We start from the raw sequence: 57,671 nt of genomic DNA on the forward strand, positions 1-57,671 counted from the left end.
TAAAACAAATTAGTATAAATACCTATAATATATAATATATCATGAATATTTGTGAATCAGTCCCCAATTTTAGCACATCCGATGAGAATATAATTGAAATATTAAAAGGCATAATAACATCAGGCGGAGGTACTTTTCTGGACAGCACATCTGATAGGGACCATAACAGAAGTGTTATAACGTTGATAGCAGATAACGATAGGATTGTACAGATACTGTTTGACCTTGCAAAAAGTGCAAAGGAACTTATAGATATGGAAAAACACAGGGGATTGCATCCAAGAATAGGTGCGCTGGATGTGCTTCCTATAGTTCCAATGGGAAATTCCACCATGAATGAGGCCATAGAAATATCAAATAAACTTGGTTATAGAATAGGTAGCGAGCTTGGCATCCCTGTTTATATGTATGGTGAATCAGCGAAAATTCCGGAAAGGAGGGATATATCATACATAAGGAATATGCATTTTCAGTATGAGGAACTAAAACAGCATATTTTGGAGGAAAAATATAAACCTGATTACGGACCTGCTGTTTTGGGCAGTGCAGGTGCAATGATGGTTGGCGCAAGAAATTTCCTTATAGCCTATAATGTGAATATTAATACAGATGACGTTTCAAAGGTAAATATGATTGTGAAAAAAATAAGATCAGGAAAATATTTTAAGGGGGTAAAGGCACTTGCATTCCCAATTAAGTCAAAGGGTTACACGCAGTTATCCATGAATATATACTGTTATAAATGTTCACCAATTAATAACATATATAATTTTATAGATTCCGAGGCAAAAGGTATGGGATTTGACATAGAATCAAGTGAGATAATTGGTCTCCTGCCTGCTGACGCTGTTGCATTATCCCTTGGAAAATTCATAAAGGCGGATATATCTGGCAAAAATATTTTAGAATATAAAATATTAGGAAGCTATGGAAATAGATGAATATATAAATAATTTAAAAAGCGATTCTGCAGCACCCGGCGGTGGATCTGCATCAGCATTAACATCAATATTTTCAGCATCATTAAATTCAATGGCATCCCTGCTATCATTAAAAAAGGAAAAGCTCAGGGAAAATTACGGGAAATATAATAATATTGTTTTACAGAGCAATAAAATTATAGATGACTTAAAAAGTTTAATGAATGAGGATGAAAAAAATTTTATGGACATAATGGATGCCTTAAGAATTTCCCGTAATGATAAAAACAGGCCCAATAAAATAAATTATGCGGTAAAAAAAAGCATAATAACATCATGGAAAATAGCAATTAGATCATTGATAAACCTTGAAAATGCAGTTTATCTTCTTTATAATGGAAATAAAAATCTTGTTACAGATGATATAACCTCGGCATATATGGCATACTCCTCAATAAATGCATCTCTGGGAAACATCGCCATAAATTTAGGGATATATAAAGGCTCAGAATATATTTTTACAGAAAAATTGAAAATTAAACTGTTTTATGAGGAGAGCCTTAGGATATTTGGAATGGCAGAGTCCTATGAAAAAGATATATTTAAAGCTCTATAGATGAGAAATCAATATCCTTAATTGTATATGCAACAACCCGTGAATCGCTTCTTTCTATTTCGTCCATGCTGGTGAGCTTTTCCATTATACGCAAAAAATCCTGCCTGTTTCTGTTCACGGTCAGAATAACAAAATCAATATCACCCAGTATAAAAAATACTGCAACAACATTTGGAAGTGATTTTAGCTTGTCGCCAATTATCTGTGCATAATCCTTATGATATTTTGTTTTAACAAATATTATGGATATAAAATCAAAATTCAATTTCTCATAATCCAGGAGTGCAACCTGTTTTTTTATTATGCCATCCTCCTTTAGTTTATTTATCCTCTTGCTAATTGCGGAGGCTGAAAATAATCCAACCTTTTTGCCAATTTCCTTTAATGGCACATCACAATCATTTTTAAGAATGGTTAATATTCTTCTATCAAATTCATCCACCATAATGATTAAAAGTTTTATCACTATTTTATATTTTCTATCAATAAATATGTTTTTATGTCAAAAAATTTTGTTTTAATAATAAAAAAGGAAAAATTATTGCTATAAAATACTGTTTCACTTAATCATAAGAATCATTTTATATCATCTTAAGTTTATATTTGTATGGTTGATGAGATTAAGCATTCTTCTGGAACAAATAAATTAAAAAGCAATGCTGTTGGCAGCATTCAGGGAATTTTTCAGTCCTTATCATATGTCGGCCCGGCTGCAGATGTGGCAATTTTATTACTTGGCACCGTTGCATTTGCACTTGTTGCCACACCGCTGGCAATTATAGTGGCATGGCTTTCATACGGTTTATTCATGATAATGCCATATGAATTTTCAAAATACAAGGCAAATGCGGGAAGTTATTATGCATATGCTGCGGGTAGCACCAGGGGTGGCGGCTTCGGACCAATGGCGCTATTTACATGGATGGGTGAGAACTTTACAGGTCAGGCCTTCGGCATACTCGGTTTATCTGCGTTCATATTTGCGATCTCAACCTATATTAGCAATATACCATATTTATGGATCCTCTTTGCTGTAATAATAACACTCTACATGTTTATTCTTCCATATCTTGGAATAAAGGTGTCAACAAATTATATGGCAATTACCGGAATGCTTGAGGTTTTGCTACTTGTCATAGGCTCATTTATAATTATCGCAAGGCTTGGATCGGCAAATACATTAAAGCCATTTTACCTGCCAACAGGCAGTGCCATAGGTTCTTTTTTCTTTGGAGTTATATTTTCCATAGTGGATTTCACCGGACTTGGCACTGTTACAACAATATCCGAGGAGATGAAAAATTCAAAGAGAAACGTGAGAAAATCAATTTTAATTGCATGGCTTCTTGCAGGGCTTGCACTGATACCGGCCTCATATGCCCTTGTTGTTGGATGGGGCCTTCCATCAATATCAGCCTTTGCCAGCGCACCTGATCCGGGACTTATTGTATTCTATAGATATCTTGGACCTGTTGGGTTCATTTTATTAATAATATTCACTACAAATAGCTATTTTTCGTATGCAGTTTCAAAAACAAATGCAGTGAGCAGGATATGGTATTCCGCAGCCAGGGATAGGGTCATATTTCCGGAGTATATTGGTGAGGTGCATAAAAAATACAGAACACCAGGACATGCCATGCTTGTTTGGCTTGCCATTTCATTTGTGCTTGATATAATAACAGGCATATATTTTGGACCTGTGAACGCCGCATTAATTCTTTTAACAATGACGGGCGTATGCATAGTTACAGTACATATAATTGGAAATACATCTCTTACATTCTTTAGCCACACGGTGCTTAAGAAAACAGGGGAATCAAGCATACTGTACCATTATGTTATGCCGACCATTGCAAGTTTTGTTGGGCTTGTTATTATTTATTATACAGTGCTTACAAACATACAGACATATATATCTGATCCAAACACGCTTAATCTTGCGTATTTTATTATAGTTATACTCGCGGTTCTCTGGATAGTTGTTGGTGCGGTTGCGGTTACATTATATTATAAATTTAAAAAACCGGAAGTGCTGCAGAATGCAGGAAATTATGATGCTGAAATGGAAATAAGTGAAAACAGTTAAGGGTGATTAAAATGGAGGTATATAATTTAAGTTATGATGAGGCGCCTGTAATAAAAACAGAGCTGCCAGGTCCAAGGTCAAGGATTGCGTTAAATGAGCAGGACATGCTTGAAACACAGAGCAGAACCTATACAAGGGCATTTAAACTTGCCGTTGATAATGCCAGGGGATCAACAGTAATGGATCTTGACGGCAATATATTTATAGACTGGTTTGCAGGCATTAGTGTTTTAAATCTTGGGCATAACAACCCTATTGTCAGGCATGCAATAGAGGAGCAGCTTGAAAAAATAGTTCATATCAATGAGGTCCCCACGGAGGCAAGAATCAATTTTTTGAAAACTTTAAATTCAGTGCTACCAAAGGAACTTAAGGACCATGCAAGGACAATGTTTACTGTTACCGGTGCCGATGCATGCGAGGCTGCAATAAGCCTTGCCAGGCATGTATCAGGCAAAAAAACCATTGTTGCCTTTGGTGGGTCATATCATGGCGTTGCCGGGGACATTGTGGGTGCAACAGCAAATTATCATTACAGGGATTATGCCGGAATATCCCCAAGGGATATATACCACCTTCCATTTCCTTATCCATATAGATTTCCGGTAAATGTTCCTGAGGAGGATATAAGCAAGGTCGTCATAGAACAGCTTGAATATATAATAAGGGATCCGGCTGCAGGTCCCGGATCAATAGGGGGTGTCCTTGTTGAGCCTGTTCAGGGTGAGGGGGGATACATAGTCCCACCTGATGATTTTCTTCCGATGTTAAGGGAGGTTACTGAAAAATATTCAATACCTCTTATTTTTGACGAGGTTCAGAGTGGAATGGGAAGAACCGGGAAAATATGGGCATCCGAGCATTATAATGTTAGCCCGGATATTATGTGCATATCAAAGAGTGTTGGTGGTGGAATACCAGCATCAATGATTTCATACCGTGCTGATTATGACAGGGATCTGCCTGCAGGCTTTCACCTTGGCACATACCGGGCTAACCCACTGGCACTTGCCGCCGGAACTGCAATTTTAAACTATTTAAAAACAAGTGATATTCTGGACAGGGTGACAGGCAAGGGCAGATATATAAAGAAAAGGTTTGAGGAAATGGCCGGTAAGAATCCATTCATAGGTGATGTTCGCGGCCTTGGCTACATGATTGCTGCAGAGCTTGTAAGGGATAAAGGCACAAGGGAACCTGCCACTGAAATGGCAAATGCCATGAAGGAAACTCTTTTCAGGCATGGACTGCTTATGCTTACATGCGGGCATTATGGAAATGTAATGAGGTATATAGCCCCACTCACAATAGAGGATCATATAATAGAATCTGGACTTGATGTATTCTCTGAATCACTGGATGAGGTCACTAAAAAAATGAAATAGATGGTTACATGCAGCAGTTTAAATTTATGAAATTCTCTGCAAACATTGAGGCGGGGTTTGGATCATTAAAAAATATTGGCGGGCATCTAAAAAATATAGGGATAACCGGAACCGCTGCTGTTATATCGGGAGAAACAGCATTTAAAATAGCAGGTAAAATAGTGGTTGATTCTCTTGAATCCAGTGGATTTTATGTTAACACATTTATTTACGAAAAAATAGAGCCAACACTTAAAAATGCTGAGAATTTGACAGCTATAATTAAAAATTATTCATCAAAAAATGATGTTTTTATAATTGGCATTGGTGGCGGTTCCACACTTGATGTGTGCAAATATATATCTGCTAAACTTGAACTTAATTTTATTGCAGTTCCAACGCTTCTTTCAAGCGATGCAATAGCTACCGGATACTCTGTTTTATGGATTGATGATAAAAACGAGGCATTCCAGACGAAGGCACCCTCGCTTATTGTTGGTGATTATGAAATATTAAAAAACCAGCCAAAAAAATACATTTCTGCTGGGGTTGGTGATATGCTTTCAAAGATGTCTGCACTTTATGACTGGAGGCTTGCCTTCTGGCTTGCAGGTGAAACATATAATGATTTCGCCATGAATGTTGCAAAGGCCACAACCAATTTATTAAAGAAGAGGATTGCGGATGTTGCGGCAATGAATTATATCGGAATAGAAACATTGTTTTTGTCTGAGGTTACAGATGGTTATCTCATGCAGCTCTCTGGAACAACCCGGGTTGCGGCAGGAAGCGAACATTTATTTACCTTCGCACTTGAAAAAATACATGGAATGCCAAATCATGGTGAGTATTGCGGCCTTGGCACCATTATGATGGCATATATACAATCCAAAAAGGATGGCGAGGTTAGGGGCTATTTAAACGATGTTGGTGCGGCCACAACAGCTGCAGACCTGGATATAAAACCCCAAGAAATAATAAAGGCGCTTACAATTGCACATACAATGAGGCCATGGTATACAATACTTGGTATCAACGGCCTTTCAGAGGGTTCTGCCGAGAGGCTGGCAAGGTATACAATGGTTATTTAATTTATAATAATCAATAATAATTAATATAGGATTGCCATATAAACCATGATGGAATTTGTTGATATGCATGAGGATTTCGCGTTTTCTTCATTGCGCGGTGATATAATATCTGGTAACGGCCAGTCTGGAATAAATATGCTCAGGGAATTTGAAAAGGTAACAATATTTTCTGTTATTTTTCCACATATTCCAGCATACACTGATTTGTCAGATGAAATGACAAAGAATTATGGGTTCAAACAGGAAGGAACATATCCAGAGTACAGCATAATGATGGACCAGTTTAAATTTTACTATTATCTTGAGAGATCAGGTTATTTAAGATTGGTAAGAAGATACAGTGATATAAACAATGGAATTAATTTTTTGATTTCAATGGAGGGCACCGATGTTCTGAATCAGCCCGATGATTTATACATATTAAAAAACCTTGGGCTTGGTGCCATTGGATTAACATGGAATTATGATACAAAATTTGCAGCGTCGTGCATGTCCAGAAAGGATTATGGACTTACCGGCTTTGGTGAGGAATTGATTAACATAGCAAACAAGACTGGTATTATTATTGACCTTGCACATGCATCCAGAAAAACCGTTCTTGAAGCCTGTGCGTTAACAAAGGCACCGGTAATAGATTCACATACAAATTTAACAGCGTTAAAAAAACACACAAGGAACATAGATGACGAGGAAATAAAGGCAATTACAGAGACAGATGGTATTATCGGTATAACCGCAATTCCCGCCACACTCAATCATGCCAGTGTTGATGGAATTATAGAAAACATCAATTATATTGGAGACAACTATGGGTGGAGATATGTTGGCATTGGAACAGATTTTCTTGGCATAAACGATGTCCCTGCTGGCTTTGAAAATATAATTAAAATGGAGGAATTAAAATCAAAACTTGATCATTATCAGGATGTATTTTTTAAGAATCCCTACAGGATAATAGAGAAAATTTTGGGATGATTATAATAATTTATTTAAATACATATATATAATTTGGTGATTATTTAAAAAAATATTTAAAATAACATATATTCAACATTTATGGATAAATTCCCAACCTTCCACTGCCTAATAAATCAAAAGGATGAGGGGTATGACGCCGATATACAGCTGTTTTTTACCAGAGAGTATGAACTAGCCATGGAGGTTTCCAGGCTTATTGAGCTGGACAATGATAGCATTCAGTACTCCAGAATTCTGAAATTTATACAGTCTTTTGAGAATTTTTTAATAACCGGTGAAAAACCAGATGATTTTCAGTTCTTAAAGACCCTCCCCTCTGTTAAGGGATGGAAAGACGATTATAATATAATTCAAAGCAGGAACAGGGTTTCCAGGCTTCTCTTCAGGGCCGTATTAAAAACAGTTGAGGTTATGTATTACTATGAAAAAATGTCGAAAAAGGATGATTACAAACACAGATTTTTACCGGAATACTTCGAGGCCTTCTGGATCATGCGCGATGTATTTTATCAGAGGGCCCTTGATACATACAAAAAATAAAATAATTTTATCTAAAATTTTATTATTTTGGATTCCGGCCCAGCGTATTTACCGGGATCCTCCATAAACCTTTTATTTCTTCCGTCACGGTAGTCTTCAGTATTTATTACATCTTCAATATTTTTATATTTTTCTATTTTTGTCCTTACTCTAAATCCGTTTTTAAATCCGAACGGTACAGCCATTATTGATTCCCCCAGATATGGGTCTGAAATAGAATTGGCAGACATTACCGGCATTCTGTTTTCAAGAGATCTTATTTTTATGTACATATGCCATTCCACATTAAAATCATGGCCAATTAATGATGGGTTTAATACAATATCACATCCATTACCTGCAAGGATTTTCATATAGTAAGGAAAATCAATGTCATAGCATACTGCTATTCCGAATTTTAAATCATTATGTGAAAATATGGTGATAATATTTCCACTGTTATAATGAATTTTCTCGTTTCCATACAGCATTATTTTGTCCTGATATCCGGCAATTTTTCCATAATGTACAAAAAATGATCTGTTAAAAAGGCCAGCGTCTGTTTGTATTGAAAAAGACCCGGGAATGAAATATGGTATATTTTCTGTTCCTAGATCCTCTATTATGGATAAAGCCTCTTCCATTGTCAGTTTTTCTGTTATCCACTTTTCCGGGAAGAGTATAATCTCTGAATTTACATTTTTCAATGAGTTTACAGCATTGTCATGTGCCGAATTTTTATCAGTACGCTTTAACTGTATTATTGATGCACCTATCTCAGGCATTTTATACACCCCTGCCTTTTAATCCTGAGAGATAAATAAGCAGTTTTTTGGTCATTACTGGCTTGGGCATAACACCCATATCCTCTGATATATTATTACCGGCAAATATGTAATGATTTGTTATCCTCCCAAAAGGTTCCATTTTATAGGTGTTAACAACAACAAGGTCGGGTACATTTTTAAAATGCGCCATAACATCCTCATTGAAATCTGATGTTAATCTAAACGCAACAAGAAGCCCTGAGAAATTTTCTCTTATAATATTTAACAGTTTTTTAACAGGTTTGAGTTTTATTGTGATTTCCTTATTACTATCATATTTTTCCTCGTTTTTATTAATAACCTCGAAATCCGGCAGTGCAGCGGATACTATAACAATATCATAGTTGTTTTTTAATTCCTTTATAGTATTTGATTTAAACTCATCAAAGGTTTTTGCAGGTATGTAATTTACATAATCTGGCATTGATTCCTCAGAATTCCCTATGTATGTTATTTTATCAGCACCCAGCCTAAATGCATTTCTTGCAATCCAGTAACCGGTAAATCCTGTTCCGTCATTTGTCAGGGACCTTACAGGGTCTATTCTGGCCTCCCCCCTTCCAGAGATAATTAATATTCTCCTTCCTGAAAGTTCATTATGAACACACCTTGAAACATGGTCTATAATACAGTTATTATCGCCCAATTTTGCCTTATCCCCTGAATATACTGGATTTACAATGGAAATACCCATTGAAATCAGTTTATCTATATTTTTTTTATTTACAGGGTTTTCCATCATTGACCTGTGCATGGCAGGTGCTATTAATGTTTTAACATTACTGCCAAGTGCCTGTGAAAAAAATAATGATGGCACCGTGTCTGCTATGCCTGAGGATATTTTACCAATACAGTTATATGATGCAGGAGCTACCAAAAAAATTTTTTTATCGCCATTTTCAGAAAAAATATTGATATGCTCCAATTCTCCTGATATTCTGGTTATCACACTGTTTTCAGATGCCCATTTCATAACCTCGGGGCTTATGAACTGTGCTGCATTAAAGCTCATTCCAGTAATAACCTCTGCACCCTCCCTTCTTAAATTTCTTACCAGATCCGGTATTCTGTATATTGAAATGCTTCCACATAGGGCCAAAACCACAGTATAACCCTCAAGTGTCCTTGAAAAAAGATTTTTATCGTATTCCAGCATGTCCATTATATTATTTCATTTTATACATATTTTTATTTTGACCCAAAACATAATTAAAAATTATTTCTGAATTCTTGAAAGCCGGTAAATATTCACAAACTGAAGCACGAATATGACTATGAACGAAAATGCCATGAGAAATGAATATGTATTTGATTCATTAAAGAGGAATAAAAAGCCTGAAAGGCCTGCTATCAGGACAAAAATAAAGCTTATTGTGGATGATATAATCAGCACATTATCAGAGATTTTAAGCATTAAATAAAATATAATAAATGATGCAAATAAAATCAGAAAGCCAAAGACCATGTGAATCATAATTGGTATAAAGTTAGTCATGGGCATTCTCATGAATCCGTGGGATGTTATTGGCGGAAAATTAACATAAAGATTAATATATATTCCAAGAATAAACTGAATGAAAAGCAGTAAAACTAAACCGCCTGTGAAGTAATATGCGTATTTAAATTTCTCTTCCATATAAATTGCATGCAAGGATAATATATTATTATTTCCAATTTTTTTAATAAATGTTTTTGAATGCATAACATTAATGCCGATTGCATGGACTTCCACTTATTAAATAAACAATTTAATAATTTTGATATATTTTAAAACAATATTATTTAAAATATTATCTACAGTGCAATTTTATACAGATTTATATTTATATAATAACGCATTTAACTAGGTTATGATACCAAAAACAATGTCCACACAGCATCCAGATAATGCAAGGATGCCGGAATGGTCTCATGATAAAGCCATTATAAAAAATGAGGATGAGATCGAGGAAGCATACATAGCATATAAGAAGATGGGAATTCAGGAGGTTATGTGGGATGCTGAGGGAAAGGATGTTGACACACATGTTGTGAGAAAAATTATTTCCAAGGACAACAAATTTTTTAGTGAGAACATTCTTGGAAGGGATATATTTTTAACATACAGGGTTCCAAACCCAAGAATAGAGGGAATAGAAAGGAAAATATTAACTGAAACATTATCAAGCATACCGCTTAATTATGATGTTGGCAACAGGGTTTATATGAATAAGACACCACCAATTTTTGAGGTAATAATACCCTTTACAACCGATTATACCGATCTTTTGGGTGTTTTAAAGTACTATGAAAAGGCCATAGTTGGACAGCAGGATATTAAGCTTTATGACGATGTATATGCAAGGGATGTTACAGGTGAGGTTTACCCCAAAAAAATTAATGTAATTCCATTAATAGAGGATATGGACTCAATATTAAATATAGATTCCATAATTAATGGATATTATAGGGCTGCAGGTCCAGATCACATGAGGGTATTTATAGCAAGATCAGATCCGGCAATGAATTATGGAATGCTTCCTGCCACACTTCTGGCAAAATTTGCGGCCATAAGACTCAGGGAATTAAGCAATAAACTCAATATTAACATTTACCCCATGCTTGGTGCAGGGTCATCACCATTCAGGGGTAACCTTGGCCCGGATAACACGGTAAATGCACTGGAGGAGTATGATTCATACTATACATATACAGTACAGTCCGCGTTTAAATTTGATTATGATATAAACACTGTAAAAAAGGCGGTGTCACAAATTAACCTGCATGATCCAGACTACAGGAAACTGCCTGATAATGTTGATTTAAATATTTTTAAATCCATACTTGACAAATATAAAAAAAGATTCCAGAGGGAAATAGAGGCAATTGCAAGGCCCATAAATGATATTACATTATATTTGCCCAAGAGAAGGGCAAGAAAACTGCACATAGGATTGTTTGGTTACTCCAGGAGTACAGGAAAGGCCGTTCTTCCACGTGCAATATCCTTTGTTGCTGCCCTGTACTCAATGGGGATACCCCCGGAAATACTTGGAATAGCATCCCTGAATGAAATGACCGAACCGGAATATGAATTAATACATAAATTGTATTTAAACTTGAATTTTGACCTGAAGATGAGTGCAAGGTATTTTAATTATGATTCACTAAAATTGCTTAAGGAGATATGGAATATCGATGATGAGATAATAAATATGATAAGATCCGATATGAGATATGTTGAAAATAATATTGGTGTCCCAACAGATAATTCATATGGAATCAGAAAACATCTAATGTACTCATCCCTTACAATGCTGGCATTTAAGGATGGTAAATTTGATGAAATGCGCGATTACATATATGAGATGGGTTTAATAAGAAAATTTTTGGGATGAGAAGAAATGATCAGATTGCCAAAAATAGCTGTTGGTGGAATTATAATAAAAAACAATCAGGTACTGCTTGGGAAACGCAGGGATGAGCCCAATAAAAATAAATGGGCCATACCAGGTGGAAAGGTAAATTTAAATGAAACACTTGAGGAGGCACTTAAAAGGGAAATGCACGAGGAAACCGGGTTGATAATAAAAACTGGAAAACTCATGGCCGTGGCAGAATTCATTAATACAAATTTTCATTATGTAATACTTGATTATGAGTGCATCATAATGGGTGGAAATTTAAAGGCCGGTTCAGATTCATTGGAGATAAAATTCTTCGATATAAACAGTTTAAATGGCAATGAAATAAACGAAACAACAATAGAATTTTTTAATAAAATCAAAACATGCAAGCTGCCGGTTTCAATTGTTCACAGGGAAATATAAAAAATAAAAATTGTGTGACAGAATTAATATATTAAATTAAAATATAATATTTAAAGTTTTCTAATTTAGAAGGCATTTTTTGTCTTTTCAAGTGTTTTAGCTATGCCCTCTTCCTGCTCTGCAAAAGCACAAAGCATTTTTTCTATGTCCTCATGCCCCTCGGCCTTTGCAGCCATTGCAACGTTTGTGTATTCTGATACGTGCTGTTCAGATTCCTCCTTTGCCATATCTGTTATTACCTTTTCCATGCCAGCCCTGTTAAGTGCCTCTGCTATTCCTTTTTCCTGCTCAGAAAATGCGCATAGCATGGATTCAACATCATTATACCCCTCGGCCTTTGCAGCCATTGCAACGTTTGTGTATTCTGATACGTGCTGTTCAGATTCCTCCTTTGCCATATCCTGTACCATCTTGTCAAGCCCATTGTATTTAACTAATGTTGCAAATATGGCCTTTGCGTGTCCAAGCTCCACATTTGCCTTTTCCCTTAATTCTCTAGCCACATCTGCTTTTCCCATTTTCTCGAAATATTCTGCAGACAGCATTAACCTCATATGGTCCTCTGCATTGGCTGTCAATAATTCCTTTAATCCCATTTCTGTTTTTTCTCCAAGTGCTGACATTACTATCGTATAATATTAAGGAATGCTGCTATATAATTTTTTCCTTCATAATTATGAATTATTAATATTTTTATCATAATTTATATTTAATTCGTCACTATGATTTAATTTATTTAAATATAAAAACGAATAATTTGAGGACCTGGGTTTAATTTACCAGTAAAATACAGAATATTAAGAATTATTCATAAAAAAAATTTTTTTTAAGTTATTAAAAATATTAAAATTTATATTAACCTAAGCTCATTAACCCCAGGTAAAAGATTTTTTTGCTGCATTATTCCATAGAAGAATTCTAATCCAGATTTTACATCGTTCAAATTAACATTATATTCTTTGACATCAGCCCCTATTGTACCCTTAATAACATCCTCCTCTATATTGGCATTCTGGATTTCCCTCATAAGTCTTATATCCTCAGGCAAAATTTCATCCATGTGTTCCTCCGCATATTTCTTGCTTTTATTATAAAATTCTTTGAATTTCAATGCTGTTTCCTCGCCCAGATCAGAATTAATAACAACCATTCCCATTGGCATCGGTTTGTTCCCTGATAAATTCTTCCACATATCCCACATGCTAACAATTCTTTTCGGGGTTATTCCCATCTTTTTTAGATCATACATTGCCTTTAACTCATGGACAGCAACCATAACACCGTCCTCATTAACCATGGCATTAATCTCATCAAGAACCCTGTGAACAACAACCAGTTTTTTGTATTTGCCTATAAGCAATTTATACAAATTAAAGGCGGTGGTGTTTAACCCGTGAACAATAATCTTTGAGTTTGGAAGGTCATCCATGGTGATGTCATCCACTGAGAGTACGGGCATGCCTGTAATACCATCAACTGCCGAGGCAACTGCACTTGAAAGTATGTAATAATTATTCTGTATATATGGATAAAGTGCGGCTGAGGGCACAGATATATCAACCTCCCTTTTAACAACCTTATCATTTACCTCCTGAACAGTTGGTATAAACTCAAACTCTATATCAAAATCTGCCGGCCTGACCTTACCAAGTATCATTGGGATAAATGGATAAAGGTCTCCGGAATCTGCCAGTGCTCCAATTTTTATTGTTTCCATAATTAAATATGGATAAACTTTATTTAAATTTTTATTAGAGTTGAATGAATATTTTTATTTAATATTTAAAATAAAAATTATGAAACACATTATATTTAAGCATTTTCCAAAAATATAAAGTAATATAATGTAATAATAACATATTATGGAAAATGAGCATACTATAAATAATAATATAAAAGTGAAAAGCAAGAAACCACGATTGAAAAAAGATCTTACCTTTAATGAAATGCTTATGGTGGGTCTTGTTGGTGCCTTCGGAAATGGGGCTCTTTTTGGAACGATAACCATGATAACATATGCTGGCCCTGAGGCAATACTTGCCTTTGTTCTGGGTGCTGCTATATATTCACTTATAGGTCTTACATATATGGAATTGGGTGTTACATATCCTGAGGCTGGGGGCCCCACAAGGTATTCAATATACACACATGGGCGCTGGACAAATATAATAAATGCAATGTCCGATATTATATGGTATTTATTTATACCCCCAATAGAGGTTATATCAGTAATTGCAGGGGTTAATTATTTTGACCCAATATTTATTGCGGCCAGCGGGGCACCCACATATCTGGGCGTTGGCCTTGGTCTTGCACTCATGCTCGCACTTATACCGTTTAATTATTATGGAATAAAGCAATTTGGCAGGTCTTCGCTTTACATAGGCATAGTAAAAATATTCTTTTATTTATCAATGTCACTTGGGCTTATCTTCTTTGCGCTGGATTATGCCAATTTTTATAAATATGGCTTTGCACCATATGGTGTTGCAGTACCACTATTCTCAATAATGCCATATGCAATGTATGATTTTGGGGCCATAAGGGTAATACCAGACCTTGCAGAGGAAACAAATAATAAGAGCAAGATACCCAGGGCAATAGGCATGGTTTTGCTCTTTGAAACTTTGATATATATAAGCGTGGCATTTGCAATAATAATGGGAACAAACTGGTCACTTATAGGTGTTTCCCCCGGAGATTTCCTGGCCGTTCAGGCAGCATTCCACGGCGATAATCCATTCTTTATACTCGGAAAACCATTTCCCCTGGTGTTCATAGCTGCAGTGGTAACCGGTGTTTTAACACCATTTGTCACAGGATACATATATTTAGGATCTGGAACACGTGTGCTGTTTTCCATGGGAAGATCGGGTTACATATCAGATAAGTTAAAGGGAATTGAAAAAAAGCATTCAATTCCACTTCTTTCCTTGATTGTTTTTGCCGTTGTCGGTGTAATACTTGTATTTGTTACTGCCCCTGTACCGAGCATATACACATTTATAGATGATGCCACTGCTGCAGGCTATATAGGCTTGATAACCAACCCCATTGCATTAATGGTTACCAGAAGACAGGGGATAACCAAGAAAAGCGATATGGTAAGGGGTATGAGCATAATCGCACCACTGGCAACTGCCGGTTCTGCACTTATTGTTTTCTGGACAGGATGGCCATCAGAACCATATGCGGTGCTTTTAATAGCGGCAGGTTCAGTATTATTTGGTATAATATCAAAGGTTAAAATAGGTGCCAAAAATGCATTGTGGTATGTATTTTTTATAGCCTTTATAACATTTATGGTGGCCACAAGCCATGATGGGCTGTCATCTAGTGTATTCCCGCAGTATTTCACATACATGGAGGGGACAATAATTACATTTATAGTGGCTCTGGTTGTAATATACCCGCTTGGGGTTTTATCCGGGTTTAAAAAACAGTTTGTACATAAAAATTTCACGGAGGACATTTATACCAAACAGGGTGCAATGGAATGGGAGGAAAATAAATAAAACTATATTTTAAATAATATTTTTAAGTATTAAAATTTTCATTTTTATAAAATATTTAAATAAAGGTAATATATTTCCATTCAAATGGAAGATCTTGATTCTATGCTTAATGCACTTGGAATAAAAAGTATTGATGAGCTATTTTTGGATATACCGGAGGATCTAAAAGTTAATATGAAGCTTGGTGAACCATTAAGTGAATATGACCTTATAAATAAAATAAAAAAAATTGGGGATAAAAATAAAAGAAATCATCTTATGTTTTTAGGCAATGGCATATATGATAGGTACATACCACACCTTGTTGATGAAATCATATCCAGAAATGAATTTTTAACATCATATACACCTTACCAGCCAGAAATATCACAGGGAATGCTAACAGCATTGTTTGAATACCAAAGCATTATTTCAGATTTAACAGAAATGGATGTCACAAACTCCTCAATGTATGACGGCTACACCGCACTGGGAGAGGCGGTAAGGATGGCATACAGAATAAATGGGAAAAATGAAATTTTAATTCCAGAAAACATTTATAAATCAAAATTAAGCATATTAAATAATTATTCCTATGGACTTAATATAAAATACGTCAAATATGGTTTTGATAGGGACACAGGGTTGGTTGATCTTAATGATATTCAATCAAAAGTCAATGAAAATACATGCGCAATAATAACAGAAAATCCAAACTCCTATGGGCTTATTGATGAAAATGTATTAAGCATAAATGAGGTTAAAAAGAATTCATTGATTATTTCTTATTATGACCCGATATCCCTTGGAATAATTAAACCACCCGGTGAGTATGGGGCGGATATTGCAGTGGCTGAGGGACAGCAGCTTGGCATACACATGAATGCTGGCGGCCCGCTTCTTGGGTTATTTTCATTCAAAAGGGAATATGTCCACAAATCTCCAGGAAGACTAATAGGTGAGGGGGTTGATAAAAATGGCCGCAGGGCATTTGTCATGACATTACAGGCAAGGGAGCAGCATATAAGGCGCGCCAGAGCCATGAGCAATATATGCTCAAATCAGGCACTAATGGCTGTTGCGGCAACAGCATACCTGTCAATACTGGGTTCTTCTGGACTCAGAAAGATTGCCTCAATAACTGTTAATAAGGCAGAAAGGCTTAAATCTGCACTTAAATCCCATGGCATACAAACTGTTTTTAATGGCATTAATTTCTCCGATGTACTCTTTCATTATGGTAATTACAAAAAAATTGCCGAAAATGGGATATCAGGTGGGTTAAGGCTTTCTGATCTCACAAACATAGATTATTATGATGATGCAGTGTTTTTCTCTGTTACAGAAAAAACAGAGGATGAATCCATAAATGAACTTGCCAGAATACTTGGTGATGATTAAAATGTACAGACAGGCACATTATGATGAGGATTTTTTAATAGATTATAATACCGGTAATGACTATTATTTAAATGATTGCAATGCAAATATTCCGGATAAATTAAAAAGGAACAATCTCAGGCTTCCGGATATAAGAAGCTCTGATGTATCAAGGCATTTTACCAAGCTTTCAGAAATGAATTACAGTGTTGATATAGGTACATATCCACTTGGATCATGCACAATGAAATATAATCCAAAGTATAATGATTATATAGCAGGGATTGAAAATTTCACAGAGATGCACCCCCTTGATAATGAAAAAAATATGCAGGGTACACTTGAAATAATGTATGGCCTTCAGGAATATCTTAAAAAGATATCGGGCATGGATTATGTTTCACTGCAGCCATCTGCCGGAGCGCATGGGGAATTTACTGGAATATTAATTGTAAGAAAATATTTTGAGATTAAGGGTGAAATAGGAAAAAGGACTGATATCATCATACCGGATTCCGCCCACGGAACAAATCCTGCATCCGCCACCATGGCAGGTTTTAATGTTATAGAAATCCCATCTGATGATAATGGGTTAATAGATTTGCATGCCCTTGAATCTGTTGTTTCTGATAAAACAGCGGCCTTCATGATAACAAATCCAAATACCCTTGGGATCTTTGATGATAACATAATAAAGATTTCTGAAATACTGCACCGCCATGGAGCAATGCTGTACTATGATGGTGCCAATTTTAATGCAATACTGGGGATAACAACACCAGGAATTATGGGGTTTGATATTGTTCATTTTAATCTTCATAAAACATTTGCAACACCGCATGGGGGTGGCGGCCCTGGTGCAGGCCCTGTTGCCGTCAGGGCTTACCTAAAAGATTTTCTTCCTGTACCGGTAATTGAGAAAAATGAGAATTATTATTATATGAACTATAATTTAAGGCACACAATCGGCAAAATATCATCCTATTATGGCTCTTTTTCAATTCTGTTACGCGCATATTCATACATTTTAAAAAACGGGGATAACCTGAAGATAAATACACAGAGGGCTGTATTAAATGCAAATTATATGGCAAATCAGCTGTCAGGGTTTTATAAAATACCATACAAAAAACTTAAAAAACACGAGTTTGTGCTTTCAACAGATGGTACAGGCAAAAAGGCACTGGATATATCCAAATATATCCTTGATTTTGGTGTTCATTCACCAACAACATATTTTCCATTAATTGTTAAGGAGGCAATGATGATAGAGCCAACAGAAACAGCCACAAAAAAGGATATAGATTTTTATGTTTCTGTTATGAAAAAAGCACTTGATGCATCTGATGACGAATTAAGGGCAGCACCATTAAATACCTCTGTTTCAAGAATCGACGAGGTTGCTGCAGCCAGAAATTTAAAACTTAAATGGTAAATTTTTAATAAAAAATAAAATAAATATTTAAATTTAGGCTGCAGCAAATTTGAAAAATCAAAAAACATTATATAAAGATAATATATATATGAAATGTTATGAAAATTGATGAAATTAGTGAAAAGGACTCAACAGTAGATATCCTTGTAAAAATTTTATCCATTGATAAGAGAACAGTAAATACATCCAGGGGTGAAACCACATATTATTATGGATTAATTGGTGATGATACGGGTGTAATCCCATACACTGCCTGGGAATTTCCCCAGGTGATAAAGGCAGGTGATGCTGTCGAAATAAAATATGCAAGGGTTAAGGAATATAATGGAAGATTGAGAATTTATATTGATTCAAGAACAGAGGTAATTTTAAAACCAGGAGAAAACATAGAGGTTAAAAATACATACAAGGAGGTAAAACTTCAGGATATTTCATCCAAAACACCATTTGTCTCAGTAACCGGTATGGTTTCTGGAATAACAGAACATGAATACCAAAAATCAGGAGGCAAATTTATTCTATACTCCGGTTTTATTGAGGATGATACATCAAAGGTTAGAATTTCATCATTTGGAAGACCCCTTGAGAATGGAAAAATATACTCCATTAAGGGTGCAAGGGTATCAGAATTTAATGGCCAGATGGAGATATCTGTAAGTGATAAAACAACATTAAATGAGATTCAGGGGTATAACATAAATCTTGAAAGAAATTACAGAATATTTGAGATAAAAAATCCCGCCGGGAGTATAAACATAATGGCCTTTGTAATCACACTTGGAACCAAGAGCGGGATAATAAAAAGATGCAGTGTGTGCAATAAACCATTAACAACAGGTGTATGTCCTGATCATCCAGATGCCAAAACCATTCTGGATATTTTTACCTATTTTACTGTTGATGATGGAACAGGCCATATTCAGGCAATAGCAGGAAAGAATGCCATACTGCCTGTTCTTGGCATAAGTGAGGATGAGATTGTAAAAGTTGCAGGTGATATATACAATAGACTTTATGAAAAATTATATGGGCATGCATTCAAGATGAATGTGGATTTTGTCATGAATGATAATTCATTATCTCTCAGGGTTAATAAAATACAGGAGATACAGAACAGTGATGTAAGGCAGGACCTAATTGAACTGGAGGTGTGAATATGGCTATAATCGAAAGACAGAAGAGGGAAAAGGCAAACTGGATATTTTCAAGGGAATTAAAGGATTCAAATGTGCTTGAGGGCGAGGATAAAAGACCGTATGTAATAACACCTCTGGGAACAAGGGTAAAAAGGGTGTTAATAACCGGCCGCATAACGTTCAAAAACAGCGATGAAAAGATGGTTAAAATTACACTGGCAGACTATATCGGTTCATTTTACATAACAGCCTTTAAAAGCGGATTTAACAGCGATATGGCAGAGGAGGTTGATAAATACAATGTAAATGATACAGTTGTGATAATGGGAAAGGTGAGTGCATTTAAAACAGAGGATAATGTATTTTATTTTTCAATTAATCCTGAAATGATTAAGCCAATATCAGAAATAGAAAGATACTTCTGGGGTGAGAGAAGCTTCTATATTGCCAGAAGAAAAATATATGCAATCAGGGAAATTAACAAGGATGAAGAGGCCAACGAGGAAACGTTAATAAAATTGGGTTATACAAGGGAGGAGGCAGAGGACGCAGTTAGATCCAAAAATTATTATAAGGATTATGATTTTAATTCATACCTTTCTGCAATTTCGGCAATAAATTATGAGATGCCCTCAAATGAGGTGGTAAAAACAGAAACAGGCGGACAGGAAAAATTAATACCTGATGTTGAGGGTTTCATACTTGATTATATAAAAAATAATGATGACGGCCCGGGATGCAGGTATGATGATATAATCATCGCCGCAAAAAATGAGGGTATAACACAGGAGCAGGTGGATGAAACCCTGAATCTACTGGGATCAAATGGGGATATATACGAGGTTTCATTGAAAAGATATAAGGCATTATGAAATAATAACTCCATAAATATTAAAATATAATAAAAACATTATATATTTATGGCAACAAAAGATGAAGTATTATCATGGTTTCAGAATGGTGATGATAATGCACAGAAATTAATAGACCTGAAATGGAAGGTTTCTCAGGTTGGGCCATACACGGTTCTTCAAAATGATAAGATACCATTTACAATGTTTCTTACATTTAATGACGATAACACATTAAATTTATTGATCAGAACAGGCATTGAGACCGCAACAATAGATAACCAGGAGAGATTGACAGTTTACAGGGTTCTGCTAATACTTAATAAACGTGTGGAAATGGTTAAATTTATGCTTGACGGAATAAACGAGGAGGTCGTTGCAAGGGAGGATATGGTTACAGACACCTTAACCAAGGATGAGATAAATGCAGGTTTAAATGCAATACTAACCGCCTTTTATTTAATGGTTCAGGCCCTTCATCTCGAGGATCAGTTTAATTCACAGATAATTGAAAGAACATACATGATGATAAAAAATATGGCTGATGAGGGTAAGTCAAGGGACGAGATAAAGGATTATTTAAAGAAGACAATAGGTCTCAGGGATGAGGATGCAGAAAAATTAATAAGTGAGGTACTTGATGCTGACAAGGCTCCATCAAATATGTATCAGTGAGGGAAAATTTTCATTTAACCCTGCAGCAGTTAATTCAGGGTCTGTACCTGCAACCTTAATTATATTATTTATTATATTCTTTCTTGTTTTATTTATCATAGTATATTACATTGCAAAGATAATAACATCCCAGAGGTCTAGAAGATATACCGGTGCTGAATCGTTAATTAATAAAATAGGCATAGCACAGTCTGAAATTAACAAAAATGAAACCGGTACGGTTACTGTTGATGGTGTTCCATGGGAGGCAGTAAACATTGGTGATGAGGTAATTAAAAAATACGATAACGTTGTTATAAAGGATAGGCGTGGAGTTAAACTGCTTGTTAAAAAATTGGGTAAAAATATTTTGAGGTAAATATAAACAGAAAATTTTGAAAAAAATAATATATGGCTATCAATTACAGTATTATGGGAGAAACTCTTGCCGAAATTGAAATATCCAAGGATGGCGAAATATACTATGTAAAAATGACACTGCCCAGCGGTGAAGTTGTTAACATGGAAAATGAAAGCTTTGAGGAGATATTGGAACAGATTGCAAACGACCTTGAGGACAGATATCCATCATGATGCGGGGATGGCCCAGAGGTACGGCGGCAGCCTGCTAAGCTGTTTCTCAACAGAGAGCATGGGTTCGAATCCCATTCCCCGCGCTTTTTAGTCGTGTAAAAAAATCTTAAATATTGTTTTAAAATGGATTTTTATGAATATTTTTATCGCTGGAATTGGACCGGGCATGGGAAGTGCAATAGCCGTAAATTTAAAAAATCAGGGGCACAATATTTTTTTATGTTCCAGAGGTGAGCTTGTAATAAAACTGGCTAAAGAACTTAAATGTAATTATGCCAGATGCGATATAAAAGATTATAATTCGCTGGAAATTGCAATAAATAGGGCATATAATGTACTGGGAGGTCTTGATGCTGTCATAAATGTTTCCGGTAATTACTTTTCTCAGGAACCTGTGGAAAGTTATGATGTAAAAGAATTTGTGGATGCACTGGAAAACAATGCGATCACATTTTTCAATATAATTAAGGCATCGCTTAATTATCTAAAAGAATCCAGAGGAACTGCCATAGGATTCTCAGCGGCAGAAAATGTTTATCTAAATTCAAATCCAGGATATGCAGCAGGCAAGGGTGCGGTTTATTTTATGACAAAGTATCTTGCACATTCCCTTATTCAATATGGAATAAGAGTTAATTCGATAGCACCGGGTTTTATTGATAAGGAAAATAACCCAAATTCCGGCAGGGCTGGTGCCACCGGTAGATACCCGCCAGATGGGGTGCTTGATGCCATTAATATGCTTTTGCATAATAATATGATTACAGGTGAAGTCATAAGGGTTGCAGGAGGCCATGACATTGATGTGGGTTCAGGTTTATAGTTCACTTATAAAGTTTGATATAAAAATAGATAATAATGTATTATGTCTGAATTTAAAATTATAAATGATGGCTATTATTATATAGATGCCGGTGCATATTTTGGCATAACCCCAAAGGCAATATGGCAGCGTTATTTTAATGATAATAACAACAGAATAAGGCTTGGACTTAATATTTTATATTTTAAAAATAATAATTATAATTTTTTAATCGACAGCGGCATTGGAAATAAATTTGATGAAAAATTTGTGAAAATTTTTGAACCGGATAAATCAGTGGACGCTGAAGGTCAATTAAGTGAATCTGGAATAAAAAACATAGATTTTATAATACTTTCACACATGCACTTTGATCACTCAGGCCATGCATTTTCCAGTTCTGATTTATTCAGTAAATCGGTTATAATATGCCAGGAACTTGAACTAAAGGCCTATAAAAATCCCAATGATTTCACACGTGGCAGCTATGTTAAATATCAAAATAGGAAAAATATTCTAACGCTTGATGGTAGCAGGAGAATTAGCAGTGAAATCAGTGTTATTTACACAGGCGGTCACAGTTTTGGTCATCAGATAATAAAGATAAAAATAGGGAATAAAAGGTACATATATGGTGGCGATCTATTCCCATCAGCATTCCATGTAAAACCGAATCATTTAACAGCCATAGATGTTAATCCAATTCAGTCAATGGAGATGAAGAAAAAAATTTTGAAAATGGCAATTTCAGAAAGGGCAATAATGATCTTTAATCATGATACAAACATTATATCTGCACGGATTTCGGGAACGCCTGAGAGGCCAGAGATAGAACAATGCGATATATAAATATCAGTACTCACGCCATCTGTGATGGCAGGCCTCACATGTATAAAACTTTGTTTCAGGTTCATCTGCAGACCTTGTCTGCTTTAATAAATAATAGGCACCAACGTGACCGCATTTAGGGCAAACCGCCTCACTGTCAAGCGGTTCACCGGATACTTCCTCCTCTATCATTATTGTCTCCTTTCCAGAACTCTGTGCTGTAATTTTCTCATTATGACCTGATTTTGAAACCTCATAACCACAGTTATTGCATATGTATTTATCTTTATTTGGTACCATTAAGGAACCACATTTTGGACAGAACATGCTTATAATATTACAAGTTGATATATAAAGATAATTAAATAAAAGGTTTAAATAAAATTTCATAATATTTTATTATGAGCCCCGAAGAAGTTTTGAAAAAATATAAAAATGTGGCCGTTGTTGGCATTTCGGAAAAACCTGATAGATACAGCAATATTGTTGCCAAATATCTCATGGATAATGGTTATAATATTATACCGGTAAATCCTTCAATAGAGGAATGGAACGGTATAAAATCATATAAGGATTTAAACTCTGTTGATAAACCAGTGGACGTGGTGGATATATTTAGAAAACCGGAGTATGTAACAGATATAGTAAAACAGGCAATAGGTAAGGCAAAGGTTATATGGATGCAGGAGGGAATAATCAACGAGGAGGCCAGGGATGTTGCAGAAAAAAATGGAATGTATGTTGTTATGGACAAATGCATGAAAAAAGAGCTGGAAAAATTAAAACAGAAATAAAAATTTTTAAGGTTGATTTTAATGTGGTTGTATGCTGGGGTAGCCTAGCCCGGAAAGGCGGCAGACCCGAAATCTGCTGCTAGCAATAGCTCGGGAGTTCAAATCTCCCTCCCAGCGCTCTATTTTATTTTTTCTGCAGTTAAATAGAATTTATCCATTCTTATATCTTCTATTCTTGTAAGCCTGCCACCAACTGAAAAAACCTGTTCATCTGTTTGTATAATAAATGAATTTTTATAGCCGGGTATTATATCAGTACCCTTTATTGATCCGGATATATCTATATCACCATTCTGTGTGACACCTATGACACGGCCCTCAAGTTTATATCCATTATTTAAAAACATGTTTATTGCCTCGCATGAAATCCATGAAGTATTAAAAATCCAGTTGCTTTTGATCTGGAACTTTGATATATATATTGATGGTTTCCATATAATATTGTAATAATAGTAGTTTATTATATGTATCATTTCCTCTTCCTCAAAATCTATGGCATATTTATTTCTTAGATTGATATTATCCACCTGTACTATTGCCTCATCTCTATCCTTTATGATAATTTCTGGAGATATTCCAGGTCTTCTTTTAATAACTATTTTTGAGATAAGATCTGTAATATCGTATCTATCTGAATCTGGAAATATTGTTAAAAAAACAGATACTCCACGATCTGCGGCCTCTATAAGATATTTATCAAGATATCTGAGTGTGGACAATCTACATGATCCAATAATCTCATTCTGTGAGTTTACAACCATATCCTTCATCTGTTCTCTTATTAATACCTCATTATCCAGATACCATAAATATGGATTGTATTTATTTGCAGTTAACGCTGATTTTTCAACAACCTTTGATATTTCATCCTTATATTCAGTCATTTCATTGATTATTTTGCTAAGTGCAACCTCAACAGGGACGGCACGGTATATCTTTTTTTTCCCGGGACTTACCTCTATTAAGCCCTTGGTAATTAGATTATTAAAAAGGTCATAAACCCTGGGCTGCGGTATGCCTGCAGTTGAAACAATTGATGTTGAAGTCTGCGGCCCATTCAATAAAAGTGTTTTATAAACCTTAATCTCATAGGGAGATAAACCAAATTTAGATAATTTTTCAAATACTTCATCGTCATTCATAAAAGGAAATTGCTTACATATAAATAAATATTTATATTAAAAAATAAAATTTTATAATTTTCCAATATCCCTTACTACATCTATGTCTAATGGTTTCTCTCCGGGTTCCCAGTTTGCAGGTATGGCGCACATATGGCCCTCGCCCTCTGGTGTGTCATGAAGTACCTTAAGTCCCATAAATGCACCATATATGTGCCTTACATCCTTTCCGAGGCCATTGTTGAACATTGCTATGTACTGAACCTTACCCTCAGGGTCTATTATTACCAGACCCCTCTGTGCCTGGTATCCCTTTGTATCAAGGAATCCATACTCTGTTGCAATTTTCTTTGTATAATCATCTATTAACGGGATCTTGCTCTTGCTTACCCTTGGAGATGTATCAGACCAGGCCTTGTGTGAGAATACTGAGTCCTCGCTGATGCCGAAAATCTGGGCCCCTTCCTTTAAAAATTTATCATATGAACCCATTAATGCCTCTATATCTGTAGCACAGACAAAGGTAAAGTCTCCCGGGTAAAATGTCAGTATTACCCATTTCCCCCTGTAATCTGAGAGCTTTATTGTTTTAATTTCTTTGTTCTCTGGAAAATATGTGTCTGCTTCAAAATCCGGTGCTTCTACTCCTATTTGCAACATGTTTATCAATACATAATTATTATATCCTATATTAATTTTAATTATCTTTAATTACTAAAAAATTGTATTTTATTCATTTTATTTAATCATAATACTAATATTATTATACAAACACATAAAAATTTTAATGAAGCGCCTTTAAAAGAGGTTTAGAATTGACATATAAGGAAATCATAAAAATCTTATTTAGTCTCAGCTATATTAAGACCAAAACAATGTTTAAATATAATAAATAATATAATACCTGTATTTGTAGTAAAAATATATATATTATATATTAATTCCCTTTTACTATGAATAATGATAATGAGATAAAAGATATTATTGCAAGGGTTAACCGAATACCGGTTTGGTCCCTACCGTATTCCTTTCTAATTATAATTGGCATTGGCTATTTTTTTACCTTCTATGATATATCCGATATTGGCTTTGCCATGCCAGCAATTTCCACACAGTTTCACATAGGTGCATCAACATCATTATTTCTTGCACTCTCTGTTGGTTTAATAGGCTATGCTTTTGGTTCTTATATTATCGGTAGCATAGCGGACGTATTTGGACGGTACAAATCAATGATAATCACAATGGCATTAACAGCAATTGGGTCTTTTGGTGATGCAATATCCTTTAATGTGCCTGAACTGACAATAGCAAGATTTGTCACAGGGCTAGGGCTTGGTGCTGATTTAAACCTTGTTTCTGGTTACATAAGCGAGTTTGCACCACCGCAGTGGCGTGGCAGAATCACAGTGTATACCTTTATAATAGGAATACTTGGGCAGGCAATAACCCCATTTATAGCACTTGGACTTGTTCCAGTATATTACAATGGCTGGCGGTATTTGTTTGCCATAGGTGGCATAATTGCAGTAATAGCATTGCTTTTAAGGTTTGAATTACCAGAATCACCGAGATGGCTTGCAATAAAATCTGGAAATCTTGAAAAGGCAAAAAGTGTGCTAAAGATGATGGAGGATACCGCAGAGAAGAGGTTTGGGAAATTACCCGACCCCCATCCAGAGGATGTTGATTTAAAAGAATATGAACAAAAATTTCCAACACTTTACCTATTTGAGGGAAAAACTGGAAAAATATATTCAAAGAGATTGACAATTCTTGTGTTTATGTGGTTTTTCTGGTATATAGGAAACTATGCATTTCTTGGGGATGCTGCCACCATGCTTGCGGATGCCCACATTTCACTGGCCAGTTCCATACTTTACCTTGCCATAGGTGCAATAGGCTATCCGGTTGGCGCAATAATTATGGCCCTAACAGCAGATAAATATGAAAGAAAATACGTAATATTTTTCGACACTGTTATATGGTTTATTGGGCTTATCATATTTTCATTAAAAACAGAACCCACATTACTTGCAGGGTCATTCATGGCATCACTTGCTCTTGGCATGTATCTTCAGGTGGCCTATACATATACAGCAGAAAACTATCCAACAAGGGCCAGGGCATCCGGATTCGCACTTACTGATGGAATTGGACATATAGGGGGTGCACTGGGAGCAATAATCCTACCAATTATAGTTGCCTCATATACATTTAAGACAGGTTTTATATTTATTGCCATAACAGGCCTTATTGCAGGTCTTATATCACTTCTAGGACCAAGGGCATCCAGGGAAACACTTGAAAAGATATCGTCATAAATAACTTAACTTTTTAATTTTTTTATATTTTTGGAATTGGTGGCTCTAAAATGGTAAGTACTTGAATAACGTTTTAAGATTAATTTCAATGTTATATCTTTATTATAATAGAAATATTCTGGGTAACCTTTATTATAAAATATGGCATTTATGATAGAATTGGTACAGCATGGATTTTATTATTTTTTCCCAGTAATATAAATATTTTAATAAATCACGCATTTGTATTTACATGAATATAAAAAATTCAGTTTTAATAATTTCTGGTGGTATTACAATGCTGTTAATATGGATTGTCATTGCTGTTTCTTCAGCATTCAATCCATGGTTTGGGATAACACATAATGCACTTAGCGATCTTGGTGGAGGAAATTTAATAAATAATGGCCATCCAGCACCCTTATATCCATGGATTTATAATGTTGGCCTTATGATCGAGGGCGTATTAATTGCAATTTTATCCTCATTTTTTATTTTAAGGACAAGAAATACAATTGAAATAGTCGGTTCATCCTTCTTTATAATTTCTGGATTGTTTCTTGCACTAATTGGGATATACCATGAGGGAACCTACCCGCACGATTTCGTTTCCATCTGGTTTTTTATACTTGCCACAATTTCATATACGGCGATAGGTTTTTCAATAATTTTAATAAATATTAAAACTGGAATTTCATTATTGGTTATACTTGTAATTGCATGGATTCTTTTTGCCATTATTCCCTGGGGGTCTGTTGCAGAGAACGAGATTTTCGGAATAATAGTTATAGAAATTGTGGTTATAATTCATATCCATAATATAATAAAATATCCAAAAACATTGAATATACAAAAATAAATGAGCCACTGGAGGGTTTCGATCCCCCGACCTGCTGATTACGAATCAGCTGCTCTGCCTGCTGAGCTACAGTGGCTTAACATACAAGGCAATTCCTGATGGTATTTTTGGATAAAAATATGTTGATTTTTGTGGAAGAAGCTTGTTTTCAGTAATGAATTTTAAAAATTCTTCCTTTTGCCATGACGGAATAAGAATGGAAAAGTTACATTCATGGTTATCAACGGAATTTATTGCGTCTGTATAATTATATATAAATCTTATATTCTTTTGATACTCTGCTGTATTCATTGAAAAAACGTCCTGAAAGAGAATATTATTTACTATTTCAGTTGGAAGAGGCTTTGAATTTCCAAATTTTTCTTTAATTATATAATCCTTTGGGGTCAAGTAATAAAATTTAGAGTTGCTGTAAATGCATATTCTGTGGTCCCCATAAAAATTTTTATCCTCAACAATATCAAAAAAATTTTTAATCCGGGGTATAAATGGCTCAAAATTTATGCCATATACAAGCCTGTGAACGCCCCCTATCATAAGGCCCGGATCGTATATTGAGGTTATATATGACATAACATATTTCCAGAACCCATCATTTGTTTCACTGTAAAGTTCCTGCACCGCTCTTAACCTGTGATGACCATCGGCAACTATGCCCACATCCTGCCTGACAGAACTTTTAATCTTTTCTATTTTTTCCCTTGAATCCAAAAAATAAACATAATTGTGTACACCAAGGGGCTCTTCAAATACAAATTCTGTGGGCAGTTCAGATGCCGTTCTCTTCAAAAGTTTATCGAATGAATTATCAGGAACAACCATAAAGATTGGTTCCAGCTGGGCATTAAGTGTTTTCATCACCTCCTTGCGATCAATAACCTGATTTGGAAATGTTAATTCATGTGGCTTAATATTGTCTGCACAGACGTCAACCAGTGCAATTATGCCAAATCTCTGCATCAATTCCTTATTGTTATAGAATTCCTGCTTTAAAATTATTAATATGTCATTATTAATCTGCTCAAGTTTTTTTTCTGATATCCATCTGTGAAATATATCAAGTGAGGCCTTTATTCCAAGATTTTTTTCAGGCATGGTCAGCTTTACTATATTACACTTTTTATTTCTTAACTCCATTTCCTGATTCCACGATATGGTGTCAAATGGAGGTGAGACAACCTCCTGCATATCGCAGTTAAACACATATGGTTTAAACTCACTTATGTTCAACATTACCACCCATTAAACCCAGAAGCCTTTCAAGATTGGCTTTATAGTATTCATCTCCATCTGGGGTTTCCATTATCATGGGGATATTATTAAGATTATTGTCATTTATAATATTATAAAATCCACTGTCACCAATGTAACCGTAACCGATATTTTCATGCCGGTCTCCCTTTTCACCAAGCTTATATTTTGAATCGTTAAGGTGTATGGTTTTAATTTTACTGTAACCAACTTTATCGTTAAGGGTGGACATCACATCATTATAATTTTTAGTTATATCATAACCATAGGCATAAAAATGGCATACATCAAGGCATAAATAAATCCTGTTTTTTGCCATGTCCATCATTGATGCCATTTCATCAATGCTGCCGGGTAATGTATTTCCCTTACCTGAAGAGTTTTCAATTAATATCGATGTATCACCTGTATCCAGTGAGTTGAGAAAATCCATTATGTTATGAATGGCATTGTTATGGTTTTCCGCCGAACCGGGATGTATTACAAGATAGTTTATACCAAGGTCATTGCACATTTTTACCTCGTTTTTTATGTCTAATTTAGATTTTTCAACAACCTCTGGATTCTGACTGCCCAAATTAATTAAATATGTTGCATGTGCAACAGTATTTTTAATATCAAACTTTTTAATATTTTCTTTAAATTGAAGGATATCTTTATTATCTAAATTATTATTTGTGTTCCACTGTCTTCCATTTTTAACAAATATCTGAAAGGCAGAGAAACAGAATTGTGATGCCCTTTCAGGTGCCATGTATATTCCACCTGATATTGAAACGTGGCCACCAATGATTTTTTCATTTTTTATAAATTCAGATTTTATATTCATCATTGTTTATCATCATGTGTATAAACTGAAGGACATGCAAAGAAAGTATGGGGTTATCTGTGTAACCACAGGCGTCCAGATCAGCCCCGGCCAGCATTGCCCTTGATTCATCACTTGCCACATCAGTTGCTATAAGTCCCTCCTTTCTATAAACCTCTGTATTTGGCGGAACCCTTTTATTAGGTGGTGTGATAAATATGACATGAACCCCGCGCTTTATTGCGTTATCTATGTTTTTCTTTAATTCCGTTCTTATTTCCTTTATTCTTGGTGTTGCAATCAAAATTTCCCTTTCTGATAGATCAAACATTTCTGCCATTTTTGCCATGACCTTTGATCGCCCATATATTGTATAAACAAGCTGTGGGTCACCCTTGGACGGCAAAACGTCCTGAAGCTCCTTAAGCCTCTCAAATAGGTTGTTTACCTTTGAAATAAAATTATCCTTAATTTTGTCCATTTCCTCGGGCTTGAACATCCTCGGCCTGCCCTCCGTTTCCTTTGCAAAGCCCTTTTCCACAAGAGATTCCATAACCTTGTATGCTGATGTTCGTGGTATTCCTGCAGTATCCGCTATTGTATCTGCATTGGCAACACCATGATATACAAGGGCCGCAAATGCCTGTGCCTCATACGATGACAGGCCCAGTATTTTAAGCATATCTGCGGTTTTCATTATGTACTCTGAATTAGCTTCCATAACTAATTAATGCCATATTAATTTAAAATCTTTTCTATTGCACAATGTTTTTATAAATTGATTACAGGATTAATTATCAGATAGTAAAAATTATAATAAATAATTTGTTAATGTAGTTTGTGAAGGAAATACAAATATTAAAGAATGTTTTTATATCCGATTTATACTGTGTTTATTTGAAGGATATATCAGCTGTTGTGGTTTCTGACCTTCATCTTGGATTCGAGGATGAGATGAACCTTCATGGATTGTTCTTACCAAAATTACAGAGGGAGCATATAGAAAGGACAATGGATGCCATAATAGATAGGTACTCACCAAATAAAATTATTATAAACGGGGACTTTAAACAGGAATTTTCAAGGAATTTACCGCAGGAATGGGATGATGTAAATCATTTTATTGAACGGTATAAGGATCAGGCCAAACTTATTTTTATAAGGGGAAATCATGATAATTACCTTACAAATATATTAAAACATAATAATATGGAGATAATCGATTTCTATGAGGATGATAATTATTACATATATCATGGGGACAGGGATATGTCAACAAGAAAAATAACCATACTTGGCCATGAGCATCCTGCCGTTGTTCTCAGGGATGAGGTTGGTGGCATATTTAAAATACCGGCGTTTGTTTTTAATTTTGATTACAGAATTTTGATTACGCCCGCAATGAGCTTTTTTTCCTCAGGTACCGATGTTTCAGAATCATTATTAAGTGAGGAACATTTTACACCTGTGCTAAAAAGCGTTTCAAAAAGGTTTAGGGCCTATGGCATAACAGAGGAATTTGGCCTTCTGGATTTTGGATATGTGGAGGACCTGGAACAAAAAATAAAATAAAAATTATCTTTTTTCTATTTCTATGTATTCCATACTTCCCGGACCATTATAAATTGCCCTTGGTCTTATCAGTCTTTCCTGAGTTTCCACATATTCTATTATGTGTGCCAGTATTCCCGATATCCTTGAAAGGCCGAAAAGTGATGTAAACATATATAATGGAAACCCAAGTTCATTAAAAACTAGGCCAGAATAAAAATCTGTATTTGTATATATTCCCTTTCCACCGAAATTTTTAACCCCAAGATTTTCAAGTTTTGTAGCTATTTCGAGCAAATTTTTCTGTTCCTGTGTTCTGGCAAGTGATCTGGCATATTCCTTAAATGTTTTCAATCTTGGATCAAATGTCCTGTAAACCCTGTGACCAAAACCAACAAGCCTTTTCCTTGGTTCTATGATATTTTTTTGAAACCATGAATCAACATTATCTGGTGTTTTAATCTCAAGAAATTGCTTAAAGGCAGATTCTGCTGCACCTCCATGCAGTGGGCCCCTTAATGCGGTTATTGCCGAGGTTATTGATGAATACATATCAGATAAAGTTGATGCAGTAACAAGGGCTGCCGTGGTTGATGCTGGAATCTCATGATCCATATAAAGAATTAGTGCAGCATCCATGGCCCTTACCTTTTCTTTATCAGATTCACCAAAACAGGCATTTAAAAATGATTCTGCATAGCTGCCATGGGCCTCAGGTGTAACTGTATCAAGGCCCTCCTTAATTCTATATGTATTTGCCACAATTGATAATGCCTGGCCAAGAATTGCCATTGACGTTTTTTTATCATTTTCCTTATTCCACTGGTAATTGTTTTCATTCGATGAAAGCGCAGAAAAGGCCGTTTGCATTATTGCCAGTGCATCTGATTTCTTTGGCAGGCTTTTCATTGTGCTTAAAACATAATCGGGAAGCACCATATTTGAAAGCACATGATTTTTAAATTCATTGAGCTGATCATAATTTGGCAGTTTTCCAAAGAGCATTAAATATGAAACCTCCTCAAATGATGATCTGGCTGCAAGTTCATTTACATCATAGCCACGGTATCTCATTATTCCATTAATACCGTCTATATAAGTTAATTCAGTATATTTTATATTAACGTTTTCAAGACCTGGACTTATAGCTTCACTCATACTATCTTATATATCACTAATATAAAAGCCTTAAGATTTCTATGTGCATATTAATAAAACTTAAAGAAGGGAAATATTGGGAAAACAAATATTTTTATATTCAATATGAATAAAATTTTATGGCCAAAAAAATTCAGGGATTATCAGAATGGAGACTAAATATTCTGGAAAAGCATCTCCTGACCTCCCTTATAATACTGTTTTTTATTTTAAGTATCATATTTCTTTTTATTTCAATTATTACTGGCAATATATATTTTAGGGGCGTTGCAATCGGTTTGATAATTTCATGGTCAACATGCCTAATCGCCTTAAGTTTTAAGAAAGTCATTTATAAGAATCTAATAAAAGTTGTTAAATAAATAAAAACCACGTGGTTTATTTTCATTTCCTTTATTTAAGAATACAGGAATTTCGATTCTATTGAATTTTTAATACTTAGATTTTTTATGTATTATGTTTATATTCATGCATTACAGTGATTTAAACAATTATAAAAACGCCCGCGCCGGGATTTGAACCCGAATCTAAGGCTCCGCAGGCCTTTAGGATATCCAAATTACCCCACACGGGCTTTATTATATTGCTTAAACATATTTTAACTTTATAATAATTTATGATATTTGGATATAGAATAACTTAATATATAAGGATCAATTTAAATTTTATGTATATACCCGAATATTTCAGAATAACCGATAGGAAAATTATTATAGATTTCATCAAAAAACATAGTTTTGGAATACTTGCAGTAATTTCTTCAGATGATGTTGATGCAGTTCATATACCATTTCTTGTTGATGAATACAAAGAAAATTTTAAACTCTGGGGACATCTTGCAGAAGGCAATATGATTATTGAAAATTCCACCAATATGAGAGGACTTGCTATTTTTCAGGGACCTGATGCTTATATATCTCCAGCCTATTATAAATATAAATCGGTACCTACATGGGATTACATGACTGTTCATGTTCATGGTACATTAAAATTTACTGATTTTAATGAAAACACAGAAAAAATTAAAAAACTTATAAAGTTTTTTGAACCAGATTCTCCTATTCCAGATAATTTAAGCGAAAAGCCATACTTTCCAATGCTAAGGCAGATTAAGGGATTTTATTTAATCCCTGATAAAATAGAATGCGCATTTAAACTTGGACAGAATCATCCGATAGAGGATCAAATGGGTGTGCTTAATGCATTGACAAAAAATGAAAATCTTAAAGAAATGACAGATTTAATGGAAAAAAACATAAGCATATATAAAAAGAATATGTTTAAATAAGAGTTAAATATTAGTCTTTATCCGAAAGGATTAAGGAAGTAATAGTATGGAAGAAGTAACCAAAATTAAGGATTTGACACCTTCCTCAAGACGTGTTAACGTTGTTGGAAAGGTGATTGTATTAGGAGAGCCAAAAGAGATAAAAACCAGATTTGGTGATGACAAATCAGTGACTGAGGTTGTCATAGCCGACGATACAGGGAAGATAACCCTGACACTATGGGACGACCAGCCCAAAGACATAAGGGATGGTGAGGTTCTTAAGATAGATAACGGCTATATATCACTTTTAAGGGGCCATATGAGACTTAATGTCGGTAAATATGGTACACTTTCAGAAAGTGATGAAGATATAGAACCCAGTGAAGAACTTGATATGAGTGAAAAGGAGTACGAAAACCAGTATAACAACTATGGAAATAATAACAGATACAGGAACAATGGAGGCAACAGGAGATACAACAATAACAGAAGATCAGGCGGGTTCGATAGAAATAATGAAGAGGAGGATTAATCCTCCTTTTCTTTTGTATTTATAGTTTTTTTCTGCATTTTATACATTTCAATAATTTCCTCAGTTGTTGTGGCATCCTCAGGATTTTTATCATCCCTGAATTTTATTAGCCTCGGAAATCTTAAAGCAAGACCAGAGCCTTTTTCAATTATATTATATGCACATGTATGAACAGGACTTACTGTAATTTCTGCACCCTTTACCTCCACCACCTTTGATGGATAAATCCAGTAATCGGGAATCATGGTGCTATCAAGCCTTGCGGGCTTTTTATCCACTATTAAGCTTTTAAAAATCCCGGGGAGTTCAGATAGCATCTCATCTGTAAATCCTGATCCAAGTTTTGTGAATGTTTCAAATGAGTCCTTCTTTTCATTATAGCATGCAAGTAATAAGGCGCCATAGGTTCCCTTACGCCTCCCATGACCATTAAAGGCACCGACAACAACAAGGTCAAATGAATCTGATATTTCCTGCTGGTAATCCCTTTTAAATTTAATCCATAGCCATCCCCTGGCTCCGGCGCGGTAAACCGAATCCTCTGAAATGTTCTTTGAGACTATTCCCTCACAGCCATCCTCAATACTTTTCTCAAAGAATTTCATAATTTCATTTTCATCGTCACTTTCGATTCTTGTTGCAAGTTTAAAATACTCATTTTCCTTAACGTTTTCCTCAAGTATTTTCCTTCTCTCAGGGTATGGCAGATTAATAAGCGATTTGCCATTTAAATAAAGTATATCAAAAATAAACATTACTATTGGTATCTCTGATGTTTTTTCTGTTAAATCATATTTTCTTCCGCGCCTCTGTGAGACAATCTGGAACGGCATTAATTCTCCTGTATCAGGGTTATATGGAACGGATTCTCCATCCAGTATACAGGACTCAAAATGAAATGAATCCTTAAAATTTTTAACAATATCAGGGAAATTTTGTGTTGTTTCCTCAAGACCCCTGGAAAATATCTTTACCTCACTGCCCTTCTGGTGCAGCTCTGTTCTTAGGCCATCATATTTATATTCATATGCTGCCCTTCCACCCATTTTATCCTTAATATCAGCAAGTGATTTTAATCTCTCAGCAAGCATTACCTTAAACGGTATTAATGGTTCTGGCCCCATATTTTTTATTGCGTCTATATTTCCGGACTGAAGCAATTCTGCAATGTATCCAATATCCGGATGGAAATTGTATGCATTTTCTATTATATCTGCATATTTTTTATCACTAAATGCGGATACAAGCGAATCAAGAATGGTTGAATCGGCAACACCCAGCCTGAGCTTGCCTGTAATTATTCTGGTTATATATTTTATATCATCAGGTTTTGAATTCATTAATAAATCCATATATGAATCCATCTTGGTTTTTATGCTACCATGACCTGAAAATTTTGCTATTTCCATTAACTTTGAGTAAACATAATTCACGGTTAAATCCTCATTAAATAATGATTTCTGTGATATGTTTTTACTAATTTCCATTGCAGTTGTACCCAGATCACCGGTTTTGTAAAATATTTTATTTACCTCCTCATCTGAGAGGCCTGATACAGAGGATAATGATTTTATTATAAGCTTATCAGACATGCCAAATTCAATTCCCTCAAAATCCGGTGCAAGTTTACCCTGAACAAGATACACAATGAACTTAAGATCATTATTTGCCTTTTTTAAAAGGTTGGCAAGTATTCTTGTGAGTTCAAGCCTTTTTGTTGTATTTTCCATTTCACTAAATGTTGATGTAACCTCAGAAAATTCCATGAATAATATATTCGTAATATTATTATTAAACTTTTTATTTTTATAATTAGTTTTGATTTTCAATATGCATGTGTGAATTTGATTAAATGAAATTGGTAAGGCAACCAAAAATAAGAATTAGCATAATATCATATGCCTGAATAATTTCCAGTTTAAAAATTAAAATATAATTAAATCAATCAAAAGAATAAAACATGCATAAACTTAAAATTTATATTCTTTGTATATATTATGTTATAACCCGGCTTAGCTCAGTTGGTAGAGCGATGGACTGTAGAGTGAATACTGCAGATCGCAGACATCCATAGGTCTCTGGTTCGAATCCGGAAGCCGGGACTTATAGCTTAATGATTTGATTGCTTTCTAAATAATAAATCATTTTTGGTTATTATGCTAATAAAATATGCTTAAAGTAACATAAACATTAAATATAATTGCCTCATTGGATGGTTAATGTACGGCATTTCAGATTCAGTACTTGCATTAATGTTTCTTGGAACACTTTTACTGCTTGCAAAACTTGGTGAGGAGATATTTGAAAGACTTAAACTTGTTCCATATGTGGCGGCTATAGTATTTGGAATAATAATAGGTCCTGGTGTGCTTGGACTCATAAATGTACTGCCCAATATATCCCTATTTATATCCATTGGTATAAATTTTCTTTTGTTTTCAGGTGGTGCACTGGAATTTAAGAACGTTGATACTAAAAAGTTAATGAATTATAAAAATATTATATTAGGTGTAATTGAATTTTTTATTCCATTTTCGTTAATTTCTTATTTTGTATTTTTAATACTTCACAGCCTTTTAATCGCCATAGTAACAGGGATAGTTACAGGAATGAGCAGTGCTGGTCCGCTCACAAGGCTTTTAAGTGACACAGGGCTAAATAAAACTGAGGAGGGAAATAAGATTTTTCAGGAGGTCGTAACAATAGAAATTTCTGCAGTTATATTATTTTCCTTTATTTCAGATTTTCACAATAAGCCAATAACATTCATAAATGTACTATTAACATCACTTGAACTGATAGCCTCAATTGTTGTAATAATACTTTTTAGCAAATACATTTTAATAAGATTGCTTGAAAAAATGGATGCAAATTCAAAGGCACACGAAACTACAATAGCCATAATAATAGGATTTATATTTATACTTGGCTTTATAGGTGAACTTTACGGATTTAATTCCGCCATAGTCGCCCTCTTTATTGGAATCATTTTAAGGGATTTTATAAATGATAGGCCCATTATAGCAGAGAAGATATCCACAGTAACATACGGGCTGTTCGAGCCGTTATTCTTTATCGGCCTAGGTCTGTACTTTGTTAAAATTACACCTGCCCTCATTATACTTGGACTCTTAATCTTTGCAATAGCACTTTTAATAAAACCCATTGCAGGATTTGTAACATCAAAAATTATAAAAGTGCAGCCATGGAAAAATGCGCTTGGCACTTCTGTTAACGGCGGTGTTGATGCGGCCCTTCTTGTTGTTGCTTTAACACTCTCACTTGTTGGCCGCTATGATTATTCAATAATTATGATAGCAATAACTTTATTAACATTAATGGTGCCATTATTATTTAACATCAATGCGCCTGTTATACCGGTGAAAAAATCAAGATATGTCTGGGAAATTGTTAATTCAGAATTCAAAAATTTAAAGGCGTGTGATATTGCCAAGACACTTCAAACAGTTTCTGTAAATGTAAAAAATCCCATAAGCCTTGCATTTAAAATATGCACGGACCTTAATTCCAGGGCGGTTATAGTTACAAATTCAAATAACCGTGTTGTTGGTGAACTTTTATTAAGTGACATGGTAACACTTGGAGAGAACAAACTTAGAACATATACGGTCTCGCAGGGGAGAATTGTTCCGGCCATAAAGGTCAGGTGCAATGCACCGGCAACAGATCTTATTAAGATTTTTAGGGAAACTGACCCGCCAATAGTTGCCGTGGTTGATGAGAGGGGGAAATTTATAGGGACCATACTTGAACGTGAAATATTAAAGCATATATCTGATGTTTTAAGCAGGGAGGCCGAATGATATATAAATATATGGTCAATTGCATCCCATAGAAAATTTAAATATACTATTTGTTATTTACAATTAATAATTATCTTGGATGGATTAATTATGTCAGAGAGGGATTATAATATGGATGTATTGAAAACTGGAACAACAACAGTCGGCATAACTGCCGGCGATTACGTTATTTTGGGTACCGATAGCAGGGCGACCATGGGAACCTTCATTTCAAATAAGAACGCTCAGAAGCTTTACCAGATTGACACCTATGCAGGGATGACCATAGCGGGCCTTGTTGGAGATGCCCAGGTGCTTGTTAGATACATGAGGGCAGAGATGGAGCTCTACAGGGTTCAGAGAAAGATTAACATGCCACTGGACGCTGCGGCCACATTGCTTTCAAATATGTTAAATCAAAGTAAGTTTTATCCTTACATGGTACAGCTTTTAATAGGCGGTTATGATAAAAAGCCACACATATATTCAATAGATGCTGCCGGTGGTGCGGTTGAGGATATTTACGCAAGCACCGGCTCTGGTTCTCCGTATGTTTACGGTGTTCTTGAGGCTGAATATTCCCCAGATTTAAAGCTTGATGATGCCATTGATCTTGTAATAAAATCAATAAGTGTATCCAAACAGAGGGATTCAGCATCAGGAAATATGATACAGGTTGGTGTTGTCGATCCTAAAAAGGGTTTCTACTATTTATCCCAGGATGAGATTTTATCCAGGATAAAGAAACTTAAATTAATTTTATAAATTTTTTATTAATTTTAAGGTGTTATAAATGTCTTTTCGTGATTATCTAAGCGAAGCTAAAAATATATTTGACAGGCTTTATCCCGGAAATAAGATTACAGAGATAGACTATGAGGGTTCAACAATAATAGTCTACACAAAGGATGAGGAATTATTCTCAAAAAGGGATGACCTTGCAAGGCAGATCGCGCAGGAACTAAGAAGAAGAATAGCAATAAGGCCTGATCCAAGCATTATGCTTGACGAGGATTCCGCATCAAAAAAAATACAGGAATTAATTCCGAAGGATGCAGGGTTTCAGGATCTTTATTTTGAGCCGGATACTGGAGAGGCCGTCATAGAGCTTGACGAGCCCTCAATAGTAACAAACTCGGATATAATAAAGGAAATAAAATCACAGACAAACTGGTCTCCAAGAATAGTAAGGGCCCCGCCCATGTATTCAAGAACTGTAAAGGAGGTCAGGGAATACCTGAGGGATGTAAAAAAGGAAAGAAAGGAATTCTTGCATAATCTTGGGGTTAAGCTTACAACGCCATTAATGCCGGGTGAAACATGGATAAGGATAACGGCACTTGGCGGCCACCGTGAGGTTGGCAGAAGTGCCACACTTATATCAACAAACAATTCAAAGGTTCTTGTTGATTGTGGCATGATAAATGTTAATGATCCTGAACAGCCATGGGAGGAGGCACCATATTTATATGTCCCTGAAATACAACCATTTACATCACTTGATGCTGTTGTTTTAACACATGCACATCTTGACCATTCAGGTCTTGTACCGCTGTTATACAAATACGGCTATGAGGGGCCGGTTTACACAACTGCACCAACCAGGGATCTGGCCGCCCTTCTTCAGAATGACTATGTTAAGGTTGCGCATTCAGAGGGGCATAAAATCTCATATGAATCAAAGCACATAAGGGAGGAATTGAAAAGAACAATCACATTGAAATACAACGAAACGGCAGATATAACGCCGGATATAAGATTAACACTTTATAATGCAGGCCACATACTTGGATCTGCTGCAGTGCATCTTCACATAGGCGAGGGCTTATATAATATAGTTTTAAGTGGTGATCAAAAATATGAGAAGACATGGTTGTTTAATCCTGCAGTTAACAGATTCCCAAGGGCAGAAACTTTAATGATAGAATCAACGTATGCTGGCCGTGATGATTATTCATATACAAGGGTGGAGGCGTACAATACACTTGTTGATGTTGTAAACCGCACCTTTGACAAACATGGCACTGTACTTATACCGGTTTTTGCTGTGGGCAGGAGCCAGGAGGTAATGCTTGTTCTTGAGGACGCATACAGAAACAAGCTGATACCTGAAAATACCAGGGTTTACCTGGATGGTATGATTATGGAGGCGACCGCAATTCATGCCGCATACCCTGAATATCTCAACAGGGAGCTAAGGGAACAGATAATGGTAAAGCGTGCCAATCCATTTTTAAGCCCAATATTCCATAGCGTTGATACAAAAAAACAGCGTGATGATATAATAGATGATCCAGATAGCAAGGTAATACTGGCAACAGCGGGCATGATGAACGGTGGCCCGGTTCTGGAATATTTTAAGGCACTTGTTTCATCAGAAAATAACACGCTCGCATTTGTTGGATACCAGGCCGATGGAACGCTTGGCAGGCGCATACAGAATGGTGCATCATCAGTAACACTTTCAGAGAATGGCAAATCAACCAAATTTGATATAAAGATGAATGTGGAAAATGCTGAGGGATTCTCAGGGCATTCAACAAAAAAACAGCTAATAAACTTTATAGGAACCATGCAGCCAAGACCGCAGAGAATACTGGTAAACCATGGGGATGGTGACAAGTGCTATGAATTTGCACGTCTAATCCATGCAAAATTTGGTGTTGAAACCATTTCCATGAAAAATCTTGAGACAACGAGATTATATTAATCAATTGTTAAATACTATTTTATCATAATAATAACATGGAACCTTTTCATCCAAGGGAATGGCAGGGCCATTTATTTGGCACGGTTGAAAAAAATCTTGAGGACAGAAATGTTATAGCCCTTGAGGCCCCAACAGGTTCCGGCAAAACCAGCTTTATTTTATATTTATCATTCATGTCAGGCAAAAAGCTCATTTATGTAACAAGGACACATAATGAATTCACCAGGCTTTATGAGGATAATATTAAATATTTTGACCTACCGGTAATATACCTTTATGGAAAAAGCACACTTTGTCCGTTAAAGGAGAGATGGTATGATTCTGATGAGGAATCACAAAAAAACGTCTGCAAGGGATGTATTTTAAAGGATAAAATTATGGATATTGATATGCATATTAAAATGCCACCGGATGATTATTATAACAAAATAATATCATTATCCATTGAAAACATCCGTAATGACATAAATAATAATTTAATTAAAAGGGATTCAAAGGGAAATCTAATCCAGACTGGCAATGGCAATATAACCGCATACTGCCCGTATTATTCTGTAAGGTCCTCAATGAAAAATGCAACTGTTGTGGCAATGACATACAATTACCTTTTAAATCCATCAATCAGATTTAATATATTTCATGGGACAGAGGGTGAGGAATCCATGGATATAAACGATTACTATATTATTTTCGATGAGGCACACAACATAGATTCGGTCATTGAAAACTTTGGAAGATCAATATCAGAAAAAACAGTGAATGGTTCGATTAATGAACTTGTGGATACCTTTCCCCTTGAGGAATATAAATGCCATGAAAGAATAGGCGCAAATCTGCTCCTGGAGAAACTTGAAAAGGATATTGAGGGCACAAAATCGGGTGATGATTTAAAACTTTTCAGGTTTTCAGATGATGTGAAATCAAGGCTCGGTGATATTAATTATATCCAAATTTTTTCTGAAAAATTTCAGGCAATTAATGATAACAGACCCATAAAGGAAAGAAGGAGGAATTACCTGGAGACTGTTTATAACTTTCTTTATGATGCACAGAGGCTTGAAAATGGTGATATATACTCACAAAAATTTTATCCAGAGAGGGGCGATCCATATAAAAGACTGAGGATTATGTACTATAATACATCAGAATATCTTAAATTTTTGAAAAATAAGCCCGTGTTATTCATGTCCGGAACCATGCCATCCGCTGACCATATTTCAAAGATCTGGAATTTTGAGAATATGCTGTATATAAGGGTAAATGATATATTTTACAATACTGGTGGTGTTAAAAAATATAGTATCGTAAAGGGTTTTTCAACACTTGGCAGATACCGGGATAATACTGAGATCTGGTCAGATATTTTAAAAAAATATATGGAATTTATCATAAAAACATACAGTAACTCAATAAATTCTGTTCTTGTTGCTGTACCATCATATAAAATACTTTATGGAGACCATGATAAGAGAATTCCTGGAATTGCAGATTACCTACCTGATGAATTAAGGCCTTTTTCTGTCTTTGAAAATAAAAAATTAACATACTCATTAATAATTAAAAAGGCTCTATCTGATAAATTAATTATTTTTTCAGTTCATGGCGGCAGGCTTCTTGAGGGCATACAGATAACAAAGAATAACAGAAGCCTGATAAGTGATGTTATTATAGCAGGCCTGCCATTGATGCCACTTGATGATTACAGGAAAAATAAGATAAAATATCTTGAAAAAACACTCAGCGGTGAAAATATATACAGCATACTTTATTATGAGTATGCACTTATAAAAATAAAACAGGCAGCTGGACGGTCAACGAGATCTCCAGATGATGTGGCAAATATATATCTGTGCGATGACCGCTTTGATTCAAAATACTGGAGGGATAATTTATTAAATAATTAATATGCTCAAAATTTTTAAATAAAATACTGATATTAGAAATAATGGATGATCTGGAAAAGGAATTAAAATTTTCTGTGGAATACATGGATAAAAGCATTGATCCTTTTAAGGATTTTTATACATTTGCCAACGGGAAATGGCTTGAAAGGTATGAAATACCCCCAGACAAGGTAAGGTATGAGGCATTTTCTATTCTGTATGATAGGAATCAAAAATTGCTTGGAAAAATATGTGAGGAGGCATCTACAAAAAAAGACCCAAATTATGAGGAAAAAATTGTTGGTGATTTCTATAAATCTGCAATGAATACTGACCTAATAGATAAAATAAAATTCCAGCCTGTTGAAAAAATAATCAGTGAAATACAGGAACTTAATGACAGGAGCAAAATTCCTGATCTTATGGCAAACCTTTTAATGCAGGGTTTTTCCTTATTTTTTGCTATTGGAACAGAACCAGATGCAAAAAATAGTAATATATATGGATTTTACATGGGACAGTCAGGATTATCACTTCCTGATCGTGAGTATTACCTTAATTCTAATTTTAAAGGAATTCTGAATGAATACAAAAAATATGTAAAAAATATTTTTGGCTATTATGGGCTTGAAAATCCTGAAATGGCGGTAAATGATGTGCTTGTAATTGAAATGGAGCTTGCAGGGGCCAGCAGGCCCAGGGAGGAGCTAAGAGATCCTGAAAAAAACTACAATAAAATGGAATTAGAAGATTTAAAAAATAAATTTACCGGGTTAAATCTTTTGCGCTTTCTCAGGTTCATAAATATGCCATCAGACTATGTTATAATAGGCCAGCCCGAATTCTTTGAGCGTGTATCGCAAATAATTGAAAATTTTGACATAAAAAAAATAAGGCATTACATGATATGGAACGTTCTGAATCAGTCTGCACCGTTCCTGCACAGGGAGGTACGGGATGAAAATTTTAGATTCTATAAGCAGATTCTTTTGGGGCAGGAAAAGCAGGAGGATAGGTGGAAGATTGCTGTGAAGGTTATTGATGCATCCATTGGTGAGGCCCTTGGTAAACTTTATGTAGAAAAATATTTTGGTGAGAATGCAAGGAAAAAAATGGAAATAATGGTTAATGACATAAAGGATGCATTTAGTGAGAGATTAAAAAATGTAAAATGGATGGGTGATGAAACAAAATCAAGGGCGCTTAATAAATTCTCAAGGTTTACAACAAAAATAGGTTATCCAGAAAAATTCAGGGATTATAAGGGTCTTTTAATCAGACCGGATGATTATTTTGGAAATGTATTCAGATCAGAAATTTTTGAAATAAACAGGCAGATTAATAGATCAGGAAAGGCTGTTGACCATACCGAGTGGGAGATGACGCCCCCCACAGTAAATGCATATTTTAACCCGCTTGCAAATGAAATTGTGTTTCCTGCTGGAATTCTTCAGCCACCATTTTTTGATCCTGATATGGATGACCCGGTGAATTATGGTGGCATAGGCGGCATAATAGCACATGAAATAACGCATGGTTATGATGATGAGGGGCGTCATTTTGATGAAAATGGAAATTTAACAGACTGGTGGACAAGGGAGGATGAGGATGCCTTTAATAATATTGCAAATAAAATTGCAGAACTTTATGGTTCACTGGAAATACTTCCCGGACTAAAGGTTAATGGCAGGCTCACGCTTGGGGAGAATATTGCGGATATAGGCGGCGTAACAATAGCCTATGCAGCATTGAAAAAACATCTGGGAAAACATCCTGAATTAAGGAAAAATATAGATGGATTTACACCTGAGCAGAGATTTTTCATTGCGTGGTCACAGGTATGGCGCGGGAAGATAAGGGAAAATGAGATAAAAAGGCTTATTACAATAGATCCACATGCCCCGGCCAGATTTAGGGGGGAGATACCGGTATGGAATCATCCAGATTTTGAAATGGTTTTTAATGGATACAATAAAGAAAATAGAAAACATGAAAAAATAATAATCTGGTAAATTTTATTTTCAATATGATTATTTTTATTTATAATTATGAAATTATGCATACAATGATAGAAGTGGATTCGATTATCAAGTCTGAAAAATTTTTAAGACCTGCCTATGATGATGCATCAAGATTTTATATACCCATCAGATCATTATATCTATCATCAAAACTTGGCATTAAAAATGATTCAGAAATGGATGTTGAGATAATTTCTGTATATGCCATTAAGGATTATTTAAATACAGAGGATCTTAAAGAACTCTCCAATATAAAAATGAGGATGTATCTAAAACCCTCAGGATGCGGCCCAAATGATGGATTGTTTTTTACAAATGATGCGGCTAAATTATTTGAAAAACATTCCATAATGGAGGATAAATACAGAATCAAATTAGTTATAAATAAAATAAATGGAGTTAATATAAATGAGGATGGTAAATTAAGATTTGAATTTTAATTTTATTAATATTTAAAAACGGAAAATCTTAAAAATAAGAATGTAATTACTAATAACAGTGCCGCCATAGCTCAGTAGGTAGAGCACTCGGCTGTTAACCGAGCGGTCGTCGGTTCAAACCCGACTGACGGCGCTCATTAAAAAGATTTAAAAGTGAAAAAGTAATAATGCTTGGAAGGGGTTGTAGCTCAGCTAGGTAGAGCGCCTGGCTCATAACCAGGTGGTCGTCGGTTCAAACCCGGCCAGCCCCATTAAGTATATGTGCAGGTTCATGTATTTTTTGAGCCTTTTTATTTAAACCTATTTTTGCCTGAAAAAGCTCCTTAAGCTTTGATTTCATATCCTTTGCCGCCTCCGAATTTGATAAATGGGTATACCTCTGGGTAGACCTTAACGACCTGTGACCAAAATGTTTGCACCTGTATAATGTTTAATTAACCTAAACTTAAAAATATAATTAAGGTTTTGATTATATAAGTTAAAGTTTTAGGCCATAGTACAATAAAAATAAGGGATTAATTGGATTTTCTTCCAATAAAATATATGATGCCGGATAATATAATCAGTATAACATCCAAAATTATACTGTCCAGGGCAGATGCAGTCCATGGTAATCTTTTTCCAAATACCGGAGCAATGGTTATTCTTGATTCAAGCAATAAGGCTGTATCAAGAATATAAAAAATAAAAACAGGAAGATAAAAACTCTTTTTATCACTAACGTATATCATTGCGGATACTATGGATATTGCAATTACAAATCCAAAAAATACCTTTACTATGTATGGTAATTTTATACCAAGCAGTGTCATGTGAATTCCTGCCCATATGGATGAGCCCAGTATTGCAAGCCATCTTAATACATCAATTGTTTTTGTGTTCATACTTTTTTTAAATAAATCATATTATTTAAAAACTTTTTACAAATTATGTATAAATTTAATTAATTCAGGTATTTTTATAATTAATTATTTAGAAATGTTTCAGCAGTATATTTATCACGTATTAATTGTTTTAAAATTTTAGTTTCCTGTTTGTTTTGATTTTTAAAATTTATTTTGGAATTTTTAATTTTTATATAATGGACCGAAGGGGATTTGAACCCCTGCCCTCTTCCATGCCAAGGAAGCGATCTACCGCTGATCTATCGGCCCTACATGGTTATTACAGAATGGCGTATAAATTTTATGATACCTCATCACCCTTATCATCACCAAATAGAATCCTTCCAATATATGGGACATAGATGGTCTGGAGTATTATTGATATTAAAACAACAAATGAGACTGATGCATATATAATTGCACCGTACTGTATCAATATTTTTATATGGTCCTGTGAGCCTATGACAAATGGTACGGTTGAAAGCACAACAGGAACAACCCCCCGCGGTCCTACCAGTGACATAAATATTTTGCTTCTGGTATCAAATTTTATTATATTCTTGCTAAAATCAAAAATGCTTAGGGATGCAAACACCGCAAGTGGCCTGATAACGAATATAACAAGTAAGGATATTATAAACCCAAAGAATATATAATTAATAAGCTGCACACGTGTCAGAATACTTCCAAGGAGGATAAAAATAACTGACTGTGCCATAAATGATAAATTTTCATTAAAGCTTGTCTCACGATTCCAGAATATGCTTTTATCGGAATAGTTACCAACTATTGCACCTGTTGCTATTATGGCTGGAAATGGTGTTATGCTTATTGCCTGGAGTGATGTAAATTCAAATAGGACAATACCCAGTGTAAGTGCAACCAGCAGGTTTTCAAAATTAAAATACCTGTTTAAGTATATTATAATAAATCCAAGTCCTATTCCTATGGCGGATGGTACGGCTATTTCCAGCATAAGAAATGAGATTGAGCCAAATATAATTCCTGTATGATTATAAAGAAATGTAAAAAGCATGGAATATGATACGCTTGGTGCTGTAAGGGCGATCCCTATTGTTAAAAGTATTATGCCAAGCGGATCATTAAAAAGGCTTTCTCCTATTAAAGTTCCAGATACATCATCCCTAATTTTTATTTTTTTGAAGGTCGGTATCAGTGATGCGGGGTCTGTTGGGGAAATGATTGCACCAAATAAAAATCCGATTATAAAAGGTGCACCTGTTAAAATTGAGAAGAATATCCCAGCACCCACTGCAGTAATAACCATACCTATAGTATCTAGGGAGGCAATTTTATAAAGGTATCTCCTTAAAATTCTTGGATTTATATTATGTGATTCATAATAAAGGATAATTACAAGACCAAGCAGGCCGATTCCAACAGTTCCAAATGATGATAATAAATAGATGGCAAAGCCATGTGATATTAATCCGAGAACCGGCCCAAAAATCAGGCCAAATACAATGAGAACCGGTATGTATACAGTTGATGCCTTCCTCGATATTGGTATGGAAAACGCTGCTATTATTAAAATAAAACTTATCTCGTAGTATTCATATGTAATTGTCGATATAAACATTTTAGTTCAGTGTTTCTGGCATTCTCCTTTTATGCTCGGAATTGTTGTATATGCCAATAATTTTTTTATAATCGTCAGTATCCTTTCGAATATTTTTATCAAATATATCAATTAAGATCTGATCAACCCTATGATACGGCATTGAGAGCTCATCCTCATCATACTGGTTTTCCCAGAGACCTGCTGAGGGCTTTTTGTTTATTATAGAATCTGGTATGCCAAGATATTTTGATATTTTTCTTACATCTGTTTTATAAAGGAATTCAATGGGTTCAATATCACATGCACCATCACCAAATTTTGTATAATATCCAAGAAGATACTCGGTACGATTTGTTGTTCCTATTACAAGGCCGTTATACTGATTTGCAAAATAATACAGTATGGTGGCCCTGATTCTTGACCTTAAATTTCCCTCAATTTTTTTATCGGTATGTCCCAAAATTGAAATAAATGAAGAAAATACAGGCTCTATATTAATGGTTTCTATCCTTATACCGGTATTATCTTCAAGTGCCTTTATATCATCATAATCTGATTCCCTGGTAAATCTATCAGGCATAAAAATTGCCTTAATTTTATTTGTATTTATTGAAACCGAAAGTAATTTTAAAACCAGGGAGCTATCTATTCCAGAGCTGACTCCAAGCACCGCGATTTTACCATTAAGCCTGCTCTTTAAGAACGTTTTAATTTTTTCAACAACCTCATCTTCATTAAACACATAATGTTAATGAAATGGAATTAAATAAATATTTAGTTAAGGCTTAATAAAATTATTATGATTACTGATAAAAAATCTTAAAAAATTTTTTATGCAATTTTTAGAAAATAATAATAAAATGATTACGTATAATAAATGCTAGGTAAAGTTTAAATATTTATAATATATGAGCCTACTAATGAAAGTAATAAATATAATACTACTGGCAATACCTTTTATAGTATTGCTTTTTGGAATAACACTGTACAACAGGAGTTCCCCCTCTCTTGGTGGGTTTCCTTTCTTCTACTGGTTTCAGATGCTATGGATATTTCTAACTGCGCTGTTCACAAGCATAGTATATTTAAATGAAAGAAGGGAAAATGGTGATAAGCATGTACAATGATCTCGATTATATCCTGTTCTTCGGCCTTATAGGTTTTGCCATTGTTGTGGGTTTCCTTGCCGTATTCTGGAAGAGGGTTGCAAGCCTTGAGAATGAGCTTGAATACGGTCTGGCCGGCAGGAGGTTTGGTACCGTAATAGTATGGTTCCTTATAGGTGGTGATATATATACTGCATACACACTTATAGCGGTACCGGGCCTTGAGGCATCAGCCGGCGGGCTTGCCATGTTTGCAGTACCCTATGTTGTTCTTGTGTATCCGTTAGTTTATATATTCATGCCAAAATTATGGGCGGTTTCAAAAAATAAGGGATACATAACAGCAGGGGATTATGTAAAGGATAGATTTTCATCAAGATTTCTTGCCCTTCTTGTTGGACTAACAGGTGTTGTTGCCGAAATGCCATATATAGCATTGCAGATAGTTGGCATAGAGGTATTACTGGATTCAATGAAGCTTCCCGTTGAGTTAAGCCTTATAGTGGCATTCCTCTTTGTTGCAGGATTTACACTTATAAGTGGCCTAAGGGGTCCAGCACTGACAGCCATTGTTAAGGATGTTCTTATATGGGCTGCTGTTCTTACAATAATAATTGTTGTGCCAATAAAACTCGGAGGCTTTGGCACAATATTTTCGGATGCAAAGGTAGCCGGATTAAACCTTAATATATCCCCTGCACTCGATGCCGGCTACGTTACACTGGCATTTGGATCTGCACTTGCCCTATTCCTGTATCCTCATGCATTTACCGGGGCCTTAAGTTCAAAGGATGCAAACACAATAAAAAAGAATTCATCCCTTTTACCGTTATACAGCGTTTTATTGCTATTTGTCACATTATTGGGTGTGGCCGCAGTTGCCGTTCTAGGAATGCCATTTGACGGTAAGCATGGTGCACCGGCAAGCAGCTTTGCATTTCCGTATCTAATAGAACATATGTTCCCATCATGGTTCTCATCCTTTGCATTTGCCGCGGTTGTGATAGGCAGCATAGTGCCATCATCCATAATGGCACTGGCATCCGCAAACCTTATTACAAGAAATCTTTATCTTGAATACATAAATCCAAAGGCCTCATCCGCAAGGCAATCCGTTGTTACAAGGATAATGGTGGTGGTTGTTATTCTTGGTGCCCTGATATTCTCATTTGTGCCGGCCGCATCAAGGCAGATAATATTCTTACAGACATTTGGCGGTGCATTTGTTCTTCAAACATTACCGGCGGTCTTTCTTTCATTATACACAAGGAAATTAAACAAGTGGTCTGTTGGAATAGGATGGTTCGTAAGCCTAGTAATAACAGTTATAATGCTTATACAGATGAATCTAACAGTATCATTCTATAAATACTTCTTTGAGGTTTACATAGGCCTTATAGGGCTTGGCATAAATCTGCTCGTTGTAGGCCTTATAACACTTGTAATGTACCTTACCAAACATGTTAAAGAGGAGGGGACAATAGAGGAAAAGGACTTTGAATACAGCAGTTAATTTTATGAATATTTTTTAAATTCCTTTTTTTAAATTTATTTAAAAATTAGGACCATTTTAATATTATAAATGTCATTATATGTAAGCAAATTAAAAATAAATTTTAAATAATGAAAAATAATATACCGGTATGGAATGACGTCTCCACAATGCCAGAGGGCTGATGACGTCTACTTGGTGATACCATGATTCATCTGGTTGTGGAGACATTATCTCAATATTTATTTGTTATTCTTGCTTCCCCGTTATTTGCAGGTATCTTTGAGAGGTTAAAGGCCATTATTGAATCAAGGCATGGACCTAGCATATTTCAGCCTTATTATGATATCTTTAAGCTCCTTAAAAAGGAGACATTAATAAGCTTTAAATCAACACGGCTTTTTATAGTCGCACCCTATATTGCCTTTGGAATATATTCTTTAATTGCACTTATTATTCCCGTATTTATGTCAAGGCCCATTATATTTACCGCATCGGGCGATTTTTTTGCTGGTGCAATACTGTTTTCTGTGGCGGCATTTGTTAAAATTGCTGGTACCATGGACTCGGGAAGCAATTTTTCATCCCTTGGAATATCAAGGATTTTATCATTTAATTTTTTTAGTGAGGGGACACTTATAACGGTGTTTTTTGCAGTGGCACTTATAACGGGCACAAACAATCCCTATGTAACCAATAATTATCTGATATCCCATCCATTATCAAATCTTAGCCTTGTTCATATCTTTGCCATTTTTGCGTTTTTCATGATTTTCATTTATGAATCTGGAAGGATACCCACACAGAGTGAGGGTCTCCAGGAAATGGGAATGATAGATTCTGGAATAGATTATGAATACAGTGGCAAGCTGCTTGCAGTAAATAAATGGTCTTCATACATTAAACAGTATCTGCTTGGGTCGGTCCTGTTAAATGTGTTTTTAATACCGTGGGGAATAACAAACACATTTCCAGATTTCTTATTAAACATACCTGTAATGTTTTTAAAATGGTTGTTTCTTATAATTATTGTGCTCATAATAGATACAACCATGGCCAAGCTAAGACTGTTTAAGGTTGTAGACTTTCTTGCTGTGGCCTTTATTTTCTCAATACTTTTCCTGATTTTAACAGAGGTGATTGGATGAACATAATTTATACACTTATTTATTTAATATCTGCTGTACTTGTTATCACCGGATTTTACATTCAGGGCAACAAGTATCTTAGATCTATGGTTTTAACACTGGCATTTCAATCGCTTATTATTGCAATTATAGCCTTCATGCTTGGTATGATGCTAAAAAATTATACATTTATAATACTTGGCATTCTTGTAATAATTTTAAGGGTATTTCTGGTTACATATTTCTTAATAAAAAGAATACCAAGGAGTTTGAGCTATGTGTATGAGCCAAGGGTAAGCACAACATACCTGCTAATACTTGACCTCATATTCATAATAGCATCAATATTTATTGTATACTCAATTTCTTTTATAAAAATAAAAACCATCATATTCCCTATAAAGAACATAATACTATTCCCACTTCTATTATTCTTTCAGGGATTGTTTTTAATTGCATCTAGAAGAAGAACCATTGCACAGATCCTTGGCTATGTGGAGGAGGAAAACTCACTGATTATCCTTGGAACATTTCTGCTGCCGGTTCCAATAATAATAGAAAGCAGTGTTTTTCTGGATGTGCTAATACTTGTTGTAATATTCTCTGTTATAAGCATTGAAAAAAATGTACATGAAAGAATGGAGGAGTTGAGGGGATGATAATAGTACCTTTAATTATACTTATAATTCCACTTATAGCGAGCGCTTTTTATAAAAGCATTAAAAATGCATCTGTTGCCGGGGCCATTCTGGAAATGATAATGCTAATACCATTATATTTCAGCCTTAATTATAAAGGGTTTTTCTTCATAACAAGGATAAATTTTATATTTATTCTAATGGTTTCATCAGTATATTTAATGTCACTACTTTATTCAAGAAAATACATAGAGGGAATCGAGAATAGGGGAATTACAGAAAAAAATTATTACCTTTTGATGAACTTTTTTTACATCTCAATGGAATTTGCACTTATGGTTAATAATTATGGATTCATGTGGGTGGGTATTGAAACAACAACCATATCATCAGCACTATTAATAATAACAGAAAAAAATGATGCATCGCTTGAGGCCACATGGCGTTACATAATTATAGTTTCTGCAGGGGTTACATTTGCATTTATATCTGTAATACTCATATATTATTCATTCCATACACTGGAAGTTACCGCAATTATATACCGGTCCAGCACTGGTGATCTGCCTGTAAGGCTTGCTGTTGGCATAGCCCTTGTTGGATTTGGTACCAAGGTTGGGGTTTTTCCAATGCACACATGGCTTCCGGATGCGCACAGTGAGGGACCTGCCCCGGTCAGTGCCATGTTTTCCGGTGTTTTACTTCCAACAGCACTTTATGTACTTTACAGAATATATGAGATATATCCCATGCCTGAAATATTCGTGTGGGCAGGCACGGTATCAGTTTTATTTGCGGCGCTGTTTTTAACCTACCAGCACAACTACAAGAGAATGTTCGCATACTCAACAATGGAGAATATGAACATGGCATTAATTGGCATTGGTACAGGTACATATGCCGGGCTTGTTGGCTCCCTTGTTCTTTTACTGGCCCACAGTTTTGGCAAGGCTGGTGCATTTTATTCAACCGGAGAAATTATGAAGATATCCGAGACGAAGGATATTAATAATATCTCAGGGTTTATGAAAAATAAGATCGTTTCCTCATCCCTTTTAATATCATCCTTTGCTGTTACCGGGACACCGCCATATGGAACGTTTTTTGGAGAATTTCTTATACTTTATTCGGTGATTACAATACATTACTATGCACAGTTCATAATTATTTTAATCTCAATTTTTATTGCCTTTGTCTCCATTAATTTGAATGTTTCAAAAATGATATTTAAGGGGGATTATAAGTATAATGAAACAAATGGCTCCATAATACCCCTTATTTCAGGTATTATTGCCATTTTTATTGGAATTGTATTTCTGGTGATAATAAATGAAATATTATAAAAATGGGATTAAATCTGGCAGGCTGATAGGAAAATATAAAAATTACAGTATATACTCTGAGGGCTTTATTTCAGTAATGGATGAAGAAAGCAGAATGTATGAAAAAAATCCAGATGAGATAAATTTTGCATATGGACCATCTGCTGGCGGCCTTGAGGAATCCATAGGATTTACCCTTCAAACCCCAGGCGAGATAATAAAAAATGTTGATGTTAATCCATCTTATAAGATGAGGGATATTAAAATTATTAATGATGATATATACACTGCACTTTTAAAAATAGAGAGGGTAAATGGATACCATGCAGCATCAAATTCAGTATGCTTTTTGCTTGCAGTTGAGGATGCCCTGGAAATAGAAAATTCTGATTCAAACAATGAAAGAATAATTGAAATAGAACTTGAAAGGATAAGATCAAATCTGCATGTCATTAAGGGATTATGTGAGTCTGCAGGTTTTTCCGTACCAGAGAAGCAGGTCTCTTACATTATAGAGAGGGTATCAAGGATCATTTCAGTATCATTCAGGCACAGATTTTTCTTCGGTGCAAATTTAATAAACATGGTTAATGGGAATATTGATTATGTTTTAAAAGAAATTGGTGATATTGAAAAGGAATTCAGATTATTGTATAATGACCTCCTGGCATCAAAGATATTTATGGACAGGCTACAGGAGAATGGAATATATAAGGATGTAAATTCCATTGGCCCTGCTGCCCGGGCAGCCGGCCTTAAGTATGATGCCAGAATTGACTCAAAATCATTACTCTATGATGGTTATAAGATATGCACGTACAGTTCCGGTGATGTTTTTGCAAGATTCATGGTTAGAAGCAATGAAATATTTTCAGCATGTGATATAATATTAAATACAGGTATTAAAAAACATTACATGAAAAAATATGATTTAAATAAATCTGGTGAGGGGGCCGCCAGAATTGAATCCCCGCAGGGGGACATATTTTATTATGTTAAAATTGATCATGGCAGAATATCTGATATAATAATGTCATCACCATCGGTTCTTAATCTTTATGCATTTAAAAAGGCACTGCCTGGTAATATCTTCACAGATTTCTTTTTTGTATGGGAAAGTTTTGGCATATGGGTTTCTGAAATGGGGGTGAATTTTATATGACACTATGGTTTCTTAACGGTATAAAAAAGGGGATAAAAACTGAAAAAAATCCCGATGAAAGCATGTTTAAACCTGATTATCCATCAGTTCTTGAGGGAAAAAGCAGTTATGACTGCCCAACAGGTGCCATAAGTAATGGAACATGGATTAAGGAAAAATGCATTTTCTGTGGAAGGTGCGATTTAAGACCAACTGGTAACCAGAATATATATAACATCCATGGAAAAATGCCTGAAATATTTAAAAGATCATTTTACCTGTATCCTATTGACTCAGGCACATGCGGTGCATGCAATGCAGAATTAAAATCGATATTTTCTCCACAGTATGATGCAAACCGGTTTAACATATTTGAGGCTGAAACTCCAAGGCATGCCGATGCCCTTGTTATTATGGGTGTTTATACAAACGGCATGGAAAAAATAATAGAAGAGGCATACAACGCAATGCCAGATCCAAAAATAGTAATAGCAATGGGGGCATGCACACTTTCAGGTGGAATTATTGGCTCAGGCATAAATAAAAAATTCAATGTGGAAATAGCTGGCTGCCCACCAACGCCATATTCAATCATATCTGCAATTTTAAGGTACAGAGGTGATTAATATAAATATATTATATTATATTCCACTTGTAATAATTTTTATTTCTGTACCCGTATCGATTAAATACAGAACGTTTGCATATGTATTATCCGTAATATCCTCAATTGCCTTTATTTTTATCACATTTAACAGATATAATTATATAACGTACTTTTACATGATTTCAGGCGCGGTATGGATAATATCATCAATATATTCCATATCCTACTCAAAATCCTACGGAAAATGGCTTTCCCCGCTTTTCCTTTTAACAATTTCAGGCATGATGGTTATACTTTATTCATCAAACTTTTTAATATTCATAACAGGCTGGGAAATTATGTCAATACCTGCATATGTTACCGTTGCTGTCAATAAAAGGAATGATGCTGAGGCCTATGTTTTTATGTTTTTCTCGGAAATATCCACAGTTTTTATTATTACAGCAGCGGTTATGTCATATTTTTATACCGGCAATTTTGGATTTAACATTCTAACCAATGATTATGTACTTTTAATTTTTACCATTGGTGCAATGTCAAAAATGGGGTTAACACCATTTATGATAAGCGAGTGGCTTCCAATAGCACATGGAAGTGCCCCGGCAAATTCATCTGCACTTTTCAGCGCCACCATGACGCTTATGGGTGTATATGGCATAACAAAAATCGCATTATTATCACCACAATCACAGACCATAGGAATCCTATTTACCGCCATAGGTGTGATATCTGTTATATTTGGATCACTCTATGCTTATATATCGGAAAATATGAAATCACTGGGTGGGTTTAGCACCATAGAGAATAACGGCACCCTTCTGTCAGCCATTGGCCTTTATGTTACATTTAATGATCACATATTAAGGATGTTTATAATTATTTCAGTAGTAATCTTCGCAATGGGGCATTCCATAGCAAAAACAGGCCTTTTTATGTCCGTTGGCAATACCGGTGCGGAATACTTCAGCATGGTATCAAAGAATTCCAGCAGTGCCAATAAAATCGGAAAATTTTTTATTTTTTCATCACTATCCGGTTTATTCCCCGGAATTGGAGGCCTTGGAACATGGATGGTCCTTGAATCATTTTTCATGGGTGCGTACCTGGGAGGCATCAGCGGGCTTGCCTCCCTGATAGGTGGTTCTGTACTTGCCATCGGCGAGGGTTTTGCCACAGCTGCAATGTTTAAAATTTATTATTTTAGTGATAAACATGATGAGAAAATAGAAAAAAATGATCTTAAAACGTATACAGTCCTTGCCACCGGTCTCTTGCTGATATTACTTTTTGCTGTATCCGTAATATTTATTAAACCAGAATTTTTATCTGGCATACCTGAAGTTCTGGTTTTTAATGGATTTATGATAGAATCAAAATTTAATGAAAATGATTTTGGGCTGGTAACACCATTTTATATTTTAGTATTAATAATCATATTTTCATTGCTTACATATGCAATTTTTGGAAAACCGAAGACCAGAAAGGTTATGCCATGGAACAATGGTGTATCAGATTTTGATGGGTACACATCATTTTCATATTCCAGTGGCATAAGACTAATTTTAAAAAGAATATTAAAAACAGGGAACAAAAAATCAGGTATGGAGACGGTTGACATATTCTGGTTTGCAATGATAAAAATCGCCAGGGGTTTTAGAAATGGTGCAAGATATATTGGATACAGGATCATGAACAGCTCAATAAGCTATTATATGGTTTATATGATAATTGCATTCATAATAATCATTATAATTGTATCATTATAATTATTATAAAAATAAATTTATTTTTTTTAATTGTTTACCGGTTAAGTATTTATACTTTTTAGACATGTCTATTTAGACATGATAACAACAAAAAACAGGGATTCAGGTATAATAC

General features: G+C 35.0%; 57 protein-coding genes and 8 tRNA genes (1 of these 65 running past the window's edge). 45 read left to right on the forward strand and 20 right to left on the reverse strand.

What is annotated here, in order from left to right:
- Positions 1-41: 41 nt before the first annotated feature.
- Both ftcD and QXW15_RS03905 read left to right on the forward strand, forming a co-directional pair.
- Positions 42-941: a glutamate formimidoyltransferase gene (ftcD, locus tag QXW15_RS03900; protein ID WP_342790004.1), complete on the forward strand. Its 900-nt coding sequence runs from the start codon at positions 42-44 to the stop codon at positions 939-941.
- The gene (locus QXW15_RS03905) at positions 928-1,536 is read left to right on the forward strand and encodes a cyclodeaminase/cyclohydrolase family protein (RefSeq protein WP_048101540.1); all 609 of its coding nucleotides are present in this window, start codon (positions 928-930) and stop codon (positions 1,534-1,536) included. The genes ftcD and QXW15_RS03905 overlap by 14 nt, the downstream gene beginning before the upstream one ends.
- Here the strand turns inward: QXW15_RS03905 and QXW15_RS03910 are convergent.
- Complete coding sequence (locus QXW15_RS03910) at positions 1,523-1,981, reverse strand: Lrp/AsnC family transcriptional regulator (protein ID WP_052656751.1); 459 nt, start codon at positions 1,979-1,981, stop codon at positions 1,523-1,525. The genes QXW15_RS03905 and QXW15_RS03910 overlap by 14 nt on opposite strands.
- A gap of 162 nt (positions 1,982-2,143) precedes the next feature.
- Between QXW15_RS03910 and QXW15_RS03915 the strand changes: the two genes are divergently transcribed.
- The 5 genes from QXW15_RS03915 to QXW15_RS03935 all read left to right on the forward strand — a co-directional run bounded on the left by QXW15_RS03915 (position 2,144) and on the right by QXW15_RS03935 (position 7,598).
- Complete coding sequence (locus tag QXW15_RS03915; RefSeq protein WP_048101542.1) at positions 2,144-3,625, forward strand: APC family permease; 1,482 nt, start codon at positions 2,144-2,146, stop codon at positions 3,623-3,625.
- An 11-nt stretch (positions 3,626-3,636) separates the two neighbouring features.
- Positions 3,637-5,010, forward strand: a complete 1,374-nt coding sequence (locus QXW15_RS03920) for an aspartate aminotransferase family protein (RefSeq protein ID WP_287950077.1) — start codon at positions 3,637-3,639, stop codon at positions 5,008-5,010.
- A gap of 8 nt (positions 5,011-5,018) precedes the next feature.
- A complete protein-coding gene (locus QXW15_RS03925; protein ID WP_287954269.1) occupies positions 5,019-6,080 on the forward strand; it encodes a sn-glycerol-1-phosphate dehydrogenase in 1,062 nt (353 codons plus the stop codon).
- Between the two features lie 48 nt (positions 6,081-6,128).
- Positions 6,129-7,055, forward strand: coding sequence for a membrane dipeptidase (locus QXW15_RS03930; RefSeq protein ID WP_048101545.1), 927 nt, complete (start codon positions 6,129-6,131; stop codon positions 7,053-7,055).
- 81 nt (positions 7,056-7,136) lie between these two features.
- Positions 7,137-7,598: a hypothetical protein gene (locus QXW15_RS03935; protein WP_055032522.1), complete on the forward strand. Its 462-nt coding sequence runs from the start codon at positions 7,137-7,139 to the stop codon at positions 7,596-7,598.
- A gap of 11 nt (positions 7,599-7,609) precedes the next feature.
- Here the strand turns inward: QXW15_RS03935 and QXW15_RS03940 are convergent, their stop codons facing one another.
- The 3 genes from QXW15_RS03940 to QXW15_RS03950 are packed head-to-tail and all read right to left on the reverse strand — an operon-like array spanning position 7,610 to position 10,040.
- Positions 7,610-8,362 carry a carbon-nitrogen hydrolase family protein gene (locus tag QXW15_RS03940; protein WP_048101825.1) on the reverse strand — a complete coding sequence of 251 codons (753 nt, stop codon included), beginning with the start codon at positions 8,360-8,362 and terminating at the stop codon, positions 7,610-7,612.
- Position 8,363: 1 nt separating this feature from the next.
- Positions 8,364-9,566 carry a bifunctional phosphopantothenoylcysteine decarboxylase/phosphopantothenate--cysteine ligase CoaBC gene (gene coaBC / locus QXW15_RS03945; protein WP_231563418.1) on the reverse strand — a complete coding sequence of 401 codons (1,203 nt, stop codon included), beginning with the start codon at positions 9,564-9,566 and terminating at the stop codon, positions 8,364-8,366.
- 54 nt (positions 9,567-9,620) lie between these two features.
- Complete coding sequence (locus QXW15_RS03950; RefSeq protein WP_054964344.1) at positions 9,621-10,040, reverse strand: hypothetical protein; 420 nt, start codon at positions 10,038-10,040, stop codon at positions 9,621-9,623.
- A gap of 214 nt (positions 10,041-10,254) precedes the next feature.
- Between QXW15_RS03950 and ppcA the strand changes: the two genes are divergently transcribed.
- Both ppcA and QXW15_RS03960 read left to right on the forward strand, forming a co-directional pair.
- On the forward strand, positions 10,255-11,781 hold the full coding sequence (gene ppcA / locus QXW15_RS03955) for a phosphoenolpyruvate carboxylase (protein ID WP_055040910.1): 1,527 nt from the start codon (positions 10,255-10,257) through the stop codon (positions 11,779-11,781).
- A 6-nt stretch (positions 11,782-11,787) separates the two neighbouring features.
- Positions 11,788-12,213, forward strand: coding sequence for an NUDIX hydrolase (locus QXW15_RS03960; protein ID WP_048101549.1), 426 nt, complete (start codon positions 11,788-11,790; stop codon positions 12,211-12,213).
- Between the two features lie 65 nt (positions 12,214-12,278).
- On the opposite strand, the gene QXW15_RS03965 is transcribed toward QXW15_RS03960, so the two are convergent.
- Positions 12,279-12,836 (reverse strand): hypothetical protein, encoded by a 558-nt coding sequence (locus QXW15_RS03965; RefSeq protein WP_048101550.1) that lies wholly within the window; start codon positions 12,834-12,836, stop codon positions 12,279-12,281.
- A gap of 227 nt (positions 12,837-13,063) precedes the next feature.
- Positions 13,064-13,930: an MqnA/MqnD/SBP family protein gene (locus QXW15_RS03970; protein ID WP_054963780.1), complete on the reverse strand. Its 867-nt coding sequence runs from the start codon at positions 13,928-13,930 to the stop codon at positions 13,064-13,066.
- A gap of 145 nt (positions 13,931-14,075) precedes the next feature.
- On the opposite strand from QXW15_RS03970, the gene QXW15_RS03975 reads away from it, so the two are divergent.
- From QXW15_RS03975 to QXW15_RS04025, 11 genes are all read left to right on the forward strand, one after another.
- Positions 14,076-15,728: an APC family permease gene (locus QXW15_RS03975; RefSeq protein WP_048101552.1), complete on the forward strand. Its 1,653-nt coding sequence runs from the start codon at positions 14,076-14,078 to the stop codon at positions 15,726-15,728.
- A gap of 84 nt (positions 15,729-15,812) precedes the next feature.
- Positions 15,813-17,108, forward strand: a complete 1,296-nt coding sequence (gene gcvPA / locus QXW15_RS03980; RefSeq protein ID WP_048101553.1) for an aminomethyl-transferring glycine dehydrogenase subunit GcvPA — start codon at positions 15,813-15,815, stop codon at positions 17,106-17,108.
- A gap of 1 nt (position 17,109) precedes the next feature.
- Entirely contained in the window at positions 17,110-18,522 is a 1,413-nt protein-coding gene (gcvPB, locus tag QXW15_RS03985; RefSeq protein WP_055040872.1) for an aminomethyl-transferring glycine dehydrogenase subunit GcvPB, read from the forward strand.
- A gap of 98 nt (positions 18,523-18,620) precedes the next feature.
- Positions 18,621-19,676 carry a replication protein A gene (locus QXW15_RS03990; protein ID WP_048101554.1) on the forward strand — a complete coding sequence of 352 codons (1,056 nt, stop codon included), beginning with the start codon at positions 18,621-18,623 and terminating at the stop codon, positions 19,674-19,676.
- Positions 19,677-19,678: 2 nt separating this feature from the next.
- A complete protein-coding gene (locus QXW15_RS03995; RefSeq protein ID WP_055041046.1) occupies positions 19,679-20,530 on the forward strand; it encodes an OB-fold nucleic acid binding domain-containing protein in 852 nt (283 codons plus the stop codon).
- 48 nt (positions 20,531-20,578) lie between these two features.
- Positions 20,579-21,184, forward strand: a complete 606-nt coding sequence (locus QXW15_RS04000) for a hypothetical protein (RefSeq protein ID WP_048101556.1) — start codon at positions 20,579-20,581, stop codon at positions 21,182-21,184.
- Entirely contained in the window at positions 21,150-21,542 is a 393-nt protein-coding gene (locus QXW15_RS04005; RefSeq protein WP_048101557.1) for an NfeD family protein, read from the forward strand. Before QXW15_RS04000 ends, QXW15_RS04005 begins: the two co-directional genes overlap by 35 nt.
- A 53-nt stretch (positions 21,543-21,595) precedes the next feature.
- The gene (locus QXW15_RS04010) at positions 21,596-21,757 is read left to right on the forward strand and encodes a hypothetical protein (protein WP_169749806.1); all 162 of its coding nucleotides are present in this window, start codon (positions 21,596-21,598) and stop codon (positions 21,755-21,757) included.
- 1 nt (position 21,758) lies between these two features.
- Positions 21,759-21,840: transfer RNA gene (locus QXW15_RS04015), tRNA-Ser, on the forward strand.
- A gap of 50 nt (positions 21,841-21,890) precedes the next feature.
- Positions 21,891-22,580: an SDR family NAD(P)-dependent oxidoreductase gene (locus QXW15_RS04020; protein ID WP_048101558.1), complete on the forward strand. Its 690-nt coding sequence runs from the start codon at positions 21,891-21,893 to the stop codon at positions 22,578-22,580.
- 42 nt (positions 22,581-22,622) lie between these two features.
- The gene (locus tag QXW15_RS04025; protein WP_054964018.1) at positions 22,623-23,408 is read left to right on the forward strand and encodes an MBL fold metallo-hydrolase; all 786 of its coding nucleotides are present in this window, start codon (positions 22,623-22,625) and stop codon (positions 23,406-23,408) included.
- A gap of 3 nt (positions 23,409-23,411) precedes the next feature.
- Here the strand turns inward: QXW15_RS04025 and QXW15_RS04030 are convergent, their stop codons facing one another.
- The gene (locus QXW15_RS04030) at positions 23,412-23,714 is read right to left on the reverse strand and encodes a transcription factor S (RefSeq protein WP_048101560.1); all 303 of its coding nucleotides are present in this window, start codon (positions 23,712-23,714) and stop codon (positions 23,412-23,414) included.
- Positions 23,715-23,788: 74 nt separating this feature from the next.
- Here QXW15_RS04030 and QXW15_RS04035 point away from each other — a divergent pair, with 74 nt between their 5' ends.
- Both QXW15_RS04035 and QXW15_RS04040 read left to right on the forward strand, forming a co-directional pair.
- Complete coding sequence (locus QXW15_RS04035; protein ID WP_048101561.1) at positions 23,789-24,181, forward strand: CoA-binding protein; 393 nt, start codon at positions 23,789-23,791, stop codon at positions 24,179-24,181.
- Positions 24,182-24,214: 33 nt separating this feature from the next.
- A tRNA-Ser gene (locus QXW15_RS04040) sits at positions 24,215-24,298 on the forward strand.
- Between the two features lie 2 nt (positions 24,299-24,300).
- On the opposite strand, the gene QXW15_RS04045 is transcribed toward QXW15_RS04040, so the two are convergent.
- Both QXW15_RS04045 and QXW15_RS04050 read right to left on the reverse strand, forming a co-directional pair.
- A complete protein-coding gene (locus QXW15_RS04045; RefSeq protein ID WP_048101562.1) occupies positions 24,301-25,323 on the reverse strand; it encodes a TrmB family transcriptional regulator in 1,023 nt (340 codons plus the stop codon).
- A 51-nt stretch (positions 25,324-25,374) separates the two neighbouring features.
- Entirely contained in the window at positions 25,375-25,962 is a 588-nt protein-coding gene (locus QXW15_RS04050; protein WP_054964023.1) for a peroxiredoxin, read from the reverse strand.
- A gap of 293 nt (positions 25,963-26,255) precedes the next feature.
- On the opposite strand from QXW15_RS04050, the gene QXW15_RS04055 reads away from it, so the two are divergent.
- Positions 26,256-27,626, forward strand: coding sequence for an MFS transporter (locus QXW15_RS04055; RefSeq protein ID WP_048101564.1), 1,371 nt, complete (start codon positions 26,256-26,258; stop codon positions 27,624-27,626).
- A 232-nt stretch (positions 27,627-27,858) separates the two neighbouring features.
- Positions 27,859-28,464: a DUF998 domain-containing protein gene (locus QXW15_RS04060; protein ID WP_054964303.1), complete on the forward strand. Its 606-nt coding sequence runs from the start codon at positions 27,859-27,861 to the stop codon at positions 28,462-28,464.
- A 3-nt stretch (positions 28,465-28,467) separates the two neighbouring features.
- Here QXW15_RS04060 and QXW15_RS04065 read toward each other — a convergent pair.
- The 4 genes from QXW15_RS04065 to QXW15_RS04080 form a co-directional block, all read right to left on the reverse strand.
- A tRNA-Thr gene (locus QXW15_RS04065) sits at positions 28,468-28,540 on the reverse strand.
- A complete protein-coding gene (locus tag QXW15_RS04070; protein WP_169749820.1) occupies positions 28,531-29,694 on the reverse strand; it encodes a DUF1015 family protein in 1,164 nt (387 codons plus the stop codon). Before QXW15_RS04070 ends, QXW15_RS04065 begins: the two co-directional genes overlap by 10 nt.
- A complete protein-coding gene (locus QXW15_RS04075; protein ID WP_084779375.1) occupies positions 29,681-30,547 on the reverse strand; it encodes a deoxyribonuclease IV in 867 nt (288 codons plus the stop codon). Before QXW15_RS04075 ends, QXW15_RS04070 begins: the two co-directional genes overlap by 14 nt.
- Positions 30,528-31,244: a TrmB family transcriptional regulator gene (locus QXW15_RS04080; RefSeq protein ID WP_048101566.1), complete on the reverse strand. Its 717-nt coding sequence runs from the start codon at positions 31,242-31,244 to the stop codon at positions 30,528-30,530. Before QXW15_RS04080 ends, QXW15_RS04075 begins: the two co-directional genes overlap by 20 nt.
- 119 nt (positions 31,245-31,363) lie before the next feature.
- Between QXW15_RS04080 and QXW15_RS04085 the strand changes: the two genes are divergently transcribed.
- Positions 31,364-32,095, forward strand: a complete 732-nt coding sequence (locus QXW15_RS04085; protein ID WP_048101567.1) for a metallophosphoesterase — start codon at positions 31,364-31,366, stop codon at positions 32,093-32,095.
- Between the two features lie 3 nt (positions 32,096-32,098).
- On the opposite strand, the gene gltA is transcribed toward QXW15_RS04085, so the two are convergent.
- Positions 32,099-33,232 carry a citrate synthase gene (gltA, locus tag QXW15_RS04090; protein ID WP_048101568.1) on the reverse strand — a complete coding sequence of 378 codons (1,134 nt, stop codon included), beginning with the start codon at positions 33,230-33,232 and terminating at the stop codon, positions 32,099-32,101.
- Between the two features lie 500 nt (positions 33,233-33,732).
- Positions 33,733-33,806 (reverse strand) — tRNA-Arg (locus QXW15_RS04095).
- 93 nt (positions 33,807-33,899) lie between these two features.
- Between QXW15_RS04095 and QXW15_RS04100 the strand changes: the two genes are divergently transcribed.
- The gene (locus QXW15_RS04100) at positions 33,900-34,520 is read left to right on the forward strand and encodes an FMN-binding negative transcriptional regulator (protein ID WP_054964306.1); all 621 of its coding nucleotides are present in this window, start codon (positions 33,900-33,902) and stop codon (positions 34,518-34,520) included.
- A 46-nt stretch (positions 34,521-34,566) separates the two neighbouring features.
- Entirely contained in the window at positions 34,567-35,034 is a 468-nt protein-coding gene (locus QXW15_RS04105; RefSeq protein ID WP_048101571.1) for a single-stranded DNA-binding protein, read from the forward strand.
- Here the strand turns inward: QXW15_RS04105 and QXW15_RS04110 are convergent.
- Positions 35,031-36,800 carry an ATP-dependent DNA ligase gene (locus QXW15_RS04110; protein WP_055040754.1) on the reverse strand — a complete coding sequence of 590 codons (1,770 nt, stop codon included), beginning with the start codon at positions 36,798-36,800 and terminating at the stop codon, positions 35,031-35,033. The genes QXW15_RS04105 and QXW15_RS04110 overlap by 4 nt on opposite strands.
- 240 nt (positions 36,801-37,040) lie before the next feature.
- Here QXW15_RS04110 and QXW15_RS04115 point away from each other — a divergent pair.
- The 9 genes from QXW15_RS04115 (at position 37,041) to QXW15_RS04155 (ending at position 46,142) form a co-directional block, all read left to right on the forward strand.
- Positions 37,041-37,136 (forward strand) — tRNA-Tyr (locus QXW15_RS04115).
- A 117-nt stretch (positions 37,137-37,253) separates the two neighbouring features.
- Positions 37,254-38,858: a cation:proton antiporter gene (locus tag QXW15_RS04120; protein ID WP_054964308.1), complete on the forward strand. Its 1,605-nt coding sequence runs from the start codon at positions 37,254-37,256 to the stop codon at positions 38,856-38,858.
- Between the two features lie 111 nt (positions 38,859-38,969).
- Positions 38,970-39,602 (forward strand): archaeal proteasome endopeptidase complex subunit beta, encoded by a 633-nt coding sequence (gene psmB, locus QXW15_RS04125; RefSeq protein ID WP_048101829.1) that lies wholly within the window; start codon positions 38,970-38,972, stop codon positions 39,600-39,602.
- Positions 39,603-39,630: 28 nt separating this feature from the next.
- Positions 39,631-41,547: a beta-CASP ribonuclease aCPSF1 gene (locus QXW15_RS04130; RefSeq protein ID WP_342790012.1), complete on the forward strand. Its 1,917-nt coding sequence runs from the start codon at positions 39,631-39,633 to the stop codon at positions 41,545-41,547.
- Positions 41,548-41,582: 35 nt separating this feature from the next.
- Positions 41,583-43,451 carry a helicase C-terminal domain-containing protein gene (locus QXW15_RS04135; RefSeq protein ID WP_048101575.1) on the forward strand — a complete coding sequence of 623 codons (1,869 nt, stop codon included), beginning with the start codon at positions 41,583-41,585 and terminating at the stop codon, positions 43,449-43,451.
- Positions 43,452-43,492: 41 nt separating this feature from the next.
- Positions 43,493-45,442: a M13 family metallopeptidase gene (locus QXW15_RS04140; RefSeq protein ID WP_342790013.1), complete on the forward strand. Its 1,950-nt coding sequence runs from the start codon at positions 43,493-43,495 to the stop codon at positions 45,440-45,442.
- 53 nt (positions 45,443-45,495) lie between these two features.
- Positions 45,496-45,891, forward strand: coding sequence for a hypothetical protein (locus tag QXW15_RS04145; protein WP_054964311.1), 396 nt, complete (start codon positions 45,496-45,498; stop codon positions 45,889-45,891).
- A 60-nt stretch (positions 45,892-45,951) separates the two neighbouring features.
- Positions 45,952-46,024 (forward strand) — tRNA-Asn (locus QXW15_RS04150).
- A gap of 44 nt (positions 46,025-46,068) precedes the next feature.
- Positions 46,069-46,142: transfer RNA gene (locus tag QXW15_RS04155), tRNA-Ile, on the forward strand.
- A 264-nt stretch (positions 46,143-46,406) separates the two neighbouring features.
- On the opposite strand, the gene QXW15_RS04160 is transcribed toward QXW15_RS04155, so the two are convergent.
- The 4 genes from QXW15_RS04160 to QXW15_RS04175 all read right to left on the reverse strand — a co-directional run bounded on the left by QXW15_RS04160 (position 46,407) and on the right by QXW15_RS04175 (position 49,099).
- Positions 46,407-46,775 (reverse strand): hypothetical protein, encoded by a 369-nt coding sequence (locus tag QXW15_RS04160; protein WP_048101578.1) that lies wholly within the window; start codon positions 46,773-46,775, stop codon positions 46,407-46,409.
- Between the two features lie 198 nt (positions 46,776-46,973).
- A tRNA-Ala gene (locus tag QXW15_RS04165) sits at positions 46,974-47,045 on the reverse strand.
- A gap of 31 nt (positions 47,046-47,076) precedes the next feature.
- Positions 47,077-48,375: a sodium:proton antiporter gene (locus QXW15_RS04170; protein ID WP_048101619.1), complete on the reverse strand. Its 1,299-nt coding sequence runs from the start codon at positions 48,373-48,375 to the stop codon at positions 47,077-47,079.
- A 1-nt stretch (position 48,376) separates the two neighbouring features.
- Positions 48,377-49,099, reverse strand: a complete 723-nt coding sequence (locus QXW15_RS04175; RefSeq protein ID WP_048101620.1) for an NAD+ synthase — start codon at positions 49,097-49,099, stop codon at positions 48,377-48,379.
- Positions 49,100-49,277: 178 nt separating this feature from the next.
- On the opposite strand from QXW15_RS04175, the gene QXW15_RS04180 reads away from it, so the two are divergent.
- From QXW15_RS04180 to QXW15_RS04220, 9 genes are all read left to right on the forward strand, one after another.
- Positions 49,278-49,484 carry a DUF3311 domain-containing protein gene (locus QXW15_RS04180; protein ID WP_048101621.1) on the forward strand — a complete coding sequence of 69 codons (207 nt, stop codon included), beginning with the start codon at positions 49,278-49,280 and terminating at the stop codon, positions 49,482-49,484.
- Positions 49,474-50,976 (forward strand): sodium:solute symporter, encoded by a 1,503-nt coding sequence (locus QXW15_RS04185; RefSeq protein ID WP_052656756.1) that lies wholly within the window; start codon positions 49,474-49,476, stop codon positions 50,974-50,976. The genes QXW15_RS04180 and QXW15_RS04185 overlap by 11 nt, the downstream gene beginning before the upstream one ends.
- A 185-nt stretch (positions 50,977-51,161) precedes the next feature.
- On the forward strand, positions 51,162-52,103 hold the full coding sequence (locus QXW15_RS04190) for a respiratory chain complex I subunit 1 family protein (protein ID WP_055040749.1): 942 nt from the start codon (positions 51,162-51,164) through the stop codon (positions 52,101-52,103).
- Complete coding sequence (locus tag QXW15_RS04195) at positions 52,100-52,741, forward strand: hypothetical protein (RefSeq protein ID WP_055040748.1); 642 nt, start codon at positions 52,100-52,102, stop codon at positions 52,739-52,741. Before QXW15_RS04190 ends, QXW15_RS04195 begins: the two co-directional genes overlap by 4 nt.
- A complete protein-coding gene (locus QXW15_RS04200) occupies positions 52,738-54,063 on the forward strand; it encodes a proton-conducting transporter membrane subunit (protein WP_342790014.1) in 1,326 nt (441 codons plus the stop codon). Before QXW15_RS04195 ends, QXW15_RS04200 begins: the two co-directional genes overlap by 4 nt.
- Entirely contained in the window at positions 54,050-55,204 is a 1,155-nt protein-coding gene (locus QXW15_RS04205; protein WP_054964317.1) for a hypothetical protein, read from the forward strand. Before QXW15_RS04200 ends, QXW15_RS04205 begins: the two co-directional genes overlap by 14 nt.
- Positions 55,201-55,809, forward strand: a complete 609-nt coding sequence (locus tag QXW15_RS04210) for an NADH:ubiquinone oxidoreductase (RefSeq protein WP_048101627.1) — start codon at positions 55,201-55,203, stop codon at positions 55,807-55,809. The genes QXW15_RS04205 and QXW15_RS04210 overlap by 4 nt, the downstream gene beginning before the upstream one ends.
- A complete protein-coding gene (locus QXW15_RS04215; protein ID WP_055040746.1) occupies positions 55,802-57,556 on the forward strand; it encodes a proton-conducting transporter membrane subunit in 1,755 nt (584 codons plus the stop codon). The genes QXW15_RS04210 and QXW15_RS04215 overlap by 8 nt, the downstream gene beginning before the upstream one ends.
- A gap of 78 nt (positions 57,557-57,634) precedes the next feature.
- Positions 57,635-57,671: the 5' portion of an MFS transporter gene (locus tag QXW15_RS04220; protein WP_048101629.1), read on the forward strand. 1,406 nt of this gene lie beyond the right edge of the window; 37 of the gene's 1,443 nt are visible here — the first part of the coding sequence; its start codon is at positions 57,635-57,637; its stop codon lies off the right edge, out of view.

It is taken from the genome of Acidiplasma sp. (assembly GCF_038728925.1).
Taxonomy (GTDB): domain Archaea; phylum Thermoplasmatota; class Thermoplasmata; order Thermoplasmatales; family Thermoplasmataceae; genus Acidiplasma; species Acidiplasma aeolicum.

Coding starts and splice junctions, on each gene's coding strand:
- QXW15_RS04075 (WP_084779375.1), bottom strand. CDS start 30,547: ATGATGAATATAAAATCTGAATTTATAAAAAATGAAAAAATCATTGGT.
- QXW15_RS04130 (WP_342790012.1), top strand. CDS start 39,631: ATGTCTTTTCGTGATTATCTAAGCGAAGCTAAAAATATATTTGACAGG.
- QXW15_RS04120 (WP_054964308.1), top strand. CDS start 37,254: ATGTACGGCATTTCAGATTCAGTACTTGCATTAATGTTTCTTGGAACA.
- QXW15_RS04140 (WP_342790013.1), top strand. CDS start 43,493: ATGGATGATCTGGAAAAGGAATTAAAATTTTCTGTGGAATACATGGAT.
- QXW15_RS04010 (WP_169749806.1), top strand. CDS start 21,596: ATGGGAGAAACTCTTGCCGAAATTGAAATATCCAAGGATGGCGAAATA.
- QXW15_RS04000 (WP_048101556.1), top strand. CDS start 20,579: ATGGCAACAAAAGATGAAGTATTATCATGGTTTCAGAATGGTGATGAT.
- QXW15_RS04195 (WP_055040748.1), top strand. CDS start 52,100: ATGAACATAATTTATACACTTATTTATTTAATATCTGCTGTACTTGTT.
- ppcA (WP_055040910.1), top strand. CDS start 10,255: ATGATACCAAAAACAATGTCCACACAGCATCCAGATAATGCAAGGATG.
- QXW15_RS04110 (WP_055040754.1), bottom strand. CDS start 36,800: ATGGAATTTTCTGAGGTTACATCAACATTTAGTGAAATGGAAAATACA.
- QXW15_RS04170 (WP_048101619.1), bottom strand. CDS start 48,375: ATGTTTATATCGACAATTACATATGAATACTACGAGATAAGTTTTATT.
- QXW15_RS04060 (WP_054964303.1), top strand. CDS start 27,859: ATGAATATAAAAAATTCAGTTTTAATAATTTCTGGTGGTATTACAATG.
- QXW15_RS04045 (WP_048101562.1), bottom strand. CDS start 25,323: ATGAATGACGATGAAGTATTTGAAAAATTATCTAAATTTGGTTTATCT.
- ftcD (WP_342790004.1), top strand. CDS start 42: ATGAATATTTGTGAATCAGTCCCCAATTTTAGCACATCCGATGAGAAT.
- QXW15_RS03915 (WP_048101542.1), top strand. CDS start 2,144: ATGGTTGATGAGATTAAGCATTCTTCTGGAACAAATAAATTAAAAAGC.
- QXW15_RS04160 (WP_048101578.1), bottom strand. CDS start 46,775: ATGAACACAAAAACAATTGATGTATTAAGATGGCTTGCAATACTGGGC.
- QXW15_RS04180 (WP_048101621.1), top strand. CDS start 49,278: ATGAAAGTAATAAATATAATACTACTGGCAATACCTTTTATAGTATTG.
- QXW15_RS03950 (WP_054964344.1), bottom strand. CDS start 10,040: ATGGAAGAGAAATTTAAATACGCATATTACTTCACAGGCGGTTTAGTT.
- QXW15_RS04200 (WP_342790014.1), top strand. CDS start 52,738: ATGATAATAGTACCTTTAATTATACTTATAATTCCACTTATAGCGAGC.
- QXW15_RS03930 (WP_048101545.1), top strand. CDS start 6,129: ATGGAATTTGTTGATATGCATGAGGATTTCGCGTTTTCTTCATTGCGC.
- QXW15_RS04185 (WP_052656756.1), top strand. CDS start 49,474: ATGTACAATGATCTCGATTATATCCTGTTCTTCGGCCTTATAGGTTTT.
- QXW15_RS04205 (WP_054964317.1), top strand. CDS start 54,050: ATGAAATATTATAAAAATGGGATTAAATCTGGCAGGCTGATAGGAAAA.
- QXW15_RS03965 (WP_048101550.1), bottom strand. CDS start 12,836: ATGTCAGCACTTGGAGAAAAAACAGAAATGGGATTAAAGGAATTATTG.
- QXW15_RS04190 (WP_055040749.1), top strand. CDS start 51,162: ATGATTCATCTGGTTGTGGAGACATTATCTCAATATTTATTTGTTATT.
- QXW15_RS03920 (WP_287950077.1), top strand. CDS start 3,637: ATGGAGGTATATAATTTAAGTTATGATGAGGCGCCTGTAATAAAAACA.
- QXW15_RS03925 (WP_287954269.1), top strand. CDS start 5,019: ATGCAGCAGTTTAAATTTATGAAATTCTCTGCAAACATTGAGGCGGGG.
- QXW15_RS04005 (WP_048101557.1), top strand. CDS start 21,150: ATGCTGACAAGGCTCCATCAAATATGTATCAGTGAGGGAAAATTTTCA.
- QXW15_RS04100 (WP_054964306.1), top strand. CDS start 33,900: ATGTATATACCCGAATATTTCAGAATAACCGATAGGAAAATTATTATA.
- QXW15_RS04055 (WP_048101564.1), top strand. CDS start 26,256: ATGAATAATGATAATGAGATAAAAGATATTATTGCAAGGGTTAACCGA.
- QXW15_RS04025 (WP_054964018.1), top strand. CDS start 22,623: ATGTCTGAATTTAAAATTATAAATGATGGCTATTATTATATAGATGCC.
- QXW15_RS04145 (WP_054964311.1), top strand. CDS start 45,496: ATGATAGAAGTGGATTCGATTATCAAGTCTGAAAAATTTTTAAGACCT.
- QXW15_RS03970 (WP_054963780.1), bottom strand. CDS start 13,930: ATGGAAACAATAAAAATTGGAGCACTGGCAGATTCCGGAGACCTTTAT.
- QXW15_RS03995 (WP_055041046.1), top strand. CDS start 19,679: ATGGCTATAATCGAAAGACAGAAGAGGGAAAAGGCAAACTGGATATTT.
- QXW15_RS04030 (WP_048101560.1), bottom strand. CDS start 23,714: ATGTTCTGTCCAAAATGTGGTTCCTTAATGGTACCAAATAAAGATAAA.
- QXW15_RS03935 (WP_055032522.1), top strand. CDS start 7,137: ATGGATAAATTCCCAACCTTCCACTGCCTAATAAATCAAAAGGATGAG.
- QXW15_RS03940 (WP_048101825.1), bottom strand. CDS start 8,362: ATGCCTGAGATAGGTGCATCAATAATACAGTTAAAGCGTACTGATAAA.
- gcvPB (WP_055040872.1), top strand. CDS start 17,110: ATGTACAGACAGGCACATTATGATGAGGATTTTTTAATAGATTATAAT.
- coaBC (WP_231563418.1), bottom strand. CDS start 9,566: ATGGACATGCTGGAATACGATAAAAATCTTTTTTCAAGGACACTTGAG.
- QXW15_RS04210 (WP_048101627.1), top strand. CDS start 55,201: ATGACACTATGGTTTCTTAACGGTATAAAAAAGGGGATAAAAACTGAA.
- QXW15_RS03975 (WP_048101552.1), top strand. CDS start 14,076: ATGGAAAATGAGCATACTATAAATAATAATATAAAAGTGAAAAGCAAG.
- QXW15_RS03905 (WP_048101540.1), top strand. CDS start 928: ATGGAAATAGATGAATATATAAATAATTTAAAAAGCGATTCTGCAGCA.
- QXW15_RS04050 (WP_054964023.1), bottom strand. CDS start 25,962: ATGTTGCAAATAGGAGTAGAAGCACCGGATTTTGAAGCAGACACATAT.
- QXW15_RS03910 (WP_052656751.1), bottom strand. CDS start 1,981: ATGGTGGATGAATTTGATAGAAGAATATTAACCATTCTTAAAAATGAT.
- QXW15_RS03990 (WP_048101554.1), top strand. CDS start 18,621: ATGAAAATTGATGAAATTAGTGAAAAGGACTCAACAGTAGATATCCTT.
- QXW15_RS04135 (WP_048101575.1), top strand. CDS start 41,583: ATGGAACCTTTTCATCCAAGGGAATGGCAGGGCCATTTATTTGGCACG.
- QXW15_RS04035 (WP_048101561.1), top strand. CDS start 23,789: ATGAGCCCCGAAGAAGTTTTGAAAAAATATAAAAATGTGGCCGTTGTT.
- gcvPA (WP_048101553.1), top strand. CDS start 15,813: ATGGAAGATCTTGATTCTATGCTTAATGCACTTGGAATAAAAAGTATT.
- QXW15_RS03960 (WP_048101549.1), top strand. CDS start 11,788: ATGATCAGATTGCCAAAAATAGCTGTTGGTGGAATTATAATAAAAAAC.
- QXW15_RS04020 (WP_048101558.1), top strand. CDS start 21,891: ATGAATATTTTTATCGCTGGAATTGGACCGGGCATGGGAAGTGCAATA.
- QXW15_RS04105 (WP_048101571.1), top strand. CDS start 34,567: ATGGAAGAAGTAACCAAAATTAAGGATTTGACACCTTCCTCAAGACGT.
- QXW15_RS04080 (WP_048101566.1), bottom strand. CDS start 31,244: ATGGAAGCTAATTCAGAGTACATAATGAAAACCGCAGATATGCTTAAA.
- psmB (WP_048101829.1), top strand. CDS start 38,970: ATGGATGTATTGAAAACTGGAACAACAACAGTCGGCATAACTGCCGGC.
- gltA (WP_048101568.1), bottom strand. CDS start 33,232: ATGAGTGAAGCTATAAGTCCAGGTCTTGAAAACGTTAATATAAAATAT.